This is a genomic window from Exiguobacterium sp. Leaf187, from assembly GCF_001423925.1.
GTDB lineage: Bacteria > Bacillota > Bacilli > Exiguobacteriales > Exiguobacteriaceae > Exiguobacterium_A > Exiguobacterium_A indicum.
In genome coordinates this window covers 1-57671 of the sequence record NZ_LMPR01000008.1, presented here as the reverse complement: position 1 = coordinate 57671, position 57671 = coordinate 1, and the positions used below count along the sequence as shown (strand labels likewise).

Genomic DNA, 57671 nt, shown 5'->3' with positions numbered 1-57671 from the left:
ACCGATAAGGTAACGGCAGAAGTCCCATCTTCGTTTGATGGTGTGATTGAAAAACTACTTGCAGAAGAAGGCGATACGTTGCAAGTCGGTGACGCGATCGTCACGATGCAAGTCAGCGGCGGATCAACGGAAGTCGCGGCGACTGAACAAGAAGTGCCAGCTGTCGAAGAGACGACGTCGGCTGATACATCGATGAAAAAACGCTATTCACCAGCGGTCTTGAAATTATCAGGCGAACACGGCATTGATCTTGAACAAGTGACGGGAACGGGAGCGGGCGGCCGGATTACCCGGAAAGATCTCTTGAAATTGATCGAGTCTGGATCGATCCCGACACCACAAGCAACGGAACCAAAACCGGAAGCGCAAGCGGCTCCGGTAGCGCCTCCGGCAGAAGCACCACCCGCACCAAAACGTCCGGTCATTGCACCACAACCGACGGAAACAGGCGACATCGAGATTCCGACTGCCGGTGTGCGTCAAGCAATCGCTTCGAACATGGTTCGCGCGAAGCACGAAGCGCCACATGCTTGGTTGATGATCGAAGTCGATGTCACGAACTTGGTCGAAGCACGTAATCGTCATAAAGATGCGTTCTTCAAACAAGAAGGGGTCAAATTGACGTTCTTACCATTCTTCATGAAGGCGACAGTCGAAGGATTGAAGAAACATCCAATCATGAACTCGACATGGGCGGGAGATAAGATCATTCAAAAGAAAGCGATCAACCTATCACTTGCTGTCGCGACGCAGGACGCTCTGTTCGTACCAGTCGTCAAGAATGCGGATGAACTAAGCATCAAGGGGATCGCACGCGCGATTGATGACTTCGGGAAACGGGCACAAGCCGGCACGTTGTCGTCTGCAGAGATGCAGGGCGGGACGTTTACGGTTAACAATACGGGCTCATTCGGTTCAATCCAATCAGCACCGATCCTTAACTTCCCGCAGGCGGCGATTCTATCCGTTGAATCAATCGTCAAACGTCCAGTTTGGGTGAACGGCATGTTTGCAGCACGCGACATGGTCAACCTCTGTATGTCGATCGACCACCGGGTGCTCGACGGACTCGTTGCCGGACAGTTCCTACAAACTGTCAAACAAGCGCTCGAATCGATTGATCCGAACCAACTTTCCTTATACTGAGTTTTTCCAGTTGACAGGGAAGAAGAAGCATCGTAATATAAGAATCAATTCAACACACGATAGCAAAGACGAAGAGAAGTAACTTGTGAAACGATTCAAGAGAGCTGATGGGTGGTGCGAATCAGTATCGGGCAACAAGCGAATGGCCTTCTGAGCTTCAGACCGAATCCCTTCAATGGGTAGTAGGCTCTGACGGGTTCCTCCCGTTATCGGGGTCGACGAATCAGGACAACGGTCCGGTTCGTTTCAAAGGGGACGGTGTCAGCATCGTCAACGAAGGTGGTACCGCGGGTCTTCCCGTCCTTCATGTTCTACATGAATGGGCGAGAAGACCCTTTTCGTATACAATCGAATCGAACAAATCGTAGAGTGAGTTAAGTAGCGAGACAACATCGGCGTTTCAGAGAGCGGAAGAATGGTGCGACTTCCGTACGGCGAGGTTTCGTGAATGGTCTCATGAGAGCGTGGCTGAACGAAGAAGTAGGTCGCGACGGATGCCCCCGTTATCGTAGGCTATGATGTCTCTTATTAGACGCATCAGACAGAGTGGGAACGGTCGAACCGTTCCAATCGAGAGGTGGCACCGCGAGATAATCGTCCTCCATGCAGCATACGCTGTGTGGGGGACTTTTTTATATTCCAGGAGGCGAACAGGGATGGTTCAGACAGACACACTTATTATCGAACAACTTGAACTAAACGGCGACGAGATGACGCCAATCATGATTTTTCAACAACTGAGCGGAACACAGAAATGTTTGCTTGAAAGTTCTGCGCATACGGATCAAGGACGGTATTCGATCATCGGTGTTGATCCGGTGGAGATGATTCGCGCAGAGGGACGGACCGTGACGCGGGAACAGTTGACGACAGGTCGATTGACGCAGGAAACGGGTGATCCAGTACGACTGATGCAACAGATGATCCTCCGGGGTGGAGTTGAAGAAGACCTTCCGTTTTTAGCGGGTGGGATCGGATATGTCGGTTACGACATGATGCGCGCCTATGAAACGCTCGGAGCGGTTCCGGAACAAACGCGCCAACTACCGGACGCGCTGCTCGCCGTATACGACCAAATCATCCTGTTCGATCATCTCGAGCATCGTGTTCATTTGATTCAAACGTCACTTGGTGGCATCACTGATCGTGATGAATTACGTCAACGTTTAGCAGAACGGAAAGCGCAACTTGAGCAACCACGGGAGCGAACGGACATCGAGCGTCCACTCCGGGATGTCGTCTATGAACCGTTAATGGATCAAGAGACGTTTGAAGGACTCGTCGAACAAGCGAAGAGACACATCCGCCAAGGCGACGTCTTCCAACTGGTTCTCTCGCAACGACTTGATGCGACGTTCTCAGGTGATCCGTTCCAATTTTATCGGAAGCTCCGCAAGGACAATCCGAGCCCTTATCTCTTCTATATCGACTTAGGCGAAGCAATCGTACTCGGGGCCTCCCCGGAAAGTTTGGTCCAAGTCAAAGGGAATCGCGTGACGACGAATCCGATTGCCGGTACACGCCGCCGGGGGAAGACGAAAGAGGAAGATGGACGGTTAGCAGAAGAGTTGCTGCACGACGAGAAGGAACGAGCGGAACATCGAATGCTTGTCGATCTTGGACGCAACGACTTAGGACGGATTTGCCAAATTGGTACCGTCGAGGTGACGCGATTCATGCAAATCGAACGATTCAAGAACGTTATGCATCTCGTCTCGGTCGTTGAAGGTACGTTAGCAGACGGGAAGACTGGAGCAGACGCACTCGTCTCTTGTCTACCGGCAGGGACGGTCACGGGAGCTCCGAAAATCCGAGCGATGCAGTTGATCGACCAGTACGAGCAGGTGAAACGAGAAGTATATGCCGGGGCGGTCGGCTATTTCGATGTTCGGGGGAATATGGATTTTGCCCTCGCTATCCGGACGATGGTGATCAAGGATGGTGTCGCTTCTGTTCAAGCAGGAGCTGGCATCGTCTACGACTCGATTCCACGCCTCGAGTACCAGGAGACGTTACACAAAGCGAAATCACTACTGGAGGTTTGGAAATGATCGTCCTAATTGATAATTATGATTCTTTTACCTATAACCTATACCAATACGCATCCGTTTATACGGACGTTCACGTCATTCGAAACGATGCGGTCAGCATCGAAGAACTACGCGAGATGAAACCAGACGGCATCATCCTTTCACCCGGTCCCGGTCGCCCGGCTGACGCTGGCATCTGCATCGATCTCATTCGTCAATTATCGGGTCAAGTACCAATTCTCGGTGTCTGTCTCGGACATCAGGCAATCGGCGAAGCATTCGGAGGACGCGTCGTCGAAGCACCGGTCATCATGCACGGAAAGACATCGATGATCCGACAATCGGGACAACTCTTCGACGACATGACGGAAACGTTAGAGGTCATGCGCTATCATTCGCTGATCGTCGCTCGCAACGACTTACCGACGGAGCTCGTCATCACAGCAGAAACGGATGACCGGACGATCATGGCACTCAAGCACCGGACGCATCCGACCTTCGGAATCCAGTTCCATCCTGAATCTGTCGGAACACCACAAGGACAGCAGATGATTAAACGATTCATTGAATTGACAAAGGAGTGACGAACGATGAAAGAGACGTTATTGAAATTAGCAGAAGCAAAACATTTACGATATGAAGAAATGCAACAGGCAGCACGCGAACTGTTTGCGGAAGACGTGACCGATAGCGAAATTGCCGCTTTTCTCGTCGCATTGAAAGCAAAAGGGGAGACTGCAGAAGAATTAGCCGGTCTTGCTTCGATCATGCGCGAGGTCGCCCTCGACATTCCGGTCACCGGCGATTTCATGGATAACTGCGGCACTGGAGGCGACGGCTCACAATCGTTCAACATCAGTACGACAGCTGCCTTCGTTCTGGCAGGTGCCGGCATGAAAGTCGCGAAGCACGGGAATCGGAGTGTCTCGAGTAAAACGGGCAGCGCTGATGTGCTCGAAGCACTCGGGGTTTCGCTCGATGCGACACCGGAACGTTTAGCAGAACAGCTCGAGTCGAACGGAATCGCCTTCTTGTTTGCGCAACGGATGCACCCACGCGTCAAGCAAATCATGAAGGTCCGACGCGATCTGCGGATTCCAACGATCTTTAACTTGATCGGGCCGTTGACGAATCCGGTCCCGCTCAAGACACAACTATTAGGAATTTACCGGGAGGATATGCTCGAGACGATGGCGTTGACATTGCATCGACTCGGGCGGAAGCGAGCAATCGTCTTACATGGTGCGAATGGAATGGATGAAGCATCCCTTGCCGGAACGAACCAACTCGTCTTACTCGACGAAGGTGAGCTGATTCGCTTCAGTCTTCACCCGGAGGAAGTCGGACTGAAGACCGCACCGCTTGAAGCAATTCGCGGAGGTAGTGCACAAGAGAATGCGGCGATTTTACTCCGTGTTCTTGGTGGAGAGCATGGTGCTTATCGCGACACGGTTCTACTCAATGCGGGAATTGCTCTCTTTGCAGCAAATCGAGCGAAGACGATCGAAGAAGGAATCGCCTTAGCAGCAGATAGCATCGACTCAGGACGGGCGATGGAACGATTGAACCAATTACGACAAATGACACGGGAGGAAGCAATCGGATGAATATCTTAGATCGCATCATCGAAACGAAACGAGCGGAAGTCCTGCAATTAAAATTAAACGGGGTCGAACGGATCAGTCGGGAGGCATTGAAGCCGTCGATTAAGCAACGACTAGCGGGAGCGGATTTATCCGTCATCGCGGAAATCAAACGAGCGTCGCCATCAAAAGGGGCAATCGCACTCGACGTCGATGTCGTCGCTCAGGCAAAACAATATGAAGCGAGTGGGGCGACCGTCATCTCCGTCTTGACGGACGAGACGTACTTCAAAGGGTCGATGGACGATTTAGCGGCAGTCGCTGCAGCAGTCGACATCCCGGTGCTTTGTAAGGACTTCATGATTGATCGGATTCAAATCGACCGGGCAAAAGCACATGGGGCACGGTTGATTCTCTTAATTGTCGCCGCTCTCGAGCAGGAGACGCTTGCTGACTTGTATGCGTATGCTTACGCAGAAGGACTTGAGGTCTTGGTCGAAGTCCATGACGAAGAGGAGTTACGCCGAGCAGAGGCGATTGGTGCGCAAATCATTGGCATCAACAACCGGAACTTGAAAAAGTTCGAAGTTGATTTACAGATATCGGTCGGATTACTCGAACAAAAACAACCGGACGTCCGGTATATCAGTGAGAGTGGCATCAAGACGGTCGAGGAAGCACAGCGATTACACGCTGCCGGTGCAGACGGGATCCTCGTCGGCGAGACGTTGATGCGGGCAGACGATCCGCAAGTCTTCATCCGAGAAGTGAGTGGCGTTCGCGTATGACACGGATTAAGTTCTGTGGTCTCCGGGAAAGAGAACATGTCGAAGCGGCAGTTCGCTTAGCGGACTACATCGGCTTTATCTTTGCTAAAAGTAAACGACAGGTCACGCTGGAAGAGGCGGCTCGTCTCAGACGCGACATTCCAAAAACGGTCCAAGTCGTCGGTGTCTTCGTCTCCCCGACTTACCAGCAGGTGACCGACGCGGTCGAACAAGTCGCGCTAGATCTCGTCCAAATTCATGGTGTCATTCCGGACGGAGAGTTACCAGTTCCCGTCATTCAAGCGATTCCGGTGACGGACATCGGACAAGTAGAGCAACAGACGGATTATTTGCTCGTTGACGCACCGGTTGCTGGAAGTGGCGAGACATTCGACTGGTCACGAGACATTCAAGCCGATCGACCACTGTTCATTGCCGGTGGCTTGACAGCAGGAAACGTCGGAGAAGCAATCAAACGATATCACCCGTTCGCCGTCGATGTCTCAAGTGGCATCGAGACGGATGGACGGAAAGATCCCATCAAAATGCAGGCATTCGCAGATGCCGTAAAGGAGAGAGAAGTATGAGCTACGCACAACCAGATACACTCGGACAATACGGTAAATACGGAGGACGCTACATCCCGGAAACATTGATGCACGCGGTGATCGAACTCGAAGAAGCTTACGCAACGGTAAAAGAAGATCCAGCGTTTCAAGCGCGAATGGACGAGTTATTGAAAGAATACGTCGGACGTGAAACACCACTTTATTTTGCCGAACATTTGACGCAAACGATCGGTGGCGCAAAGATCTATTTGAAACGAGAAGACTTGAACCATACCGGTGCCCATAAAATCAACAATACGATCGGTCAAGCGTTACTGGCTGAACGGATGGGGAAACGAAAAATCGTTGCTGAGACAGGGGCAGGACAACACGGTGTCGCGACAGCGACGGTCTGTGCCTTACTCGATCTCGAGTGTGTCATCTTCATGGGAGAAGAGGACGTCCGTCGTCAAGAATTGAACGTCTTCCGGATGGAGTTACTTGGAGCAACCGTCATCCCGGTCACACAGGGCAGTCGGACACTCAAAGATGCCGTCAATGAAGCACTCCGTTACTGGGTCAAACATGTCGAAGATACGCATTACTTGATGGGTTCTGTTCTCGGACCCCACCCATTCCCGCAACTCGTCCGTGATTTCCAAGCAGTCATCGGAAAAGAGACACGACGCCAAATCATCGAAAAAGAGGGGCGTCTACCAGAGGCGATCGTCGCTTGTGTCGGCGGCGGTAGTAATGCGATCGGGATGTTCCACCCGTTCATCGATGATACAGATGTAAAATTGTATGGCATTGAAGCGGCGGGCAGCGGAATCGACACAGAGAAACACGCAGCGACGATGACAAAAGGAGAGGTCGGTGTCTTGCACGGCTCGATGATGTATCTCTTACAGGATGCGCACGGTCAAGTACAAGAAGCGCATTCGATCTCAGCTGGACTCGATTACCCGGGTGTCGGACCGGAGCATAGCTTGCTAAAAGATATCGGTCGCGTCCAATATGAAGCGGTGACCGATGAACAAGCACTCGAAGCACTCCAGTTGTTGAGCCGCAAGGAGGGAATCATCCCGGCACTTGAGTCGGCACACGCGATTGCCTACGCGACTCAACTCGCGGCAGAGATGGACAAGGAAGAGATTCTCGTCATCTGCTTATCAGGACGGGGCGATAAAGACGTCGTCACTGTCAGAAACGCACTAAAGGGGGAAGCGTGATGCGATTAGAAACAGCCATTCGTACCGTTACGAGCAAAGGGGAGAAAGCCTTCATTCCGTACGTCATGGGGGGAGACGGAGGGATTGATCAACTCCCGGAAATCCTGTCGTTTCTCGCTGAATCCGGAGCGACAGCGATTGAAGTCGGTGTTCCGTTTTCGGATCCTGTCGCTGACGGTCCAGTCATTCAAGAAGCGGGACTCCGGGCGCTAGAAGCGAACGTTGGACTGAAGGATGTCCTCGAGGCAGTTCGCGTTGCTCGTCAGACCGTCGATGTTCCTGTCGTCTTGATGACGTACTTAAATCCGATTTTCCGCTACGGATTAACGGCGTTTCTAGCGACATGTCGCAAAGTCGGGGTCGATGGACTGATCATTCCTGATTTGCCGCTTGAGCAGAGCGAACAGTTTTTCGAGCAAGAGGACAAATCGGACATCGCGCTCGTCCAGCTCGTCTCCTTGACGAGTCCGATGGAGCGGATTCAAAAGATTGCCGATAAAAGTGAAGGATTCCTCTATGCGGTCACGGTCAACGGAACGACAGGTGGACAGACGACGTTTGATACGGCGCTTGAAGACCACTTAGCGAACGTCGCAGCAAATAGTCCAGTACCAGTCCTTGCCGGGTTCGGGATCAGTACACCGGAACACGTCAAACAATTGAGCCGCCCAGTCTCGGGGGTCATCGTCGGCAGTAAAATCGTCGATTTACTGCATCAGAACGATCGAGAAACAATTCAACAGTTGATGGCAGCACGTCTTGCGACGACGCCGTCGCATTAATAAAAAGGATTTGACTCAAAAGTCAGTCTATACAAAGATAAGGGTGGCAGAATGATGATCTGCCACCCTTATCTCGTAACAAAAAGAATGACGCGTCACACACCACTCTTACAGGATCAGGCGCATTTATGCGCTGTTAGAGACGAACAAGACCCGCTTTTCTGCTTGAATGAAGCAGGAAAGATGGCTTGTGTCTCACCTGAGGAAAGGGTGTGAAAAGACGCGTCATTCTTTTTTTGAGTCAGCTTCTTTTTCGTATAGATGTCACTGTTGAACGAGCGACTTCTGCAAGCTCGTATACAGTGGTTCGAATCCGAGTTCCTCATAAAATGTGGCGGCACGATCGTTGACCGCCCAGACGTTCAATCGAACCGCAGCAACACCTCGCTCGAGCGCGAGTTCTTCTGCCGCCTGCATTAACTGGCGACCAATTCCGGATGAACGATGGGAAGCGTTGACACCGACGTCAGTGATGTTCAAGATCCGGACAGGCGTGAATCGATTGGCTGCTGGCGCTGTCCACTTACCAAACAAGTAACCGGTGATGTCGTCTCCGTTGAGTGCCGTCAGACAGAGGTGTTGTTCTGAATCGAGCATTTGTCCTAATGACTCGAGCGTGTATGGCGTCAAAACATCCGGATGAAAATGAGACGATAACCGCTTATGATGCTCGAACGTCTCTGCCGTCAAAGAAAGCAGGACAGGGAGGTCTGAAGTACGGCTCGTGCGGATCATCAAGTAATCACTCCGATCATCGATTTTGTTTGAGTACTTCGGCGACGAGTCCCGATACATACGGACTGCCACGATCTTCTTTTTCGACCGATTCGATCATGATGGCAACGAGAAGATCTTTTTTGTCGTTGTCGTAACCGACAAAGAAGCCATTCTCTTTTCCATCGGTTTCGCCTGCTTTTTTCAATTCTGCCGTTCCGGTCTTACCGGCAACATCGACTTCCTTGATGTCAGCTGGGAGCGTATAACCGTTATGGACGACGTCATAAAGATCATCGCGAATCATCTTCGCGTCTTTCGCATCCAGTAGATCCTTTTTAAAGACTTGCTTCGTTTTTTCCTCTTGTAAAAGGGTCGGACGATAGATTGTTCCGTCAGTCAGGAAAATTTCATACATCGACGCTAGATGTAGAATGTTCGTCAGCATCTGTCCTTGTCCGTAGGACGTATCCATCAGCTGTCCATCTGAAGCAATCGTCCCGTCGTTTGAGATTTGAGAAGCGCGTAACGGATACGCAAACGGTAGCTTCTCTCCGTAGCCGAGGGCTTCAAGTCCAGACGTGAACGCCTTCGTTCCGACCTGTTCGAGTGTGGAGCGGGCGAAATAGATGTTGTCTGAATAAACGAGCGCATTGTGCAGATTAACGGGTGCTGGCGTCTCGTGAATCCGCGTGACGTTAAAACCATCGATCTTATTTTTCAGTCCATTGATTGTATAGGCTTTTTCCGGGTCGAGTGTTCCACTCTTTAAACCAACCGCGGCCGTTAGGGGTTTTTGAGTCGAACCGGGTGCGAAAGCACTCGTGAATCGGTTCAACAATGGTTGATCCGGATCCTGCGTCAATTCATCGAGTCGCGCTTGCGAGATCCCTGACATGAATTCAAAAGGATCAAAGCCAGGGGAGCTGAGTAAGACACGTGTCTCACCAGTCCGCGGATCGATTGCCGATGCCGTTCCTGGATCTTCTTTCATCGTGTCATACGTCTTTTTCTGAAGCGTAGCATCAATCGTCAACGGGATGTCCTCACCATCCGACGGTTTCGTTTCAGCGACGGTGACGCTTGATCCGTCTTTCTTTTGTAGAATGATCGAAGCTCCGGCTTTACCGCGTAAGCGATCATCAAGGACTTGTTCGAGACCCCGTTTCCCAATCTGTTCGCCAGCTTGGATTTTATTTTTTGATTCTTTAATCTCGTCTGCTGTCGCCGAACCGATATAACCGATCAAGTGTGAAGCGGCCTTCCCGAGTGGATATGTTCGGACTTCCGTCTCTTTAACGCTGATACCTGGAATGTCACGCAATTTCGCAACCGTTGCTTCGTCGGTCAGTGTTTTGAGCGGAACGAATTGTCCGTCCTTGACCCAACTTGCTTTTAAGGAATCTTCGACCGATGAGGTCGGGCGATCGAGCAACTCGGCAACTTGTGCGACATCTTTAAGTTGTCCTGCAGTTGCGCCGACAGCATATCCTTTACCAGAGGTCGCGAGCGGTTTATCGTTCGCATCAAGTAAATCACCGCGTTTGCCTTCTACGGTTTGTAACTGAACTTTATCTTCTTTCTTAAAGTCTTTTAGAACAAACGAAGAGTCCCAGTCAATGAACCAGTTTTCCGTTTCTCCTTGTTTCTCGAATGTTAACGGGACTTGTTTATCATAAGCAACGGCTCCTGCAACCGTATCAAAGGAGATTTGTACGGGAAGGGACGCTTTTTCGTCATCCGTTGCTTCCTCTGCTTTTTTTCGCTCGACGGATAACTTTTTGATATCAAGTGTTTTCGACAACTGTTTTGTCCGGTCGATGAATTCTTTTTTACCATATTCTTTTTTAGTAGCCGTACTCGCGTACGTATACATTTTATCGTAATCTTGTTTTTCCCAAAGTTTGATGTAGGCATCAAGACGTTCTTCAGGTGTCGGCTGATCTTGACATCCGGCAAGTAACGTCACACCAAACGTCGCTGATAAAAGAAGAGGGATCGTTCGTTTCATGGGTTTCGCCTCCGTTGTGGATTAGACTCATAATCATACCGTACCACTCCTGTCAGGAGATTTCATCTGAAACACAAAACCGGACTTCTCATGGAGAGAAGTCCGGTGAATCAAGCTTAGTTGAAGTAATTGAGTGGATTGACACTGTTTGCAGCAGACGTTCCGCTGTAGACGTAAGGACCACGATGCATTTCAAAATGGAGATGCGCACCAAACGCGTTACCTGTTGCACCAATCGTACCGATTTTCGATCCTTTTGCAATCGTCTGTCCGACCGAAACGGAGCGACTATTTAAGTGTGCATACACCGTCGTATATTGGATGCCGTTGACGGTATGCGTCATCATGACGTGATTTCCGTATGCGCCGTAATAACGGGATGTGATGACTTTACCAGCGGCTGATGCATAGACAGGTGTACCTGTTGGAGCGCCGATATCGATGCCGTTATGGAACGTATAACCGTAAACGCCACTTGCAGCACCATATCCTTGCGTGATTGGACCGCTTGCTGGACGCGAGAAGCCAGTCGTTGCTTTTGTTGAAGTCGTTGTGCTGTATTTTTTTACGTATGTAGAAGAAACGTAGCGTGATGCGCCACCGTATGAAATTTTTGTCCATGAACCAGAAACACCAAGATAATTGAATGTCTGTCCTGTATTGACGCTACCGACGATTTTATAAGCTGTTGATGGACCTGTACGAACACGAAGTCCGTCTGCCATGACCTTTACTTTATATGTCGTTGCAGCTTCAACTTTCGAAGCACTCGTTGTTGCAAAACCTGAAACTACCAAAGCTGTCATTGTCATTGTTGTAAGTAAACGTTTCATTGAGTGTATTTCCTCCTTAAAAATCTGAAGCGACAGAACTGATCATTACAAAATTGTAAGATTTTATGTATATTTATTTATTTTAGGGAATGATTTTTCGCCTGAGATGATTATAGCATCGTCAATAACACAAAAATATTTCAAATGTATTTCAAAATTATGCGTTATTAACATATATTGTAATGGATTAATAAGTAAAAAAGAACTGACGAAGAGTCAGTTCTTTTTTCTATGAAACCTATACTGTTATTCAATGGAAGAGGGTGAAAACACAGTCAAATGTTGTGGGAGTACCTCGACAGTCACGGGAACATGACCTGCTGTATCCCCATCGGCATTAATCGGCAATTCTTCTTTCGAGCGAATTTCGACACGTGTCGTCGTGAAGTGTTCGATTTGATCGGCTTTTGATAATCCACCCGTGATGAGTTTGGGTAATGCTTGGAGCGCATCAAAGAATCCAAGCTTCGTAATGATGAACCCATGTAGCAGTCCATCATCGACTTTTGCGTCTTCTGCAAACGATTCGAACCCACCAACGGAATTCGTCAAGGCGATAATCAACAAGTGTGCTTCTCCATCGAATTGTTTCTCAGCAGAATCAATTTCAATCGGATAGGGACTATGATCCTTGAAGGCTTTTAGACCTTCAATGAAATAAGCGACCGATCCGAGTGACGTTTTTTGTTCGACACTGACCTCCTCGACGGCTTCTGCAATCAGACCAACAGCGATGACGTTCATGAAGTAATGGTCATCATATTTACCGATATCGAGCGGTCGGGCAGGGGCATCAGCTAGAATCTGGATCGCCTCTTCGGGATCCGTCGGGATGTGTAATGCGCGCGATAAGTCATTGACCGTTCCGAGTGGGACGATCCCGAGTGTTGGCCGATGCGGTTGCTCGGCGATTCCGGTGATGACTTCATTGACCGTTCCGTCACCTCCCATGGCGATGACAGCGTCGTAATTAGACTGGGCGGCATGACGCGCGAATTCCGTCGCATCGTGTTCTTTTTCCGTAAACCGGACGTCGACGGTTTCAAAGCGAGTAGCAAGCGTCTCTTCAGCGAGCGTCGCGTGTTTTTTTCCGAGTTCTTTTCCAGAAGACGGGTTGATGATCAACATGGCTTGAGACAAGATGAATTCCTCCTTTGACGTATCTGTTCCTATTTTCCCGAGTCAAAGGAGGACTAATCATGTTAGTTCAAGTTTCTAGAATTAAGCGCTCATACAAACCTTCAATTTTTTGTAACAATGCTTCTTTTTTCATCTCGACCGTCATCCATTCTTCTTCCTCGGATACATGAGAGAGAATGGCATCAAGATGTACGACTTGAAATTCTAGCTCTTCAATTTGTTGTTCGATGGACTGTTCTTTCGCAGGCGCATTCGAACGCTTTGAAATACTCGATTTCTTCTCATGATTTATTTGAGGTGGTGTGGCACGAACGGCTTGTCGTTTCTCCACTGCGTAAGCATAGCTTCCAGCATACGAAGTAATTTGGCGGTCAAGCCAAATGATTCTCGAGAAAAGACGATTCAAGAAATAGCGATCGTGTGAGACGGCAATCAATGTACCAGAAAAATTCTCGAGTGCTTCTTCGAGTGTCTCTCTTGATTCAATATCTAAATGATTCGTCGGCTCATCGAGAATCAAGACGTTAATCGACGAATGAACGAGGACGGCGAGTTGCAATCGCACCCGCTCGCCTCCGCTCAGTGACAAAATGGACCGAAAGACAGTTGGTCCAAAGAACAGGAACCGGGCAAGGATATGGCGGGCTTCCGCTTCTGGAACGGCAATCCGGTCTCTAAACCAGTCGATTAACCGCGCGTCCTCTTCGAAATGGGCATGCTGGGACAGGAAACCGATCCGATTCGATGGTCCACGCGTGAGTGTGCCTGCGTCTGGTGATAATTCGTCAAGCAGCAGTGAGAGCAACGTCGATTTTCCGCTTCCATTCGTTCCGACAATCGCGATCCGATCCTGTGCCATGATCTCGAACGAGACGTCATCAAAAATGTGGTGGGTTCCGTAAGCAAACGAGAGTTCTTCAGCGCGAAAGACGACTTGGCTCGTGTGATCAGTGGAAGAGAAGGAGACATCAGCGGTTTTGGCTTCGAGTTGTGGTCGTTTAATCCGTTCGATCCGCTCGAGTGCTCGTTCCATTGATTTTGCTTTACGGAATAATTTCTCACTCGGTGGAGACGCTTCGTTTGCCCATTGCCGGAGTCGACGAATCGCTTCCTTCATTTTCTTTATTTTTTTCTGTTGCTCTTGGTAGGCGTGGAACTGTTCCATCAAGCGACGTTCACGTTCGACGACGAACGCGCTGTAGTTCCCTATATAGGTTGTCAGTTCACCGTCCTCGAGTTCAACGATCGAGGTGACGACGGCGTCTAAGAAGACCCGGTCGTGAGAGACGAGCAGGATGGTTCCTGTGTAGTCCCGTAAGAACTGCTCCAGCCATTCCACGGCAGCTAAATCAAGATGGTTCGTCGGTTCGTCAAGAATGAGCAGATTTGGCTCCATGAGTAACATGCGACCGAGACAAATCTTCGTCTGTTCACCACCACTCAACTGGTGGAAAGGACGAGTGAGTAACGGACGAAGGTGTAACCCGTTCACCATGCGCTCGATTTTCGAGTCGAGTAGATAGCCATCCTTTTGTTCGAACGCATTCGTCGCTTCCGCATATCGTGCGAGTAACGCATCAAGATTCTCTGGTGCTGTCGCCATCATTTGCTCCAACTGTTGCATCCGAGAACGGATCGCGAGGATGTCTTCAAACGCTGTCCAAAGGACGTCGAGTCCGGTCATCGTCTCACTATAAACAGGAAGTTGTTCCAAATAGCCGATCGTCAAACCGCTCTTTTGATAGATGACACCACCGTCCGGTTGCTCAAGGCGAGCAAGCAAGCGGAGTAATGTCGTCTTGCCACTCCCGTTTCGTCCAATTAGACCGACACGGTCGTGTTCGTTTAAGAAGAGGGAAACATCCGTTAAAATTGTCTCGCCTCCGAATTGTTTGGTTAGGTGTTGAATGTCGCAAATCATCATAGTAAGTCGATCCTTTCGCGCGCATCAAAAAAAGGAGAGCGCAAATAGCACTCTCCATCACGTGTGAAAGATGCGCTTTGCTGTATTTTTCAATCATGAAGTTCTAAAAAAGGGCAGACGGGTGCCTTAGAACGCCATTCCATGAAAAATCGCGCGCAACAGATACAATTGTTCCATCAACCAGTGTTTGCACGCGGCAAAGTCCATCTTTTCACACCACCTTTCGTTTCAGATACATCTAGTTTACTATTTTTTTGTCAGTTACGGAAGTCTGAATTATTTGAACACACCCGCGATTGAACTGAAGAAGTCACTGAGTCCATCAAATAATTTAGCGAAAAATCCTTTCGTTTCTTCTGAAGTTGCGAACGCGTGGATGTCTTGTCCCGCATTTTTCAATCCACTCTCGATTTGTCCCCAGTTGATGTTCGCTTGCTCCATTTGATTGAACAGATTCGTCAGCCGGTCCATTTGTGCGTCAGACAACTGGATATTGTTGTTTTGAATGACTTGGACGATCAGATTTTCGATTTCGACTTTGGTTTCCGGTTTTTGATTGGCGATCTCAGCCTTGATCTCATTCATCAAGTCAGCCACCTTATCCGTTCCGACCGTTTTTCCAACGTCTGATGTGACTGATAATTCTTGCTGTGCTAGATCCTTGCGTTCGTCACTTAACTTTATCCCGGTTTCAGCGGAAGTTTGATCGTACGCCTTCATTATTCCTGTCAGTGCCGATGTCCCGGTCACCTTGTAAGGGGAAGTAATCGTGATGTCGGCATCTTTGACACCCGCTGTGACGAGAGCGTTGAGATACATATCCTTCGTCACCCATGTGATGTTTTCCGTCGAGACGGAGAGTCCATCTCCTTTTTCCGTCAGTTCGATTTTAGCCGACGAATACATGTTGCCGCCTTTTTGCGACTGTGGGATGTTTTTCCCGAGATATTTTTCCTCGTCAGCAGAAGTGGCGATGATCGGTGTGATCCCTTCCGGTGCATTGAGACGTGAAAGCACCCATGCTTTATCTTTTGCGCCGAGCGACTCCCCGAGTGTGACGATCGTCTTATCGACGACTTGTTCGGCGGATGCGGCTGTTGGGAGTAATAAAGCAGAAGCGATAACGGCTGATGCCATGATTTTTGTTGGTGTATGCATAATGAAATCCTCCAATTGTAAGTAACAGAATGAATTATAGTATCAGGTACTAAAGTTAGTGTACGAGAACGAAAGAAGTTCGGAATCGGTCTGCAGATGGAGACGATATCCGTCTTCTGACACTCCATAGTATAGCGAAAAGGAGACAACTTGACTTCCGTTTTCAGCATGCTATAGTGAATTTGAATCGAATAATGACCACTAGGGGAGTCGGTAGACCGACTGAGACGAACGAAGACGTTCGGACCCTTTGAACCTGATTAAGTTCGTACTTACGGAGGGAAGTGGCGTCAAGTCTTGTTCTTCTTGCGCCATGCCCGTGTGTTTCGGGGTGGTGTTTTTTCGTTTCATAACTAAACGAGGAGGATGAGATCATGACATTCACACAAGAAATCAAACAAGCGGCACAAGCGTATTGGGATAGTAGTTTTACGCACCCATTCGTACAAGGAATCGGGGAGGGGACGTTACCGCTCTCGAAATTTCGGCATTACGTCATGCAGGATGCCTATTACTTAAAACACTTTGCGAAGATTCAAGCGAAGGCAGCGTCAAAAGCAGACGACTTCGCGACGATTGCGACACTTGCCGAGCATGCTACTTCGACTTACGAGGCAGAGTTGAGCTTACATCAATCATTTTTTGAGCCGCTCGGTATTACGGAAGCAGATCTTGAAGCATTTGAACCGGCACCGACAGCATATGCGTATGTCTCGCACATGCATCATGCGAGTGAAGGAACGCTCGGTGAGACGATTGCTGCCATCTTGCCATGTTACTGGTTGTATTATGAAGTCGGGCAACAATTACTAACGTGTACACCGGAAGAAAAAATCTATCAGCAATGGATCGACACGTATAGCTCGGAATGGTTTGAAAAGGTCGTCTTTGAACAGATTGCACGGCTTGATGCGCTGGCGGAGCAAGCGAGCCCGACGGAACGCGAGCGGATGAAACGTCATTTCGTGACGAGTTGTTACTATGAGTTACTCTTCTGGCACATGGGGTGGACGGAAGAGACATTTGCGTCAGTTTACGAAACGATTCCAGCACGAGCGGTATCTTCTTGAATCACTAGATGGTAGAATTAGGAATACCATTTAGTGAGAGTAGGGATTGGAATGGAAATCATCGTGATCGCACTTGTGATCCTCGCGGCATATGCTATGCAACGAATGCTTGGTAAAGTCAAAGTAAGATTTGTAGGACTTATCATCCCAACGTTGATCGTGTTATCCGGTATATCCGCATCGACTCGAAACTTTAAGGTAGCGTATAGCATGGGAAGCTATATTTCTGCTGTTCTTGTCATCGTCGTCTATGCACTGCTGACTTATTGGTTATACCGCGTCTACCATCGTGCGAAAGAAGAAGCTGAATATCCGTATCAATCATTAAAAGACCGAGGCATCCTTTAAGGAGCTTCGGTCTTTTGGTGTATCACGTCATCATTTTTTCCAGTTTTTAAAGCCGTCACCGAATTCGAGATGCAGTTGATCGGTAAAGACACCGTTCTTAAAGACCGGCACATCAACCGGTAAAGTGCCTTGCGGTTTGAACGTTCCGAAGATTGCTCGGATACCTGCAGGCAGGTTCGGTCCCGCTGATTTTAGATTGCCTGCTTCGGAGTCTGGACCGTTTGGATCACCTTTGAAGCCATAGACGAGGACGTGTGCCGGTGCGTCCGGTTGAACGGCGACATCGTATGGGTTACGGAGACTGAGCAGGACGGATGGTGTATCCGTTTGTTTCGCATAGCGGAAGATCGAAGCCGGAATCGCTTGTTCTGGTGCAGTAGGTAGTAGTTTAGCACTCGTGTTGACGTTGGAACCGACGATGATGTAATCTGCTGCATCGAGTTGCGCCCGTAATGTCGGGTTTTGGTCGAGCGGTAGCGTAGTAGCCGAGTAATTCGCTGTCGTCACGTGCCAGTTCCGATTCTTCGGTAGGGAAGCGATCGTTTTTTTCATGCTGTCCGTTTGATCCGCCGCAGGAGCGATCACAAGAACGTTGGCATTCTTTTTCGGTTTGAATGGTAAGGTCCGCTGATCATTTTTCACGAGTGTGACCGCGGCTTCCGTCATCGCACGTTCTTTTGCTTTATGCTCGGGACTACCGACGATTTGGTTCGATTGCGCGATTTTTTCAGCTAGGGATGTCGAATCAGTCGTACCGTTCCAAATTCCGCGTTCTGCTTTCAGTGTCAGAATCCGCTCAACCGATTGATCGATCCGTTCCTCTGAGAGGCGACCATCTTTGACTGCTGCGATCACATCCTTGAAAATCCGGTCGAGTTTTGTGACATCCTGCTCGGAACGAAGGATCGTCGGCATGAGCGCGATATCGACACCGGCGTCAAACGTCTTTAAGACGGCTTCTGATTCCGTGAAGTTGTCGGCGATCGCCTGCATGTTCAACGCGTCTGTGATGACGATGCCATCGTAGCCAAGTTTTTCGCGCAGTACGCCCGTGATGACATCATCCGATAACGTCGCAGGTAAAGGGAAGGTACCATTTGTCGACGTGACGACTTCAGGTTCGATTTGCGGCATCCCGATGTGTCCTGTCATGATCATATCGATGTCTTCAGCAATAGCTCGCTTGAACGGTACGAGCTCGACTTGTTCTAGCTCCTGCAGGGACCGGTCAACGACCGGTAATCCATAGTGGGAATCGGTCGCCGTATCGCCGTGACCCGGGAAGTGTTTGGCGGTCGCTGCGACACCTTCAGACTGAATTCCCTTCATTAGAGCGGAACCGAGTGTGCCGACGAGCTCCGGATCACTCGAGAACGAGCGGACACCAATGACAGGATTTCCAGGATTGCTGTTGACGTCGAGAACCGGACCAAAGTTGACATTGATGCCGAGCGCACGCAGTTCCGAACCGATGATATGACCGGCATCATTGGCATATGTGCTACTGCGGGTCGCACCTAACGCCATATTGCCAGGTAAGTTCGTCCCTGTTCCGAGCCGAGTAACGATTCCACCTTCTTGGTCGATCGTGACGAAGAGCGGAATATCGTTGCTAGCATCTTGTTTGACGACTTCTTGCAGATCATGAACGAGTTTCGTCGTCTGTTCGGTTTCGCTGACGTTCTCAGCAAACAAGATGACGCCGCCTAAATCATAGCGATCGATGATATTCGCGACTTCTGGGGCAAGCGACGTATGATTGCTGCCATTCCACTGCCGGAAGTCCGGCATGATCATTTGCCCGATTTTTTGTTCGAGTGTCATCGTGTCGATTTTGTGACTGATCCGATCGGCTGAAGATCCTGCCTCTGCCATGACAGGTAAACTACTTGAGACGAGTACTGCTGCGAGTCCGGCTGTTAACGTGAACTGTCCGATTTTTTTCATGATGTACGTCCTCCTTTAGTCAAACCGTGACTGGAATTCTTTTCAATACGGACAGTATAGCAAGGTGTTTGTTTTAAAACAATATTTTATTTGTAAACGATTTCAAATTGAAATAAATTTCAAAGATGTTTTTAGACAAACTGACTTGAATGAAAAAAAGTGACTCCCCCTGAAGAGGAATCACTTTCAAGTAAAGTCGATCGATTGATCAGCTATAGCGTTCCACGATGCTTGTCAGCTGACGTTCGACGAACGATTGATCCTGCAGTTCACTATTGGACAGACGCAGTTTGATCATCGACTCATCCGCACCAGCCATTTCACTGAATAATGAACCAAGACTGTGCGCACGACGGTCGACTTGGACGATTAAATCAATCCCTGAGCTGTCTTGAAGCATGATGATTTCGATCTCATCCAGTTTATGGGCGTAGTGTGTATTGCGAGCTGAATACTCAAGCTCCTGAGCAATCGGTAAATCTTTCCGGAATCGTCCAGGTAATTTTTCCGTATCGGCTTTTTTCAATCGGAAGCCAAGTGACTCCATCGCGTCTAAGACTGTCGCTTGGTAGCGGTTTGCTTCGACGATGACGGCGTCACGGTCCGATGGATCGACGGCTTGAGCGATGTCGAGTCCCGTCTCGATCCACGATTTCGATTGACTGACGGAGAGTGGTGTATTCAGCGGTACGCGTAATGTAAAGGGAATTTCCCGCTCGACACCCGCTTCAATCGTGAACTTCGCTTCATTTAAGGCAAATCGGTCGAGCGTGAAGGTCGTAAACGTCGTGCTATCATTGACTTCTTGTTTGTACTGCGTGTTGAATTCAAGATAAATTCGATCAATTTCTTGATCGACGTTTCCACCCTTGATATGGACGACACCGTGAATTTGACCGCCTGGTTCACAGCGGTCATCCGTCAAGCGTGTATCGACCGTTGCGGCACCGATTCCGATTTGTGAGAGAATTTTTTTGAACAAGATGAATTCCTCCTTTTGATTACGTACGAATGATAAAGCGTGTAAACTTGTCGAACAGGTACGAATTTGCTACAGTTTCGAAAGAACATCAGAAAAGGACGGGACGACTAGTGGAACTACATGAATTAAAAGCGAGTCTTGCCTCGCAAATCACGCAAGGAACACTGATCCATGCAACGATAAGTAATCCGCGTCAAAAATCAAATGATCTCCGACGAATCAAGGTAAAACCGATTCTATTAAGAGATACGGTGATGATGCAGGTAGAGTTTCAATTTGAACGCGTTATGAAGCATGAAAATATTTTAATTGACGATTTCGTCGGACGACTCGATGACTGGTTCACGGAATTCCGTCAATTCTTATTCCGTTTTGAAGAAGAAGAATGGCAATTCCAGCTCTCGAAAAAGATGAAAGTCGCGATCAAGACATCCAAAAAGGAGCCGATGAAAGCTCTCTTGTCGCATGACCGAAAAAAAACCTATCTATTAGAAGACGGTGTGCCGGTTCCGTTTCTGATTCGCTTAGGCGTCATGACGGAAGCGGGTCAAGTCAAAAAACAGAAGTATGATAAGTTTAAACAAATCAATCGCTTTCTTGAATTCGTTGAGGATAGCATTGCTGCCTTGCCAAAAGGAAAAAAACTCCGGATCTTGGACTTCGGATGCGGGAAGTCGTATTTGACGTTCGCTCTCTATCATTATCTAAAAGTCGTCAAAGGATTCGACCTCGAAGTGACAGGTCTTGATTTAAAGAAAGAAGTCATCGAAGAATGTACGCAAATTGCGCGTGATCTGGATTATACCGATCTGACATTCCGCGTCGGGGACGTTCATGATTACACAGGGGAGACGGAAGTCGACCTGATGGTGACACTTCACGCTTGTGATGTCGCGACGGACGTCGCACTCGCACGAGCTGTCGACTGGAATGCATCAGTCATCCTGAGCGTACCGTGCTGTCAAAAGGAATTGAACCGTCAACTGGACTGTTCGCCACTCGATGTCATGCTCCAGCACGGACTGATCAAAGAAAAATTCGCATCACTGGCGACAGATTCGATTCGTGCTGAGTTGCTAACACTGGTCGGATATGAAGCGCAACTTCTCGAATTCATTGATCTCGAGCACACACCGAAGAACATCTTGATTCGAGCATACAAACAAAACAAGCGACCAACGGAAGAGAAAATCGATCGTTACATCGCGTTCTGTGATTTGTTGCATGCCCGACCATTTTTAGAAACTGAATTAAGCGGCAGACTTGGACAGATTTCACCGAAACTCGTACAATAAGAAGGAGAACGAATCAAAGGAGGCAATACGATGGATTTCCAAATGTATTTTGAAGATGTCGTCCAAACAGCCCGCAAAGAAGCGCAAGCTGCTGGATTTGAAGAATTAACGACGCCAGAGAGCGTGGATGAAGCAATGAAACGCGAAGGGCTAACACTTGTCCTTGTCAATTCGGTGTGTGGATGTGCTGGCGGGATCGCCCGTCCTGCTGCAGCGTACGTTAATCGGAAAGAGGGTATCAAGCCCGATCATTTCGTCACGGTATTCGCTGGACAAGATCGCGAAGCGACAGACCGTGCGCGTGAATACTTCGAAGGTTACCCACCTTCATCTCCATCATTTGCATTAATGCAAGATGGAAACATCCTCTCGATGGTCGAGCGCTTCGACATCGAATCGTTCACGGCGGAAGAGGTCGTCGAGAAACTTGAATCATTGATTGAAATCTACGCATAAGCAAAGAAGGCTCCTGATAAAGGAGTCTTTTTTTGCGTATTCATGAGATTAAAATAATAAATTTTAAAATTGAAAGCGTTTGCAAAATTGTATAAAAAGTCATTTATGCATGATTTATGAATAGAAACTCAAAAAAATTTATATATTTATGCTTTACAGTGAATAAATATTCGTATATCCTAAAAGCAATAGAACAGGTCAGGCTTTTCGGTATTGAATTGGACATACACATAAGTCATACTATTGTTAAAGTTCTGACAATTGAGCGTTGGAAGGGGAAAACTCGAATGAAAAAATTATTAGCAACGGCAATGGCAGGCATTCTGGCAGTCACGATGGCAGCATGTGGCGCGTCGGAAGAATCAACAGGTGGATCAAGCAAAAGCGATAAAGTATTGACGATGGGAACGTCAGCGGATTACTTCCCATTTGAATACATCGATACGAAAAAAGGAGAGGACATCGTTGGGTTCGACGTTGCGATCGCCAAAGAAGTCACGAAAAATCTCGGGTATGACTTAAAAATCGAAGACATGGAATTCGGTAGCCTACTTGGTGCCCTCAGCTCAGGTCGTGTCGATTTCGTCATGGCGGGTATGACACCGACAGAAGAACGGAAGAAAAATGCTGACTTCACAGACATTTACTTCGAATCGAAAAACTTGGTCATGACGAAGGATAAAGCGATCAGTTCGGAAGACGAACTCAAAGGCAAAAAAATCGGTGTCCAGCTTGGATCAATCCAAGAGGGACTCGCAAAAGATCGCTTCAAAGATAGCGAAGCGGTTCCTTTGAACAAAATCCCAGAAATCATTCAAGAATTGAATACAGGTCGGATTGATGCCCTCATCATTGAGGACGCAGTTGCCGTCAAATACATGGATCAAGATGCATCCCTGAAAACGTACCAGATTGAAGAAGATGGTCCAGCTGGATCAGCGATCGCCTTCAAAAAAGGTGACAAGATGCGTGACGATTTCAACAAAGAGTTGAAGAAGATGATTGACAGTGGTGAAATCGATAAATTGGCTGAAGAATGGTTCCAAAAAGAAGCAAAATAAGTCAAGTGCATGGGGGTGGGGGTAACCTCATCCCTTTTGTGCGACGTTAGGAGATTGATTATGATAGACTTTACAAAGATTCAAGATTCAATTCCATATATTCTTGAGGGGATTCCGGTCCTGTTCCAAGTCGTCATCGTGGCGGCCATTGCCGGGATGCTGATCGGAATCGTCGTCGCGGCACTGAAAATCACGAAGAGCCGTTTCATCCGTTTCATTGGTCATACGTATACGGCGATTTTCCGGGGAACCCCATTGATCTTGCAACTGGCGATCGTCCACTTCGGATTACCACAGTTGACAGGGTATGTCACGACAGGATACCAATCGGCAATCATCGCCTTCTCCTTGAACTCCGGAGCGTACATCTCGGAAATCATTCGGGCCGGGATTCAAGCCGTTGATCGTGGGCAGTGGGAAGCTGCAGATGCGCTTGGTATTTCGTATTTCAAACAACTCCGTTCGATCATTTTGCCGCAAGCCTTTAAAAATATCCTTCCAGCGATCATGAACGAATTGATCACGTTGACGAAGGAATCGGCACTCGTCTCGACGGTCGGTGTTCTCGATGTCATGCGTCGTGCACAAATTGTTGGAGGAGAAAAGGCGATTTATTTCGAACCGTTGTTGTTTGCCGGATTCGTATATTTTGTTCTCGTCATGGGATTGAGCTTGATAGGCCAACAAGTCGAAAAAGCTATGAGAAAGAGTGGGTAATCAGATGGAACCTATGATCCAAGTCACCGATTTGCATAAGCAATTCGGAAAATTAGAAGTATTAAAAGGTATCTCGACGACAGTTACACGCGGTGAAGTCGTCGCTGTCATTGGACCGTCGGGATCCGGTAAATCAACATTTCTACGTTGTATCAACTTACTTGAACAACCAACGAGTGGAACGATTATCGTCGATGGTTTTGAACTGACGAAACCAAAAGCGAACATCTCGAAAGCACGTCAGAACATCGGAATGGTGTTCCAACAATTTAACTTGTTCCCACATAAGTCTGTTCTTGATAACTTGACGTACGCACCGATCAACGTCCTTGGTATCTCAAAAGACGAGGCAGTCAAGCGGGCAGAGACATTGCTTGAACGTGTCGGTCTAGCTGAAAAACGCGATAATTACCCGAACCAGTTGTCAGGTGGACAAAAACAACGGGTCGCAATCGCACGCGCTCTTGCGATGGAACCGAACGTCATGTTGTTTGATGAACCGACGTCAGCGCTTGACCCAGAGATGGTCAACGAAGTACTGGACGTCATGAAACAATTGGCGGAAAGCGGAATGACGATGGTCATCGTCACTCACGAGATGGGCTTCGCCAAAGAAGTCGCGGATCGCGTCTTGTTCCTCGATGAGGGGATTCTGATGGAAGAAGGTTCGCCGGTCGAACTCTTCGACAATCCGAAGACGGACCGGGCGAAAAAATTCCTCGAAAAAGTTTTATGAGCACGGCACGCTAACTCTGAAGAGGGTTAGCGTTTTTCGGTTTTTAGTAGAGAGGGGGATAAGAATGAAAAAATTGCTTGAAGGTCATCATACTCGTCTGACGCGTTTTCAGTCGGAAGATACCGAAGTGATGCAACGTCTGCTTGACGATGCAACGTTTGCTCGTCATTTCAGTGCGACGCCATATCGTCACTTATCGAAGGAAAAGATTGAACAGATGATGGCGACGGATGCTCCGGAGACGTTTCGGTTTGCGATTCGTAACTTCGAAGATGAACGGATGATTGGGGTGGTCGCATTAGAAGATATTTTACCGACACATGGAACGGCATGGCTGATGATTGGCATCGATCCGGATTGTGAAGGGCAAGGGTATGCAACGGATGCGCTACAGACAATCCTCGAATACGCCTTCTTCGAACTGAATCTGTACCGGATTCAATTGACGGTCTTTGAGTATAATACACGTGCGGTTCAACTGTACGAACGACTCGGGTTCGTTCAGGAAGGAAGATACCGAGCCTTTTTACGACGAGACGGGGAGCGACATGATATGTTACTGTACGGATTACTCGAACCGGAATGGAGGGAACGACAATGATTCAAGAAACGGAAGCGTTCGTCCGGTCGTTTCACGCGACGGACTTTTCAGGTCATGATTATGCCCATATCGAACGGGTTCGCCGCTTAGCCTTACATATTGCTAAACAGGAAGGCGGGAACGTCAAAATCATCGAACTGGCGGCCTTACTTCATGACGTAGCAGATAGTAAACTCGGGGGAACGGCAGAAACGGTCGCAACCTTTTTACAAGGAAAAGTGACAGAAGAAGAACAGGAACAAATTCTAGACATCATCACGAGCCTGTCCTATAAAGACGGTACACGCCCACCGATGCAAACGATCGAAGGGCAAGTCGTTCAAGATGCTGATCGACTCGATGCCATCGGTGCAATCGGGATTGCGCGCACATTTCAGTTCGCTGGCCGGTTCGGGGAGCCGATGCATGTACCTGGACTAGCACCACGAAAACCGGGTGACCGAAAGGGAGAGACAAGTGCCCTGAATCATTTCGAAGAAAAGTTATTCCGACTAAAAGATTTAATGAATACGAAAACAGCACTTCATTTAGCAGAAGAGCGACATCGCTACATGGAAGAGTTCTTTAATCGTTTTAAGCAGGAATGGGAGGGCGCTACGGGAGAAGTAGGTGATATGTAAATCAATTTAAACACATAAGGCGCGTTGTCCGGTTCATTTTCCAGACAACGCGCCTTATGTTGTATTTAACTAAGGATGATGGCAGTAATTAACCCAAGTGCTGCGAACAGACCAACGATCGCACCACCTTCCTCATGAGCTTCCGGCATCATCGTCGAAGCGAGCATCGCGATGATCCCACCGCTTGCGAAGCCACCGATCATGGCGAATTGCATGTCCGGTAGTTCTGCGAGAATCGTGTAGCCGGCGAGTGAGGCGAGGGCGGAGATCAACCAGACGACTCCCCACATCAGCAATACTTTGTTCTTCGAGAATCCATCTTTTCGCAAACCGGTCGTACTCGATAAACCTTCCGGGATGTTGCTGACGAAAATCGCCGCGACGAGTGCCGCGCTGACATTTCCGGATAACAGACTGGCACCGATCATGATTGATTCCGGGATCGCATCAAGAATCGTCCCGAAGAAAATCGCTGTTCCCGTGCCTTCGTTCCCACCAGACGAACGTTTCCGTTTACTCGCGCCGCGTGACGAAACGAATAGGTCGAAGCCCGTAAAGACGAGAGCACCGACGATGAAAGAGATCGCGACGACGAGTGTTGTTGACTTCTTTAGTGCTTCATCGAGTAACTCGAACGTCGCTGCTCCAATCAAGATGCCGGTCCCAAACGACATGATATAACCGATCAGACGTTGCTTTAAGGGTAAGTACAGCCCGAATAGGGCACCGATGACAACGGCCCCACCTGCTAGCGCTCCCCAACCGAACGCTTCCCACATACGATCGCCTCCTTCTTGTCCTTTCTACCTGTTCTAGATAATTCATAAACATAGCGAAAAGGAAGAAAAATAGTTCGCGACGCATGCAAGGGGCTGACTCAAAAAAAGAATGACGCACGCCTTTTCCTCGGACGAGACACAGGCCAGTTTTCCTGCTTCTTTCAAGCAGGAAAGCGGGTCTTGTTCGTCTCTGACAGCGCAAAGATGCGCTTTTTCCTGTAGGAGTTGCGTGAAGTGCGTCATTCTTATCTTTGTGGAGACCGACTTCTTAAGTCATTAAATCTCAATCATTAGAATGGTTGTTTATTTAACCAATGACCACCGTCAAGAGCGATACATTCTCCGTTCAAGTAGCGGGCTTGATCTGACACCATCCACGCTGCAAGCGTTGCGATCTCTTCCGGTGTCCCGAATCGACCGAGCGGGACGTTGCGACGAATTCGTTCCGCGTGTTCCGGTGATAAAGCGAGTTTGTCAGCACCACCTGTCCGTTCGATCGGACCTGGACTGATCGCGTTGACACGGGCTTGATATTTATAGCCCCATTCGACGGCAAGCGTTCGCGTCAAGTTCAGGACACCGGCTTTCGCAGCAGCACTCGGAGCGACACCAGCGCCGGCCTGCCACGCATAAGACGCAACGATGTTGACGATTTGTCCGCCAACGACTTGATCTTCCTGCCATCCTTTGACCAGAGCGTGACAGCAGTTGAATGTCCCGTTGAGGACGATATCGATGACCGTCTTCCATCCATTTGGTGATAACTCGTCGGTCGGACAGATGAAGTTCCCGGCAGCATTGTTGATCAATGCTTCGAGACGACCAAACCGTTCGCGTGCTTGATTGACAGCAGCCAGACAAGCGTCAGCATCACGGACATCCATCTGAATCGTCAGATGTTCGCCTTGAATCTGACCCAATGCTTCATCCATGAGTCGCAAGCGTTCCGCGTCGCGTCCTGTAACAACGACGTTCCAGCCGGCTTCCTTTAAGGCGAGCGCCATCGCTTTCCCCATTCCGTTCGTTCCACCCGTCACCATGATCGTTTGTGTCATATTGCTTCCTCCTTTATGTAATGAATGAACAGCCATTCATATTCTTTATTCAAAAAAGAAGGAGCGAACTCCTTCTTTTTCTGACTTATTGTGTTGCAAGAGCTGTATCTGTTAAGACAGGAACGACTTGTTTCTTACGTGAAACGACACCTTCGAGGTAAACAAGGTTGTTCGTCGCTTCAAGACCGTAAGCACGTTCGACGAGATTCGCTTCTTTCCCGAGGACGAGTCCAACAGAGTTGTTCGTCAAGATATCCGTGACGATGAAGACGAACAGATCAAGACCTTTTGCAAGGATGACTTCGTTGATCGCTGTTTCGAGTTCTTCTTGGCGAAGCAAGACTTCTGCTGTATCGACCGTGTTGACTTGAGCGATTTCGACTTTGAGTGTTCCCATCGTGAATTCTTTTGCATCAAGTGAGATCAATTCAGGAACGGATTTTTTCGAGAGATCAGCTCCAGCTTTGAGCATCTCAAGACCGTAGACGTTCGCATCGACACCAGCGATTTCTGCGAGTTCACATGCTGCGATGATATCTTGCTCCGTGCAAGTCGGCGATTTGAATAGGAGCGAGTCAGAAATGATCGCTGATAACATCAACCCAGCGATTTCTGGTTTGATGGCAACACCATGCTCTTTGTAGAGTTTGTTCAGGATCGTTGCTGTACAGCCGACTGGTTCTGCCCGGTAGTAAACAGGGTCTGATGTCTCGAAGTTTGCGATCCGATGATGGTCGATGACTTCTGTTACCGTAACCGCATCGATATCGTTCGCACTTTGTTGACGTTCGTTGTGGTCGACTAAAATGACGTGTGATGCTTCCGTCGCGACTTCTGTCACGAGACGTGGTGCTGAAACTTTGAACGTATCGAGTGCGAATAACGTTTCATCATTCATTTCACCGAGGCGGATGGCTTCGGCATTGACACCGAGTGCTTTCTTTAATTCTGCATAAGCGATTGCCGATGTGATTGTATCGGTATCAGGATTTTTGTGACCAAATACTAAAACTTTTTCCATGACGTGTTCACTCCTCAATGATTGTTGTCTCGCCCTATAGTGTATCATATCTCCGATTTAGAAAGCGTTCATTTTCACCATGATACCAGCGATTTTTTCACTCCAGAAGGGGTCTGACGCGTAAAAGACGTTCATGCCTTTTTGTTTGTTCCCAAGGTACGCCCCACGGAAATAACGTCCATCCCGATCGAGATAATCCTTTGCGATGAATCGACCGGTCTGCTCGATCGAGTCCGTCAAGGATTTATAGACGGTCGCATCTTCTCCCGGTGCGGAATCGGTCGCATTGACGCCGAACAAGTTATTTTTCTCGCGGGCAATCTCAGACCGTCCATAATCGGATTCGTGAATCGCATGTGCAAGCAGATAAGCCGCGTTGACACGGTATTTCTTTTCAACGGACTTAAAGACTTTTCCTTTACCGATCAAGGGGCTGTCCGGAGCTTGCTCCTTGATGAACGCATCGAGTTGTTTGGCACTGAGACGCGTCGGTTTCGTCAAATCACGTGTTAATGTCTTCGATTCAACATATTTGCTCGTCCGAGGCGTCGTTTTCGTTGCTTCGCCGGCAACGATCAGTCCACCAAGTCCGCTGTCCGCGACGATGTAGTGAAGGAGACGATCACCTTTCGTCTGGTAATACGATGCATTCGAGACACGTTCTGCGGGGAATGGGCGTAAGCGGTCCGTTGGGACATGACCCGTCACGCCGGCGATGCTGACACGACTTGTCTGTTCCCCGAATTCAAGCAACTGGACACGTGAGCCGGAAGCGACGTACGTGAGCCGTTTCTTTAAATCAGGGTCACGATGAATTGAAAGGATACCACGATCGTCGACGATCCCAGTACCTGGTCCACCGAGGTAGACATAGCGGTCGTCCGATGAACGTTTCACCGCACCACGCTGACCCGCATATTCCTTCGCCTCGGCGAACGTCTGGAAGTCTTGCTCGTTGATTTTACCTTTCTCATAGCGCTCAGCCGAATAAGGCGCAGGTGGGGTTAAGACGGTCTTCGGTTCCTCGCGGAGCCAAAAGAACAAGAGAACTCCGATGAGGAAGAAAAAAAGTAATCCTTTTATCGAACCGGTCCGGCGCACGGGGCGACCGGGGCGGATAGTGCGTGTCGTCAAAGTAAATCACGTCCTTTAAAAAGCAATGGACATTCCTGTCCAACGTAGGTAGTCTAACAAAGAAAAACAAAAGGGGGTGAACCTGTTGCAAATTGGTTATCGCACGCTGAAGACAGCGGTCGCTGCTGCGCTCGCGATGTGGATCGCAGAACAACTCAAGCTCGACTATTACGTCTTCGCTGCCATCATCGCCATCTTGAGCATCCAGTCGACACGAAAGAAGACGTTCCGGTCTTCTTACGAACGCATCATGGCATCATTACTTGCCATCGTGCTTGGATTCATTCTATTCGAGGTCATCGGCTATCGTCCGGTGACGTTATTGATCTATTTCATTTTATTCCTTCCATCCGTTCAACGCCTCCGACTTCAGGACGGTTTCATCACGAGTGTCGTCATTCTGACACATTTGTATACGGAACGTCAGCTCAACGCGCACATCTTATTGAACGAATCCTTATTGCTTGGCATTGGTGTTGGTGTCGGATTACTTGTCAACATGTACATGCCAAGTCTCGATTTGTTGATTGACGACCGCCGAGAAAAGATTGATCAACGGATCGCCGCCTTATTTTTTGAAGTCGCGGCTGCGATCGAGACAGGGCGGGTCAATCATCATGCGTTGACGCTTGACGAGACAGAACGTCTGTTACGTGAAGGGAAAGATGCCGCCTTAAAACGGATGGGAAACGCGATCGGTCGTCGGAACGATGACGAAGATTATGCCTACTTCCGGATGCGCGAACAACAATTCGAGTTACTGCGCGGTATCGTCCATCATGCCGAGGAACTGGTCCTCGTCGTCGAAGAAGGAAAAAAAGTCGCCGACTTCTTTCGGACGATTGGTGACAATGTCCGACCTGAAGCCGACGCAATGGTGTACATTTCAGAACTAGAGGCATTATTGACACGTTTTCGTGCCTCTGCCTTACCCGTCACGCGGGAAGAGTTCGAGGTCCGCTCTGCCTTACTGCATATGTTACAAGAAGCGGAGCAGTATTTACGTTTAAAACAACGTTACGTCAATCAAAAGAAATAAAACATCGTCGAAGCGAACGTACCGATCAGGAAGATTGCTAAAATCCCGATCGTCGTCCATTTGATGATGCGTTGTTGTTTCGATGGTTTTGCCATATCCACTACTCCTCTCTTACATCAACTGATTAATGCCATTGTACAAACAACCTTTCAGAAGTGCAAATGACGATGGGGATGGTATACTAAAAAAGCGCTAATGGATTGAAACATATTAAGAGGAGGGTTTTGTCATGGTCAATGAACAACGTGTATTAGATACGTTTTTAGAACTTGTCCAGATCGATTCGGAATCAAAAGAGGAGGCACGCATTTGTGCTCACTTGAAAAAAACGTTCGAGGATCTCGGATGTGAGGTGTTCGAGGATGACGCTTCGTCCAAGACGGAACATAAAGGAAACAATTTAATCGTCACGCTTCCGGCAACAAAAGAAGGCGTCGATAAAATTTATTTCACTTCCCATATGGATACGGTATTCCCGGGGCAAGGCATTAAACCAATCATCGAGGACGGTTACGTCAAGACGGACGGCACAACGATTCTTGGGGCAGATGATAAAACAGGTCTCGCATCTCTGATCGAACTCGTGCATGTATTGAATGAAACGAAACAACCGCACGGAAAAATTCAGTTCGTCATCACAGTCGGTGAAGAATCTGGGCTCGTCGGTGCGATGGTGCTTGACCCATCAAAAATCGATGCCGATTATGGTTTTGCCCTTGATTCAGATGGAAAAGTCGGAGACATCATCACGGCTGCTCCAACACAAGCAAAAGTCAATGCGAAGATTTTCGGGAAAACAGCTCACGCTGGTGTAGCACCGGAAAAAGGTGTCTCGGCGATTACGATTGCTTCGAAAGCGATCGCGAAAATGCCGCTCGGTCGGATTGATGAAGAGACGACAGCGAACATCGGACGGTTCAGCGGTGGTGGTCCATCAACGAACATCGTTTGTGATTATGTAGAAATCTTCGCGGAAGCACGGTCACTCGTCGCTCCGAAGATGGAGGCACAGACAGAGAAGATGAAAGCGGCGTTCGAAGAAGCAGCAGCAGAGCTTGGTGGTCGTGCTGAAGTCGAAGTCAAAGTCATGTACCCGGGCTTCAAGTTCGAGGATGGAGATCAAGTCGTCGAAGTCGCGAAAGCAGCGATCACACAACTCGGACGCACGCCACGCCTCTTACATTCTGGTGGCGGATCAGATGCCAACGTCATTGCTGGTTTTGGTATCCCAACGGTCAACTTGGCTGTCGGATATGAAGATATCCACACGACGAATGAGAAGATGCCAATCGAAGAACTCGTCAAAACAGCGGAACTTTGCGTGACGCTAGTTGATTACATCACGAACAAATAAGCTGATGAAACACAAAAAAGAGTGTACCGCAACATTGCGGTACACTCTTTATCATTGTACGATTAAACTACTTGAGGACGATCAACATATTCCATAGACTCTAGAACGAGTTCTTCTGTACATAATAAGGTCGAAGCGATTTCATCGATTTGAATCGACTTTCCGTATTTTTGCCGATAACTCTCGTTCAGTTTGCGGGCTTCCCGGACGATGCGGGCATAGGTCCGTTCAATCTTAGTCATGGAAAAAACCACCTTCCAAATCTGAATAGGTACAGTTTACCATGCTTCAACAGAAGAAAGGTGTATTTTGTGTATAAAAAATGCTAATTTTACGAAAAGGGGAAAAAGATGGAATTTTATTTTTTAGGGACAGGAGCCGGTATGCCGTCGAAACAACGAAACGTCACATCGATTGCCTTGTTACACCCCAAAATGACCTGGTTGTTCGATTGTGGAGAGGCGACGCAACATCAAATCTTACACAGTCCGATCAAACCACGGAAAGTCAACGCGATCTTCATCACCCATTTACACGGGGATCATATCTTTGGGTTACCAGGATTCATTAGTACAAGAGCAGCGCTGGAAGGCACGACACCGCTAACGATCTATGGACCGACCGGGATCAAAGAATGGATGGACGCGACATTACGCATCACAGGAACATATCTACGCTATCCACTCCGGATTGTTGAAGTCGAAGACGGTCAAACCTATGACCAGGATGGATTCCGCGTGACGGCGCGGTCGCTTGAACATCGCTTCCCGGCGTTCGGGTACCGACTAGAAGGGCCAGAAGAGCGGGGTGCTTTGCGTGTGGATGCACTGAAGGCACTAGGCGTGCCATCCGGTCCGATCTATCGCCGAATCACACTGGAAGAAACCTTCGAATTCGAAGGAACGGTCTATCCATCGTCCGACTTTTTAGAATCACCAAAACCAGGTGTTAAGCTAGCCGTTCTTGGCGACACGATGCCGTGCGCAGCCTCGGTCGAACTGGCGCGAGACGTTGATGTATTAGTCCATGAAGCAACGTTTGCCGATCGAGAAGTCGAACATGCGGGACGCTTCGGTCACTCGACCGCTCGACAGGCAGCTGTCATTGCAGAAACGGCACGAGCGAAAAAGCTTCTATTGACGCACGTTTCCGCTCGTTATGTCGATCAAGAGGAAGTACTGGAACAAGAGGCACGAGAAGTATTCACGAACAGTCATCTCATGTTTGATCACCGGATCGTCCCGGTCAAAGGATAGACGATGGACTTTCTCATTTTATGGGCACTCTTTTTACTGGCTGCTAGCGGATTAGGTTTTTTACTCGAACGTCGGACGGAAAAAGAAAAATACTTGTACATGAAGTTCATTTTTTATGCGTGTCTCGGGGCCGTGTCGTTTCCAGTCTATGATATTCAGTTACCGCTCGGCATCATCATTTTCCTGATCGTCCTGCACCCGAAAAAGAACTCGCGTTATAAAAGATACATGGCACTCTTTGGGTTCTTATTCTTCCTGTTGCAACTCTTTCTCGGTCCGTTTGATGCGGGAGTGTTGCGGGAAGAAACACAACAGATTGGTCGCGTGACGATCACGGATGACTCATTCGACAATTTCCTTTCTCAAATCGAACGGCGTGTCGGTGAAGAGGGACTGCGGATGGAACAAAGTCGGTTGATGTTCGATCGGGGCGGGAATCTCCGGAACGCCTCGTTTGAGATGCTCGTCGAAACACCGAAACGCTTCATTCGTTACGATGTCAGTTACCAGGAGCTGACAGGAACGATTTCCTATCGACCACGTGAAGAGTTGGCGACAAAATCGTTGACATCATATTACCAGAAACTGATTGATGCGAATCAATCGTTTGAGACGTTGCGAAAGCTTTCGATTCATGAAATCTTACATGATTCCAAAACCCCTTATGTCGAGATGGATCTCGATGGGCTCTACGAAACGTTTAGTCTGCAGGATGCAACGGTCTTCTTGATTGATGACGAAGGGAAATTGATTCCGTACGTCAATACAGGGGACGATGTCTTAGCGAATGCGGTCCGTCTGACGTATTACCGTTCTGACGGTCAATCCTTACGAAATAAAACCATTCTGTTATACAATTACAGCTTTGAGACATCAAGGCGAAAAGGAGTCGTACGATGAAAAAATGGCTATTTGCTGCAAGTATCGTGTTACTTGCCGGTTGCGCGGAAGCAAAAGAGGAACAACAAACAGCGTCTTGTGAGGCGGAAGTCAAGGTATCGGTCGTGGATCACGTCAAGGATAAGACGTTATTTAATAAAGACGTATGCTTGAACGAAAAAGATACGGCACTTGATGCACTTGAAGATACGACGCTCGATGTCGTCAAAACAGGCAAAGGTGAGATGGCATATGTCACGGCAGTCGATGGGATTCGAGAGAAATCAGCTGGAACAGGTAGTGGCTGGGTCTTCGGAGTCAACGGCAAACCGGGCGAAGTCGGTGCTGGAAGTTATGAACTGAAAAAAGGAGATCGTCTCGAATGGCGATTTGAAAAAGATGCAATGGCTTATTTTGAGTAAGCCAGAACGGGAGCGACTTCACCCAGTGAACGTCGCTCTCTTTTTCATCGGGATGATTACGATTCCGTTCGTCCTCACACATGATCAATCAGTGATCGTCGTCTATCATCTGCTCTTGTTTTTATTCGTTCAAGAACGGACTGTGTTTCGCTATTTAGTCCTCCCGGCTCTTTATGCGGTCATGATGTGTGTCCCGCTTCTTTATGGTGCAAGCATTGACACAGTAGCGATTTATGAAACGACGGTCCAAGTGACGCTATTCATCACGTCGAGTCAATGGATTTTTACGTTGGTTCGACTCGATCAGATGGGACCGTTGTTTCGTTTCTTACCTCGATTGACACGATTGACGGGGATGGTGCTGGCGCTGATTCCGTCTTTCTTACGCACTTGGCCCGAAGTCAAGATGAGTCATCCGGATACGTCGCTTGCTGTTCGACTGGAGCGGATGGCCGCCTATCATATCGTACCGATCGAAGCGGTGCCGTCTCGCTTAAGACCGATCACACGACGTGATGTTCAGACAGGCTTATTGCTTGCGACAGGACTGGCTCTTTGTCTGACACCATGGACAATCGTTCCGGCGATGATTTTGCCTATAGCGCTATTATTTACAAAAGGAGGAATCCGGGATGCCTATCATGTATACCGACACCGATCGCGAAGAGCGACTACGTCAACAGGCGAGCGAACATGAACAACCGGTATTGACACCGGAGCGGTTGCTTCATGGACGTGTCCGAGATCTTCTGGCGACGGATTCCTTGTTTCGGGCAGGAGAACTCGCGACCTTGCTTGGGCTAGAAGCTTTTTTTGAAGCGGAATCGAGTGAACTCTCATCTGGAGAACAACAGCTCGTCGGTCTCGGTCATGCGTTGTCTTCGTCACCAAAGAGCTTGTTCTTGTCGGAACCGTTTCTCTTTCTTGATCAAGTCAGGAGAAAGCGATTGATGGGATTGCTTGAAGAAATCGAACGACGGTTTGGTTGTCAGATCCATTGCTCGATGACCATACAATCCGACTTGGCGATTACGAGTCGCGCTACTGAACTGACAGGTCGTGTCCTGAATCAGATCGAAAACGTCCAACACCGTTATCCGTTACAGACACGCTATGCACTCGTGACAGCAAAATTGTCGTTTCATCAAGGTGAACGCATTGCGATCATCGGTGCGAATGGTAGTGGGAAATCGACGTTACTACGACTCGCGCTCGGTGTCGAGCGACCGCTATACGGAAAAGTTCGGCGGTCGGGGGAGACGCATTATATACCAGCGCATCCGATGCTTGCGCCATTAGACGATCGAAGCGGTAGTTTTACGACGCAAAAAAAACGTCTCTTGGACGGTATCGATTGGAGTAAAGACAGCTATTACTTTGATGAACCGACGGCTGGACTTGATGACAGTGAACGAATGGCTTTCGTCACATCGTGGAAGAAGAATCCGGCGAATCTGATCGTCATGGCGACACATGATCCAGTTCTCATTCGGGCAGCACAGCGGATCATTTATCTCGTACACGGAGAAGTTGCTTTCGATGGACCGACGAAGAACTTTTTACAAGAAAGTCGGTTGTTCGTATGATCGTCGCAACGGTTCTGATCATTTGTTTGTTCTTGATCATGTTCGAGAGACTCCAGATGACGGATCAACGATTACGGTTCATCGCCATCATCACGGCAGCGGCAATCGTCGGACGATTGTTGTTCTCCAGTTTGCCGAATGTCCAGCCGGCAACGGCACTTGTCTTGTTAGTATCCGTCTTCATCCATCCGATCGTCGGAGCCATTTCTGGGATGCTTGTCGTCGTGTTAACGAGTTTGTTTCTCGGAAGCGGTCCGTTCGTCCTCTTTCAGGCGCTGGCGTATGCAACAATTGCCAGTCTAGGATTCGTTCCGTTTCTTCGTTACCGGATCGTATTGACTGGGTATGGATTTCTCGCTGGTTTCTTATATGGATGGGTGAGCAATCTCGGGTTCTTGGTATTGACCGGATTCTCGTGGCAAGCTTTTTTGACACTGCTTGTAGCCGGGGGAACGTTTGATATGCTTCACGGATTTAGTAACGCGATATTCATTTGGATATTGTTTCCGATTTTTTTACGAATTATGCATTCATTCGATGAAAAGAGGGGTACAGAATAGTAACATACCGAACAGGAGGGAAGGCATATGCTGGGATCGTCGATTTCGCTTGCTTATGTCGTCATGTTGCTCATCGTCTCAAGTGTCGGCTTAGTGTTTGGCAGTATTCTGTTGATGAAAGGTACGATTAGAGGACGTTACGCTGCTTGTTACTTACTTGCTGCCGCCATCTTCCCAAGCGCCATGCTCATTACCTCATCAGAAGGATTACTTTGGCAACATTTACGATTCGAGAGTTCATGGTTCCTCGCGATTGTCTCCTGGTTACTCGTCTTATCGACGGGCTACATCGTCTCGATCACGGGTGCGCTCGTCATTCGTTATCTGTATCGCTATACGACGACCTTTGATCGCGTCAAACGTTATGCGACGCGGCGTTTTCGTCATCATGAGGCATAAATACAAAAACGGAAGAACCAGCTATCTGGTCCTTCCGTTTTTTTCATGAATTCGCGTACAGGAGTTCTTCTTCTGTCGAGGATTCTTGTTGGCGAGCAGGATCTTGAATTCGACCTGTCACTTCTGTCAGGAGACGGCGTGGCAAGAGACGAGACAAGGAAACCATGGCGCGGTTGCTTGCACCTGGAACGACGACGCGGCGTCCTTTGAGCATGCCACGGTACCCGGCGAAGGCAACGAGGTGTGACGGCATACTCTTGAATGGTAGCGTGATGTTCGCCCGGTCGAAGAAGTTCGTATCGGTCGGTCCCGGGCAGAGACAAGTCACACTGACACCCGAGCCGTCGACTTCTGTCGCAAGTGCTTCCGAGAACGACAGGACATAGGCTTTCGTTGCGTAGTAGACACTCATGTAAGGTCCTGGCATGAAGGCAGCGACCGACGCGACATTCAGGATGCGTCCGAAGCCACGTTCAACCATTCCTGGTAAGAGACGTTTCGTCAAATCCGTCAAGGCGACGACGTTGACCTGGATCGAGTTAATGTCTTCTGTTGGATCGATTTCCGCAAAGCGTCCTGACGTGGCGAAGCCGGCGTTATTGAACAATAGATCGACTGTCAATTCTTGTTCCTCTAAGTATTGCACGAGACGATCAACGCTGTCGCTTAGTGATAAATCAGCAGCGAATACATAGACTTTGATCTGATAGCGTTTTTCAAGGACCTGTTGAAGCTCCTTCAATTTCTTCTCATTGCGGGCAACGAGTACACAATCGAAGCCATCTCGCGCCGCGAGGACAGCGAGATCCAGTCCGATTCCACCCGATGCACCGGTAATCAGTGCCGTTTTTCGTAACATAGGACATTCCTCCATTCGAAATCGTGAATCTGAGTCTAGTGTATACCATTCCATACCGTTCCCGCGAATCCTGTTTCGTAAGCATTTACTTTTCTTATCACTGGTCCAACCAGTATGATAGAACAGTAGAGGGGAAGTGGAACAGATGAGGAAAAAAGTAACCGTCGCCTTGTTGCTCGCGACGTTTTTAGCCGCGATCGAGGGGACGATCGTTGCAACAGCAACACCTGTCATGGCGAGTGAATTGAACGGGGCGAAATTAGTCAGTTGGATCTTTGCTGGATTCTTGTTGTTCATGGCGGTATCAACACCGATTTACGGAAAGATGGCAGATTTATATGGTCGAAAACGGGTTCTGTTATTCGGGATCGGCGTCTTCACCGTCGCTTCGTTAGCCTGTGGACTCGCTCAATCGATGGAGATGTTGATCGTTTTCCGTGCCGTCCAAGGTATCGGGGCAGGAGCTGTATTACCGATCGCGATGACGATCATCGGTGATTTGTATACATATGAGGAACGAGGGAAAATCCAAGGAGTGCTCAGTGCCGTGTGGGGGATCTCTGGTGTCGCTGGACCACTCGTCGGTGGGTTCCTCGTCGAATCGCTTTCGTGGCGGTATATTTTCTTACTAAACGTACCGTTTGCCTTATTGTCGTTCTTCATGATCGTCGTTTACTACAAAGAGACGGTCCGTGAAACAGAGCGGAAAATCGATTACCGGGGCGCGTTATTGTTTGCGCTCGGGATGAGTGCGTTTCTGTACGGCTTATTGTCGGGGAGTGAATCGGAGACGTTCTTGCGTCCAATCATTCTAGCCAGCTTTTTCATTAGTTTCGTTTTATTGTTCACGTTCTATCGGGTCGAGAAGAAGGCGAACGATCCACTCTTACCACCAGCAGTCATTCGCCATCCGGTCATTCTCGTGATCAACTTAGCGGTCTTCTTTTCCGCCTGGGTACTCGTCTCGATGTCAGCGTATATTCCGATTTTTGCCCAAGGGGTACTCGGCAAGAGTCCGACCGAAGCTGGTTTCATGTTGATGCCACTGTCGCTTTTTTGGACGCTGACCGCCATTATCGGTGGACGGACGATTGGTGCCGCCTCACCCCGGTATCGGACGATGACAGGAATGGGACTGCTGATCGTCGGTACAGTGATTTTATCGTTGATCACGCGCGAATCAAGTGATGTTTTCATCTATCTTGCCGTTTCGCTGATTGGAATTGGTTTTGGTCTCTCACAACCCGTCTTCATGGTCGTCCTGCAGACTTCCGTCGATTGGTCACTTCGTGGCTCAGCGACGGCCGTCAACTCGTTCTTGAGTACGACGGGACAGACGCTCGGTGTTGCGATCTTCGGTACGATTTTCAACCTATCCATCCTTCGTTCGTTTTCAGCGTCGGACACGCTCTCAGGGTACGCGATTGATCCATTCTTCCAATCGAGTACGGCAAAAACGTTCGGACAGGATGTGCAGTATGCGGCAGAAATCGCGTTATCACATGGATTACGTTACGTCTTCATCGGTGGCGTTCTTTGTGCGATTCTCGCGTTTGCGATGACATGGCGTTTACCGAAAGTTCGACCTGACGATCCACGATCGTAATGAAGAGGCGGACTCAAAAGTCAATCTCTACAAAGAAAAGGGTGGCAGACTGATGATCTGCCACCCTTATTTCGTAATAAAAGACTCGCCACACGCTACTCCTACAGGAAAAAGCGCACTTTTGCGCTGTCATAGACAAACAAGACCCGCTTTTCTGCTCAAATGAAGCAGAAAACTGGCTTGTGTCTCGCCTGAGGAAAGGGCGTGAAGAGACGAGTCGTTCTTTTTTAGTCATCCTCTTCTTAATTAGGAAGATTGACTAGTGGCACTCTCACGCTGGGCGAGCTGTTCACGGATGTCACGTTCATTGCGTCGGAGGAACAATCCAATCCCAATCAACAGTAAGGCAGCACCAGTGATTTGAATCCACGTCAACTTCTCGTCAAACAGATAGTATCCGAAGATCATCCCCCAGACCGCTTCACCAAGAATCGTGATGCTGACGATACTAGCACTGACACGAGCGAGCGCCCAGTTAAATAAATTGTGACCGAGTAACGTCGGGAAGACGGCAAGAAGAATATACAGCCACCAATCCTGTTGGAACGCAGCGACGAGATTCGTCGATTGAATCAACGATAACAAAAGCAAGACGAGCGACGCGACAGCGTAGACACCGAACGAATAGAGGTTCGTCGAGACGCTCGTGCGAACATGTTGACCGAGCAACCAGTAACCAGCGACTAAAATCGTTGCGAGCAAGGCAAGACCGTCCCCGATCAAGGCACGCATGCCGACGGCGATATCTCCGTAAGCGACGAGACCGCCACCAAATAGGGCGACAGCAACGAACAGGAGTGCCTTGCGTGACGGGTGTTGTTTGAAGAATAACGCGTTACCGGCAAGGACAAAAATCGGACTCGCGGTCACGAAGAGCGTCGAGCTCGCAACTGTCGTATAATCAAGAGAGAGGAACCACAGCCAAAAATGCCCGGCGAGCAAAATGCCACTTAATAGCATATGCCGGATCGTTGACGAACTGAGTTGCAACAGTTCCTTCAATCGAATGAGCGGGAGCAACAACAAGGTCGAGAACAACATGCGGTAAAAGGCGACAGCCTCGATCGGTGTCTCCGCCCACTTGACGAAGATTGCCGATGTTGAAATAAAGAATAAAGCCATGAATAACGTAAAATAGGGCATGGGTACCTCCACATGTCTGAAGTAAGGAAATGAGGGTGAAGCGTGTGCAATTGATCATTGCTGAAAAACCAAAACAAGCGGAAAAACTGGCAGCTCCGTATCCATCGGTGAAGCGGGACGGCTACATTGAAATCAAACCATGTGACCGGTTTCCGCAAGGAGCAAAACTCGCTTATGCGGTCGGACACTTATGTGAACTGCAGGAGCCAGCGCATTATGACGCCAAATGGAAACGATGGAACTACGATCATCTGCCGATCATCCCGGAACGATTTGATTACCGACTGGCAAAAGGCAAGAGTAAACCATACCAGGTCATCAAGAAATTATTGAATGAGCGGACGACGACTTCCATCATTATAGCATCGGATGCCGAGCGAGAGGGAGAGGCAATCGTCCGATTGATCTTACGTCTCGCGAACAACGCAAAACCGTTGCAACGACTCTGGATTTCGAGTCTGACGCCTCAAGCCGTTGACCATGGTTTTGCGAACCTGCTCGATGGCAAGGAAACGGAGAACATTTTTCACGAGGCGATGAGTCGCGCTTGTGCCGATTGGTTGATTGGGATGAATGCGTCCCGTGCGTATACGACGTTACTGAAGAAGAAGGGCATCGCCGACGTCTTTTCCCTCGGACGGGTCCAGACACCGACGCTTGCACTGATCGTCGAACGGGAAAAACAGATCGAGAATTTTCGACCGGAGACGTACTACGAAGTCGAGGCGGATTTTACGCAATACAAAGGAAAATACATCAATGCGAAGAAACAGACGAAACTGAGTGACCGGGACCAGGCACAAGCGATCGTGAATCGGACGAAAGGAACCGGAGTCGTCGCATCAATCGAGAAAAAGCGGCAGACGGAACGACCACCGTTTTGGTTTAGTTTATCGCTCTTACAAACAGAAGCGAGCCGACGGTTTGGTCTCGGTGCAAAAGAGACGCTCGATATCGCGCAAAAACTCTATATCCGTGGTTGGATCAGTTATCCGCGAACGGACTCTTCCTTCGTGACGAAAGAGGAGGCAGGACAGTTCCCGGTCATTCTTGATCGGTTACTGAAGCAAGCGGAATATAGTCCAATCAAGGATGTCCTGACGAACAATCCGGTTAACGATAAGCGCTACGTCAATCCGGCAAAGGTCAGCGATCACTATGCGATCATTCCAACAGAAGAAGCGGGTGCCGTCGCGAAGCTCTCCGGACGAGATGCGCAAGTCTACGACTTAATCGTTCGCCGTTTTCTTGCTGCCTTTGCACCGGACGCTGTCTCGGAGAAAACGGAAATCGTGACGATGCGTGAGATGGACCGTTTTTTAACACGCGGCAGTCGGACGATTGATCCGGGCTTTAAACAGGTCTTACAAATCGAGTCAAAAGAAGTCGAATTGCCAGCCGTCGAACAAGGACAAGAGATGCCGATCAAAGGCTGTCGACTGCTCGAGAAACAAACGGAGCCGCCGAAACGCTATACGGAAGGGACGCTCATCCTCGGTATGAAAACAGCTGGTAAGTTGCTTGAAGACGATCTGCAAGCGATCATGAAGGAAGTCGAGGGACTCGGGACGGAAGCAACTCGTGCCGGGATCATCGATGGACTAAAACGACGGGAATACATCAAACTCGTCAAAAAAGAGATTCATCCGACGCCAAAAGGTCGGATCTTGATTGATGCCGTGACGGGGAGTATTCTTGCTTCGCCAGAGATGACAGCGAAGTGGGAGAGCCGTCTCGAGCAAATCGGTAAAGGGGAGGCATCTGCTGCCCAGTTCATTGAACAGGCGAAAAAATTGTCGGAGCATCTCGTCGTCGATGCCAAACAACGAATTGAACAACTCGCCGTTGATCCGACACAAGTCAAAAGCAAGTCCCCGCGGGGTGCAACGAATCGTCCGGTCGGTCCGTGCCCGCTGTGTCAATCAGCAGTGCTTGATCGTGGGAAGTTCTATGGCTGCAGTGGCTATCAAAAGAACAACTGTGGCTTTACGTTACCGAAAACGATCCTTGGTGCCCGACTGACGCAAACGGAAGTCAAAAAAGTACTAGCGGGTCAAAAAACAAAGCCACTCGAGATGAAAAAGAAAGCGCGCCAGTTTAAGGCGATGCTCTATCTCGAACGTGATCAATTAAAATTCGAATTCACGAAAGGGGAAGACTGATGCAATACGAACTGATTCAAAATCAAACGTTTCGTCCTGTCTTTGAACGACTGTTACAGGAAGGGCGCCGCTTGACGGTCTGGTTTCCGGATCATATCGAGGTACAGTCGGCAGAAGGACTGGTCGAAGAAGCAGAAGAACTGTTTGGTGTGACTGCGGAAGTGATCGATGATCCACAATCATTCGGAAAACACATCCTACTTCCGTACTTGACGGAAGTCGAGCACCGGGAAGATGGATTCATCCGCTACGAAGCTGAGCTGACGGAAGAGTTACGCCAACTCGTACGCGAATTGACATTACCGATGCTGACGGAAGGCGACTTCGAAGTGTTGTATTCATATCAAATCGAGACGGAGACGGAACGCTTCTTCGTTGAAGACTGGTTCCAAGCTGACTTACAAAAACTACCTAACTAGGTGAAACTTTCTTGAAGAGGATGACGTAGGATAAGTGATCGTCATCATTCTATTCATTTGGAGGGTTCACTATGTTCACAGTAGCATTCATGGAAAGCGAATTGGGAGGCGACGGCTTCTTCTCGGGCATGCCGATTTTCATGGTCGGATTTTTTGTTCTCATCATCGGTTTCATTCTGTTTGGAGTCATCTCTGCAGCCTCAAAGGGAATCTCAACGAATTCATTGACGCAACAACTGCGCGAGCATGCGGCGCGTCTCGTCAGTCCGGATGAATCGGATGCACAGAATTACGTCGCTTACTTAGAAACGTTGACAAGTTTTCCAGTGGAAAAGACGAATCTCGAACCGTTTCGGATTGCGACTGGCATCTTAAGACTCGTCCAAGGAACGGATCAAATTTCCGAAACGACGAAAAAACAAGTCGTCGCTCAGTACTTACGGCTCGGTATTTTGGATGCGGATCATTTAGCGGACGAACAGCCGGTCCGGAGCCATAGCCATAGCCATCACCATCATCATTAAAAAGGGTCCTGAGGGGCTCTTTTTTTGTTGAAAACGGTTGAATCGTGACATCTAATTGTCATATACAACGATTTAGATTAAAGTTGTATGAAATTGAAATCTTTTTGAGCAGAATGCTGTGTATCGGTTGAAAAAAGTTTACAATGAATGGACGGGAATACCTTTATTGCTGGAGAAAGATAAAGGGAAAGGAGTTGAATTCCTTTAATGAAAACATGGCTGAATCGAACGATTGGACGGCAAATCATGTCTGCGTTTTATGTGATTTTTCTGACACTGCTGCTAACGACAGGTGGTGTCTACCTATATACGAAACAACAGGTGGATGAATCACGCCAAGAGTTAAAGATGTTAAACGAACATCGGACACGGGCGACGGATTTGTACGAATCATGGCAAAGCATGCAGTACGAGATGCGTGGCTTCGTCTTGCTTGGTGACGAAGAGATGTTAAAAGAAATCGAAGCAAAGAAAAATGACATCAATCAACAAACGACATGGTTCGAGCGCAATGCACGCTTCAAAGAAGAACGGCAGTATGCAACGGACGCACGGGAACTCTATACAGCGTATACCCAACGCGTCATGCCGAGCCTCGTCAATTACGTCGCGGCGAAAAAAGACGGCAAAGTGACGGAACCGTTCTTGAAGATGCCGACGCTTGGAAAGGTCACGAAATCAAAACCACTCGATCCACAGCGGAAGTTTAACATCAAGACAAAGAGTGCGGCTGATATGAGTTCAAGTATCGTTGATATGGAGACGGTCTTCACAAAATATCGTAATTCCTTAAACGATCAAGAGATGGCCGCGCAAGAGCAGCTTGGTAAACAAGTCAACTCGTCGCAAATTCTCGGAGCAGTCAATATCGTAATCCTCTTATTGATTACTCTCGTTTTCGTCCGACCATTCGTCCGCCGCTTGACGCGTCAGTTGCGTCAGTTGAACCGGGAAAGTGGACGACTCGCTAAAGGTGAGGATGCGACACCGATCGTCATCACGAATCGTCAAGATGAGATTGGTGAGTTGACGACGACGTTCAACCAGATGGCAGCCGCCATTTCCGGGCAAAAACATCAACTCGTCGCAAGTAACGACGAACTACAAAGTCAACAGGAAGAATTAATTGCCCAGCAAGAAGAACTTCAATCGCAACAGGAAGAACTCGAAGAAGCACTCGACATCACGTTACGTAACGAGACGCATTTGCGTTATCGCAATGAGTTGACCGAGACACTCGCGTCTCGCGAAACGTTGACGGCGTATCCGGCGATCATCGAAAAATTGATCACGATCACCGATGCGGAGCTCGGAGCGATCGTCTTCTTAGAGCAGGACCGCTATACGAATCTCGTCTCGTACGGGATGACGGCAGCTCAGGAGCACCAGTTATTACATGCTTCGACGTCATTACTCGAACGCACACGTCTAAACAAACGTGCTGTTCGCTCGACGAAACAAGTCGCGAGTCATCATCCGCTCCCATATCCGTACACGATGTACGAAATCGTCGTACCGGTGATGGATCCAGCGACGAACACGATGATTGCAAGCATTTACCTCGTTCGTTACCGGGATGCCTTTACGGAAGACCAGACGAACGAAATCTGGTCGTTCTCCCGTCAATTGGCACTCTCCTTGCTCCGGATGCGTGTCTTTGAAGAAGTCGAACGAGAACGGGAAAAGACGTCCAAACTTCTCCATTCGATTCGGGAAGCGGTCATCTATATCGAAGGAGAGACGATTTTTGCCAATAAACCATTGCTCGCTTTATTCCATCATCCGGCGCACGATCAAGTGGCGGAAGAAGGATTGATGACGCTCGACGTCAAAATCGAAGAGTTGGCAGTGCAGGTCGATCAACATGAGGCGTTCTTAACCTACATGGATCATGTCTGCAGTCAGGAAATTCCGACGGAGAGCTTGGCGTTGTCCTTAAACAAGGAAGAGCGATTCGTCACGCTGTATGCAGAGGAAATTCATTACGGTGGTTGTTTCCGCGGTACGATGCTCGTCTTACGTGACGTGACGGCAGAGACGGCGATCGACCGGATGAAATCGGAATTCGTCTCGACCGTATCGCATGAGTTGCGGACACCGCTTGCCTCGATTTACGGCTATACGGAATTGATGCTCGCGCGCGACGTCCAGGAATCAAAACGTCAACGGTATCTCGAAACGATTCATGCGGAAACCGAACGGTTGACGAATCTCGTCAACGACTTCCTCGATGTCCAGCGCATGGAATCGAGTCAGCAACAGTATGACTTTAAACCGCTTGATCTGACGAAAGTCATTCAGGAAACGGTCGAGTTCCATACCGCTTCGGCAAAAGATCACGAGCTTGTCCTTGATTTTGAAGAAACGACGACGGGTCGGATTCATGCCGATGAACAAAAAATGCGCCAGCTGTTCACGAACCTGATCAACAACGCGATCAAGTATTCACCAGATGGTGGTCAGATCACGATTACGATGCGTCAAGTCGAAGACCGGGTTCAGTTGAAGATCGAAGACGAAGGGATTGGTATTCCACGTCACGCGCTACCACAACTGTTCAGTAAGTTTTACCGAGTCGATAATTCGGATAGTCGAAAAATCGGCGGTACGGGTCTCGGTCTTGCGATTTGTCAGGAAATCGTTCGTTCGCACGAAGGAATGATTCATGTCGAATCAACGGAAGGTGTCGGGTCCGCGTTCATCGTCGAACTACCGATCGTCCAGTCCGTCGTACCGGTCACGGAACCGGTGGAGGATTGTTAATGTCAAAAACGTTCTTTGATTGAAAAATCAAAGAACGTTTTTTGTTGGTTTCATCTGCAAAACGGGAATTAACTACTATCAAACAGAAAGGAAGTGAGGAGATGCGGCGAAGCAGATGGCCATGTTAAGTCCGACGATCACTCATTCTTTGGATCCTGATCGAAGCCAGTAGTTCGTTCATTCCAGCTTATGTGATTGAACGCTTTTACTGGGAAGACCGGGGGATGAGCATTGCCGACGTCGTCATCGCAGAAATCGTCTTTGCTTGGGTCATGTTGATTGGTGAGATCCCGTTCGGTTTGTTATCCGACCGGTGGGGTAGAAAGCCGTTCATTCTGGCTGGTTTCGTATGTGAGTGGTTATCGTTTACGGTGTTGCTTGAAGCCTACTCATTACCTGCTTTCCTCTTGGCGATGGCCCTTGCTGGCATCGGTGGCGCAGCACTTAGTGGAGCGCTTGAAGCCCAAGTCTATGAAACATTGCGAATGCATAGGAGAGAAGAGCGATTCGAGACGATCTGGCGAGTGATTTCAATCGGTGGTTTGTTGACGTCTGGACTTGCGGCACTCGTCGGGAGTTACGCCGTGCGATCGGTAGACTTGATCTGGCACTATCACGTGTCTTGGTGGGTTTTGCTCGGAACAGTACTCCTGACGTTTTTCTTAAAGGAAGCATCGCGAGAACAAGACGGAGAGACGAGTTCGTTAAAGACATTGCTAAACGGTTTTTCGTTTCGACGCGTCTACGTCCGAATTCTTTGTCTTGTCTTGTTATACGGGGCGACGATTGATTTCGTTGATGAGTTTTGGCAACTCTATCTACGGGATCAAACGATACCGATGGTCCATTTCGGATTCGTCTTCGTGTTATTCCAAATCATGCAGGCGATTGGTGCGTCCTTATCTCGGTTCCGATCGCCCGTCGGATGGGCGATGATCTATATCGTGTGTCTTGCCGGATTGTCGGTTGCCTCTCCGCTCGTCAGTATCGGTTTACTCGGGACGCTGTACTTGTGCTATGGCTGGGCTGAGCCTTATGTGACCACTGTCATCCAAGATGTTGCACCGTCAAATGGACGCGCAACATTTACGTCTCTGATCTCGGTCATTGAACGTTTAACTGTGCTTGGAACCGGTACCCTATTCGTCTTCGTCGAACGTGTCTTTTCGCTTCAGATGACCTATGCCGCGCTTAGTCTCGTCTCACTTATGTTGCTTCTGTTGTATAGTGTGACGCGAACGCGTCAGAACTGAATCAAAAAAAGGACAAAGGTGCATTGACCTTTGTCCTTTTGACTGTCATTTATTACGACACGTGTCGTTGCTCCTGAGAGGAACTTGCCCATACCTGGCGAGCCGGTTGCCACATCAACAAGGAGAGGGCTCCTGCGAGCGCATAGACAAGCTCGATCGCAAACACATCGGCAAGCCATCCGAACAATAGACTGCCGAGGCAGAAACAGAGTGCATAAACGGTTTGTTGTACGCTATAGACATACGGTAACCGTTCGAGTGGTGTCGTCGTTTGCAACAACGTATTCAGCTCAATCGCTCGGACTTGACTTGCAAACCCTTGGATCAGACAAGCGATCACGGCAAGTGTGACGATTGGAGCGAAAGCAAACAAGAAGGTCGCAACAATCGAAAAGCCGATACTACGATAAAGTAACGAACGCGTTCCACGACGACGTAACATCATGTAACTACCGGCAATCATGCTCAGCAGATAGAAGGCATTTAGAATGCCCCACCAGCGTTCCGATAGCTGGAAATGTGTATCGATGTAGACGAGGAACAGAGCAGAAATCCAAGCCGTACTGACGAACGCATCGATTCCGACGAGATACGTGTTGGCTTTCGCGAAAGGATGCGATCGCGTGTAGTGAATACTCGACCGGAAGGAGACGTCTTCCCCTTCCATCGAAGGGTCGGGTAGAGAGCGGACGCTTCGATAGAACAGATAGCTGATGAGACTGGCACCTAAAAACAGACTAGCCGAGACGGACAAGACGGAAAGAGGCGATAACCAGCTGACCAGAATGGCGCCGAGCGGCCACATGATGAGCTGAATCACTTGATTCGAACCTTGTACGAGACTATTAGCTTTCTGAACATCCTGACACAGTCGAGGGATGAAGGCACTTTCGATCGGACGAGCAAATCCGTCGAAGAAAGCGATACATCCAACGAGTGCGAGGATAAGTGGCAGTGGTAAATCAAATCCCCAGATGACGCCTAATAGAATCGTCTTGAGGAGTTGACTGCCGAACAACAAGGAGGCATGGGGAACACGTTGAGCGACTTGGGCGAATAAGAAGCCGCTTCCTGTCATGCCTGCTGTGACGAGAACAGGAAACAGGGCAGCGAGACTCGCTTGCCCTGTCGTTTGATAGATCATCGCGATCAGGGAGACGATATAGAGCGCATCTCCCGCATTCGCAATCCATTGACTGACCAATAAAAGCGTAAACCGGTTCATTCTGAATGACCTCCATATCGTACGTATTTAGTTAGGAGTGAGAATTCAGAATGACTTACATTGGACGCCCTCATTTCATGTTTTTTTCTAGTGTAAGAAGAAAAAAATGGATTGTCAATCAGAATCGTGACGGGAGTTCCGGGCAACGAGTGTAAAGGGATCGACCATCGACGTCGCAGCGGCTTCGTCTTGAGCACGAGATGCCGATAGCTTGATTGGTTTTAGTTGCTGGCGGAAGCGGAAAGCCCGTTCGAGTCGACTCATGAACAGATTGCTGAAAAAGACAATCAATGCTAGTCCAATCAGTGGAACGAGGAACATATGATTGAGCCACGACGTCGCTGAAAACTGATTGTAGTAATAACCGAACATTGAAGACCACTCAAAGATCGTTGGCATGACACCCTCATATAAATTGACTGTTCCGGCGAAGAAAATACCTAAGAGTGATAAATGGATCAGCAACATCAACGTTTGAATGAATTGTTGCATGAAGACAATCGTCAATGTCGGAACAAGGTGTGGCCAGATATGACGTCTAAACCGATACCACGGACTACCACCGAGTGTCTGGGCGACGATCATGAATTCTTGATTGAGCAATTGACGAGTCTCAGCAATTAGATAAAGCGACAAAGAGGGTATACCAAGGAGAATCAGGACGATCAACTCAAACGAGACGCGATCGAACAATGGTGGAACTACAGTCGAATCCATGAAGACAAGAGATGAAAATAAAAGCAGTAAAGAAACGAGAGAAAGTGGTAAAACTAAAAAACCATCAAGGATAAGTTTTAAGTATCGATTAACACGAGCATTTCGAAAAGCTAACGGAATCGCAACGACTAATGAGAGAGTCATTCGACTAATCGCAACAATCGTACATATACCAATCGTCCATTTAAAACCTTCAATCATCATTTGGAAAAGGTCATTACCGGACCGATCCGTACCTAGCCATTGATCACTTGACGGTTTTAGTGGTGACGTCGCAAGGAACGTACCATCTTCAGCATACCGGTTCGAAATCTGATCGACTTGACCATCGCGGAAAATCGTATTACCAAAGCTTAGCAATAGTAGACCGGTAAGTAGAATGAGGCAGAGCCAGAAAACTGGGTCTTTCATCAAGGTACGGCGCATCAAATCCCACCTTTCCAGGCGTTTGGAATCAACCATTCAGCCAGTAAATCAATGATGAAGATGGGTAGGTAGATTAAGAACAAGATGACCATCAAAATTGGCATTTGTCCAAAGTAAAGGGCGAAGCGAAACAGACCTTGGACCTGGAAAGTGTACTCAATGATTAACAAACTCGATAGTATCGTAATGATATTGGCTCGGAAAAATAGATAAAACCGATAGATCATCGTTGGCAGTAAATGTTTCCAGAAAAGGGCGGTCGGACGAATGCCTTTTGCGCGTGCGAGTTCGAGGAATGGTGCAGATTCTTGTTCGAGTACTTGTGTCGTCAGCCATTTAATAAAGAAAAATAATGTGGTCAGCGTTAAGGTGGCAATCGGTAAGAAACGAATAGAGTCAGCGTATGTACCTGCAATCTCGATGTTGCTATAACCTGTCATTTTAAATAAATAAATGACAAGGAATTGTGAAAGAATGATCCAAAACAAGTCTGGAACCATTTCAAGCGTGCGTGTCGTCTGTTTCAATAGTGTCCGTGTTCGTCTGCCACTTCGATAAAACAGATAGGCGTAAAGAATCGCACACACAACGGAGACTAACATAGCTGTCGTAAAGATGATTAACGTCTCTTGAATATAGGGCTGTAAAGAAGGGAGTAGTAGAACTTCTTTTTGAGCAGTCACGTTAAAATAAGTGATCTCATCAAGTTTCGTTAATTGAGCAAATTGTTGCTTCAGACCTTCCCAGTAGCTTGCTGGGTTGAATTTCATTTGCGCGACAAGCGCCGGAAGGGCGCTGATCGTAATCAAGACAAAAAATGCCACGATAAGCTGAATTGATTTTCGGGCGATAAACACCATGAGGCGAAAAACTCCTTTCTTTGGATCCTCAGCCGATGGCGAGGATCCGGTCATTGCCAATTTGGATCAACTGACTGTTTATATGTTTCCGGCGCAGTACGTAGCGTTCGAACTGTTGTGTCGCGATGAACGAATCACGCGTCGAGACCGTCGAAAGGGTCATCAGGACATGTTTTAATTGCGGTTGTCCTTCTTGTAACGAGAGATGTGTCATCCGGTTTGCTCCGTCGAGTCGATTCAAGAACAGTTCAATCTTACAGCCCTCCTTGATTAATTCACTGATCAGGAATGCCGCTTGTTCGATGAACGTCTCAAATTGTTGGTGGAGTCCGTAACCGCTCGGGGCAGATAAGTTCAAGGCAATCGTAAACGTATCTTGATTGCTCGTTTCGAATACTTTTGCCTGCAAGCGACCGGTCTTCGCCGTCGCATACCAATCGATCTCTTTTGACGGTTCCGCCGTATAGGGTTTTGCACCGAGTTGAACCAGTTTGTTCTTGAGCGGTGAGTAACGGTCCGGTCGATCACCGATCCGTAAACGCTGTAAAAGAAGCGGCGTCGCTTGCGCCGTCAAGGACGGTAAGACTGTAAACGACGGATATGTATCGAACGTAAAGAGATAAACGCCCATCTTCCAAGGCAGGCGAATCGTTAAGATGATCTCATCGAACTCGGCTGGTCCGCGGCGAACCGTCTGAATCGGGATCGTCACTGCGTCTTCAGAGTCAATCACTGCGTGAAACGTCGCCGGGTGTAGTGGATCCATCTCCGGGAAGATGACTCCGCCATCCGTGTGCAAACGAAGTGTCGCTTCGAGCCCAAGCTGACTCAAGGATTCGACGCCGAAGACTTGCAAATGGAGCGACGTCTTCTCCTGGTTGAACATCAATGATTCATAATGTTTCCATTCGATTGCGACATCCCGTCGTAACTGCTTTTCTGTTCGCCCGACGACGAAATGAATCGTCGCCAAAGCTGCGAACAGAAATCCGAGGACGGAAAGACGCGGAATGAAGAGGAAGATGAACGTCATCGTGACGTACAGTGGAAAAAGTCGGCGTTCAAGCCAAAACGGGACGGAACGTTCAATCTGCATGATTCGTCACCCCATCTCGACCGGAACCGGCACGTCGTCCAGAATATGCGTCAAAACAGCCGCTTTCGTCGTCTTGATTCCACCTTCGAGTGTCAGTGTCAGGCGATGGGATAGGACGTGTTTTGCAAGATATTTGATATCTTCCGGGATGATGAAGTCGCGTTGATTCAAGAACGCGTAGCTTTGCGAGGCGCGAAGTAATGCAATCGCTCCACGCGGACTGACACCGACTTCAATGAGTTCATGGTTTCGTGTCGCTTGAACGATGTGTAATAGATAATCAAGCACGTCTTGCGATGCATGGACGCGGCGTGCCTCTTCCTGCCAGGAAATCAAGTCGCCGCCTGACGCGATGCCGACAGCTGACCGACGGACGTTCGTCAGAATTTCAGACAATAAGCGCCGTTCGTTCTCAAAATCCGGATAACCGACTTCGATCGCGACCATAAACCGGTCGAGTTGGGCGTCCGGTAGTGGGAACGTTCCTGCCGATTCAATCGGGTTTTGCGTCGCGATGACGAAGAATGGGGCTGGCATCTGATAGGTCGTTCCACCAATCGAGACCTGACGCTCTTCCATCGCTTCAAGTAATGCCGATTGTGTCCGCGGAACGGCACGGTTAATCTCATCGATCAAGACGACGTTCGCGAACAGTGGACCGCGTTTATTCTCGAACTCCTGTGTCTTTAAATTGAAGAAGTCTGAACCGATGACGTCTGACGGGAGAAGATCCGCCGTGAACTGAATCCGCGAAAAGGCACTCTCGAAGCTCTGAGCGAGCGCTTTGGCGAGCATCGTTTTCCCTGTTCCCGGTACGTCTTCAAGGAGAATGTGTCCTTCAGCGATGAGTGCCGTCAGACAGAGATCGATGACGTCCGGTTTACCGAGATAGATCGAATTGAGTTGGTCTTTTAATTGTTGTAGTTTCATAGGAAATCCCTCCAAGGTTAAATGGTTGAGTAGCGTGCTAGTTGTTGTTCGAAGCGTAGAATCTCATCGTCCGTGACGATTGTTTCCGACATGTCACCGTAGCGGATATCCCGATATAACTGAAAATCGACAGCGACTTCAATCCGACGTAACCAGTCTTCAAGCGTTTCGTTCGGACGACGTTGCTGACTGCGCGGTAACTGTTGCTCAAAGCGGATGACGAGATCACGAACACGTGAAGACGAATACGATGCATACAGATAAGGCGATTTTCTTAAAGAAACAGGACGAAAGATTGATTGAGCGAATGGAACGTCATCCGTTACTTCTCCGTTAGACCTGCGCCGTTTTTTCACGCGACGCGACTGAACGAGTTTCCAGACCATGAAACTAAACAAACTGATTAAAATGACATATTGTAGATAAGAAAAGGGGGAGTCAGAGGCATCCGCTTTAAGGGATTTCCAGAGCTTTTTTGGACCAGGTCGTGGATCAATCGGTTCAAAAGGCATTTTGCCTTTTGTGTTAGTAGGTGAGTGACCGTTTTTAAAACTAATTTCGCCGTTCGCTTCAGTTTCTGCAATCGAAGGCTTTTTAAAAGGATCTGGCATGATGTAATGCGTATAGACGTACGTCGTGACGGTTTGAAACAAGAACAGACCAATCAGAATGACACCTAGCGACATGATAAAGCGTTGCCGTAACACAAGCGATCCTCCTTCCTGTTTTTAAGGAAAAAATATCCATATGTACTTAGGAAGATTTTAGCATACACGCTTAACAAATAAAAACAATTTTCTGAAAATAAAGACAAGGTGAGACGATTCATTTTCAAGTGGTAAGGGTATGATGGAATCAGTGGTTCTTGAAAGAGAAAGGGTGTTTTGTATGAAATTGATTATTTTTGGAGCGACGGGTCAAACGGGGCAAGAACTGGTCAAGCAAGCGATTGATCACGGGCATGAGGTCACAGCATTCGTCCGCAGTCCGCAAAAACTGACACTACGTGACGAACGGTTACACGTAGTTAAAGGCGACGTGCTCGATCAAGAAGCGGTGACGGCTGCTGTTGCCGGGCAAGAGGCTGTCCTGACGGCTCTTGGCACAGAGAGTCTTGCATACAGCGGCTTTTTAGAACGGAGTCTCGTCCGGATCGTGACAGCGATGAAAAAACAGGGGGTAGACCGGATCGGTTATGTTGCGTCTGCCGGTGTTGATGATGAATTACCGGGTGTACAAGGGATGCTCGCTCAGCGGATTCTGAAAAATCCACTGAAGGATCACCGCCAAGCGATCGCGCTTTTGCAACAAGCGGATTTGAACTATACGGTGGCCCGACCACTCCGTTTACTGAACGGTCCGTTGACGGGGCTTTATCGTCAAGCAGATACAGGTGTACCGGAAGATGCGAAACAGATCAATCGCGCAGATGTGGCGCATTTCCTCTTACAGGCAATCGAGACAGAAGATCATATCAAATCGAGTGTCGGTTTAGCAGAATGAAGAAAAAAAGACTCTCCCACATACGGAAGAGTCTTTTTTGATTGCTTATTGTTGACGATAGACGGAGACCGAACCACCGTTAACAAAGAATTGACCGTAACCATCTTGGTTGATCGTGACCGATGCTGTGTTGTTTCCAGTGATGTCTGTCCAGACTTCTCCTTTGTTCTGAAGCCCGACGTACATCCACTTGCTACCGCCAGGACCATCCGAAAGGATTGTCGCAAGACCTGATTTTGCCCGGTCTGAGACACCTTCACGTGTCCAACCGATGATGTCTTGGTTATCAAGGTAATCATTTTGTTTCCCGAACGCGAAGTCCTTCCGTGCTTTGAGTAACGGATCAATCTTCGAAGCGAGTGCTGGAATTTCGCGATTCGACGTACCCTTTGTACCATAGTAGTCACCATAGAAGACCGACGGATACCCTTGTTCACGTGTCAGGATCATCGCGTAAGCAAGCGGTTTGAACCATGACTGAACCGTTGATTCAAGCGATTGTCCAGGCTGCGAATCATGGTTCTCTACGAGTGTGACGGCTTGGACTGGATTGCTCTTGACGAGAGTACCATCAAAGATCGTCCGCATGTCGTAATACCCGCCGCCTTTACTTGCCTGTTCGAACTTATAATGAAGCGGCGCATCAAAGACGGATTGTTGATAATTCGTCCGGCTTAAGTAGTTTTGCAACGTGCCGAGATCGTTCTGCCAGTACTCTGCGACTGTAAACAATGGTTTGCCCGTCGTCTGACGAACATTCGCGAGCCAGTCCGCTAAGTAACCGTGTTTGATATGCTTGACGGCATCGAGACGGAACCCATCAAGACCAAGTTCGTTGACGTACCATTTACCCCAGTTCTTCATTTCTTGCTGGACTTCTGGATGATCGAAGTCGAGATCCGCATACATCAAGTAATCGTAGTTGCCATTTTCAGTTGAGACATCCGTATCCCACGCTTTACCGGTACCGCGGAACTTGTAGATGGCACTCTTAGAACGTGATTGATCCCAGTCCGTGCCGTCGAAGTGGTACCATTTCCACTTGAAGTTCGAGTAGAGGTTATTTCGTGCTGCAAAATTGAAACCCGTCCATGCCTGGATTTGATAATCGCCAGAGACTTCTTGATTACGGTTACCCGGGTTGACTTCGACTGCCGTGACGGCTTCCGTGAAATCGGCGCCACCTTTATGGTTCATGACGACATCACCATAGACATCGATTCCAGCGGTATGCAATTGTCCGATCGCCGTTTTTAATTGCGCCTTTGTGCCGTATTTCGTACGGACCGTTCCTTTTTGATTGAACTCACCTAAATCGTATAGATCGTAGGCGCCGTATCCGACATCATTTTGCGAGGTACCTTTGTAAGCAGGGGGAATCCAGACCGATGTGATTCCGAGCTGATCAAGCTTTGTTGCGTCACTCCCGAGACGGTTCCAATGGTTACCGTCATTTGGCACATACCATTCGAAATACTGCATCATCGTTCCGTTGTCTGCCGTTGCGCCGACTGCAATCGGTTGCGCAAGTGGCGCTAAAAAAGCAGCGGATGCGACGGTTGCTAAAATCCATCTTTTTTGTTTCACGTAAAGACCTCCTTATGATTTGTGAAAGCGCTTGCATTATTTATTATAGGGAAGCTTCAGACAGGAGGAATATCGTCCCGGATTCTTATTTGTAAGTCTCTTTTGTTCGTGACTTTTGACCCTAGAATATTTCTTCTGAAGAATTATTTTGATGAGATTGACGTCATGAATGAAAAAAATCAGGACCATCTAACCGTTGCCTTTCGATGAATATTCTGAACGACGACTCACCTTTAAAAAAGCAGGTCTATCGTCCATCTTCCACCAGGAATGGATTCGGTGTGAAAATGAGCGTGTAACACCAGCTCTCATACATACCATTTAAGGGGGAACACACATGAACTGGAAGTCAAAGGTCACAGGTGCGCTTGCCGCAACACTTGCACTCGGGTCAATCGTCTTTACACCGGTCACAGCAAAAACAGTTGATCCAAAACAAGTTTCAGCAGGTCCGCAGATGGTCACGTCACAATCGACGATCGATGCGTACTATCTACCAGCAGCGGGGAAGACAGGGGCAGCGTTGAAGGCATCGCTGCACGATATCATCGACAACCATACACAAGTGTCATACGACACGGTATGGACAGCACTGAAAGAAACGGATCAAGATCCAAATAATGCGAATAACGTCATCGAGTTATACACGGGGAAATCGATTGCGAAAAGTAACAACGGTGGGAATGTCGGTCAATGGAATCGTGAACATGTCTGGGCAAAGTCGCACGGTGACTTTGGTACGACGAACGGTCCTGGAACAGACTTGCATCACTTGCGTCCGGAAGACGTCGTCGTCAACAGTGCACGTGGGAATCTTGACTTCGACAATGGCGGTACGAAATACAGTGGTTGCGATTGCTACCGTGATGGCGATTCATGGGAACCACCAAACCGCGTCAAAGGTGACATCGCACGGATGATCTTCTACATGGCGGTTCGTTATGAAGGTGGCGGAGAAATCGATCTCGAAGCTTCAGAAAACGTCAATAATGGTACGAACCCGTTACACGGCAAATTGTCGACGCTGAAAGCATGGAATAAGCTTGACCCAGTTGATAGCTTCGAGAAACGTCGCAACGATGTCATCTTCGAGAAGTGGCAAAAAAACCGGAATCCGTTCATCGATCATCCGGAATACGTAACATCAATTTGGGGAAATTGATGACGAGTCAGTAAATAGGAAAGGGGCTGACTCAACAGTCAGTCTCTACAAAGATAGGGGTGGCAGAATGATGATCTGCCACCCCTATCTTGTAACAAAAAGAATGACGCGTTTCACGCAACTCCTACAGGGAAAAGCGCATCTTTGCGCTGACAGAGACAAATAAGACCCGCTTTCCTGCTTGAATAAAGCAGGAAAACTGGCTTGTGTCTCGCCTGAGGAAAGGGCGTGAAAAGACGCGTCATTCTTTT

The 57671-nt window shown here is 48.5% G+C and carries 56 protein-coding genes, 1 riboswitch and 2 other annotated features (1 of these 59 running past the window's edge); of the genes, 34 read left to right on the top strand and 22 right to left on the bottom strand.

Features of this window, described 5'->3' with window-relative positions:
* From ASF99_RS02655 to trpA, 8 genes are all read left to right on the top strand, one after another.
* Positions 1-1146 carry the 3' portion of a dihydrolipoamide acetyltransferase family protein gene (locus tag ASF99_RS02655; RefSeq protein WP_023467597.1) on the top strand. It extends 123 nt beyond the left edge of the window, so 1146 of the gene's 1269 nt are visible here — the last part of the coding sequence; its start codon lies off the left edge, out of view; it ends in the stop codon at positions 1144-1146.
* A 56-nt stretch (positions 1147-1202) separates the two neighbouring features.
* Positions 1203-1454, top strand: a binding site (T-box leader).
* A gap of 48 nt (positions 1455-1502) precedes the next feature.
* Positions 1503-1751, top strand: a binding site (T-box leader).
* Positions 1752-1802: 51 nt separating this feature from the next.
* The gene (gene trpE, locus ASF99_RS02645; protein WP_055966843.1) at positions 1803-3197 is read left to right on the top strand and encodes an anthranilate synthase component I; all 1395 of its coding nucleotides are present in this window, start codon (positions 1803-1805) and stop codon (positions 3195-3197) included.
* Entirely contained in the window at positions 3194-3760 is a 567-nt protein-coding gene (locus ASF99_RS17550) for an anthranilate synthase component II (protein WP_055966841.1), read from the top strand. Before trpE ends, ASF99_RS17550 begins: the two co-directional genes overlap by 4 nt.
* 6 nt (positions 3761-3766) lie before the next feature.
* A complete protein-coding gene (gene trpD, locus ASF99_RS17545; RefSeq protein ID WP_035398277.1) occupies positions 3767-4783 on the top strand; it encodes an anthranilate phosphoribosyltransferase in 1017 nt (338 codons plus the stop codon).
* Positions 4780-5547, top strand: coding sequence for an indole-3-glycerol phosphate synthase TrpC (gene trpC, locus ASF99_RS02630; protein ID WP_035398275.1), 768 nt, complete (start codon positions 4780-4782; stop codon positions 5545-5547). The genes trpD and trpC overlap by 4 nt, the downstream gene beginning before the upstream one ends.
* The gene (locus tag ASF99_RS02625) at positions 5544-6113 is read left to right on the top strand and encodes a phosphoribosylanthranilate isomerase (protein WP_035398273.1); all 570 of its coding nucleotides are present in this window, start codon (positions 5544-5546) and stop codon (positions 6111-6113) included. Before trpC ends, ASF99_RS02625 begins: the two co-directional genes overlap by 4 nt.
* Positions 6110-7306, top strand: a complete 1197-nt coding sequence (gene trpB / locus ASF99_RS02620) for a tryptophan synthase subunit beta (RefSeq protein WP_023467602.1) — start codon at positions 6110-6112, stop codon at positions 7304-7306. The genes ASF99_RS02625 and trpB overlap by 4 nt, the downstream gene beginning before the upstream one ends.
* Positions 7306-8088, top strand: coding sequence for a tryptophan synthase subunit alpha (gene trpA / locus ASF99_RS02615; RefSeq protein ID WP_055966839.1), 783 nt, complete (start codon positions 7306-7308; stop codon positions 8086-8088). The genes trpB and trpA overlap by 1 nt, the downstream gene beginning before the upstream one ends.
* 264 nt (positions 8089-8352) lie before the next feature.
* Here the strand turns inward: trpA and ASF99_RS02610 are convergent, their stop codons facing one another.
* From ASF99_RS02610 to ASF99_RS02585, 6 genes are all read right to left on the bottom strand, one after another.
* Positions 8353-8823 carry a GNAT family N-acetyltransferase gene (locus ASF99_RS02610; RefSeq protein WP_055966836.1) on the bottom strand — a complete coding sequence of 157 codons (471 nt, stop codon included), beginning with the start codon at positions 8821-8823 and terminating at the stop codon, positions 8353-8355.
* Between the two features lie 16 nt (positions 8824-8839).
* Positions 8840-10813, bottom strand: a complete 1974-nt coding sequence (locus tag ASF99_RS02605; protein WP_055966833.1) for a penicillin-binding transpeptidase domain-containing protein — start codon at positions 10811-10813, stop codon at positions 8840-8842.
* Positions 10814-10929: 116 nt separating this feature from the next.
* The gene (locus ASF99_RS02600; protein ID WP_055966831.1) at positions 10930-11646 is read right to left on the bottom strand and encodes a peptidoglycan DD-metalloendopeptidase family protein; all 717 of its coding nucleotides are present in this window, start codon (positions 11644-11646) and stop codon (positions 10930-10932) included.
* A 246-nt stretch (positions 11647-11892) separates the two neighbouring features.
* Positions 11893-12786 (bottom strand): diacylglycerol/lipid kinase family protein, encoded by an 894-nt coding sequence (locus ASF99_RS02595; protein ID WP_035398267.1) that lies wholly within the window; start codon positions 12784-12786, stop codon positions 11893-11895.
* 67 nt (positions 12787-12853) lie between these two features.
* Positions 12854-14710: a ribosomal protection-like ABC-F family protein gene (abc-f, locus tag ASF99_RS02590; RefSeq protein WP_055966828.1), complete on the bottom strand. Its 1857-nt coding sequence runs from the start codon at positions 14708-14710 to the stop codon at positions 12854-12856.
* A 276-nt stretch (positions 14711-14986) separates the two neighbouring features.
* Positions 14987-15868 carry a DUF1002 domain-containing protein gene (locus tag ASF99_RS02585; RefSeq protein WP_023467610.1) on the bottom strand — a complete coding sequence of 294 codons (882 nt, stop codon included), beginning with the start codon at positions 15866-15868 and terminating at the stop codon, positions 14987-14989.
* Between the two features lie 193 nt (positions 15869-16061).
* Positions 16062-16168: riboswitch (TPP riboswitch) on the top strand.
* A 74-nt stretch (positions 16169-16242) separates the two neighbouring features.
* Here ASF99_RS02585 and tenA point away from each other — a divergent pair.
* Together tenA and ASF99_RS02575 are read left to right on the top strand one after the other, a co-directional pair.
* Positions 16243-16938 (top strand): thiaminase II, encoded by a 696-nt coding sequence (gene tenA / locus ASF99_RS02580; RefSeq protein WP_055966824.1) that lies wholly within the window; start codon positions 16243-16245, stop codon positions 16936-16938.
* Positions 16939-16989: 51 nt separating this feature from the next.
* Positions 16990-17286, top strand: a complete 297-nt coding sequence (locus tag ASF99_RS02575; RefSeq protein WP_035398258.1) for a hypothetical protein — start codon at positions 16990-16992, stop codon at positions 17284-17286.
* Between the two features lie 30 nt (positions 17287-17316).
* Here ASF99_RS02575 and ASF99_RS02570 read toward each other — a convergent pair whose 3' ends face one another.
* Positions 17317-19233 carry a glycoside hydrolase family 3 protein gene (locus tag ASF99_RS02570; RefSeq protein WP_055966821.1) on the bottom strand — a complete coding sequence of 639 codons (1917 nt, stop codon included), beginning with the start codon at positions 19231-19233 and terminating at the stop codon, positions 17317-17319.
* Between the two features lie 208 nt (positions 19234-19441).
* Complete coding sequence (locus ASF99_RS02565; protein WP_023467614.1) at positions 19442-20215, bottom strand: sporulation protein; 774 nt, start codon at positions 20213-20215, stop codon at positions 19442-19444.
* A 110-nt stretch (positions 20216-20325) separates the two neighbouring features.
* On the opposite strand from ASF99_RS02565, the gene ASF99_RS02560 reads away from it, so the two are divergent.
* From ASF99_RS02560 to ASF99_RS02530, 7 genes are all read left to right on the top strand, one after another.
* Positions 20326-21510, top strand: coding sequence for a class I SAM-dependent methyltransferase (locus ASF99_RS02560; RefSeq protein ID WP_055966820.1), 1185 nt, complete (start codon positions 20326-20328; stop codon positions 21508-21510).
* Positions 21511-21540: 30 nt separating this feature from the next.
* Positions 21541-21966 (top strand): BrxA/BrxB family bacilliredoxin, encoded by a 426-nt coding sequence (locus ASF99_RS02555; protein WP_023467616.1) that lies wholly within the window; start codon positions 21541-21543, stop codon positions 21964-21966.
* Between the two features lie 287 nt (positions 21967-22253).
* Positions 22254-23027, top strand: coding sequence for a transporter substrate-binding domain-containing protein (locus ASF99_RS02550; protein ID WP_029341130.1), 774 nt, complete (start codon positions 22254-22256; stop codon positions 23025-23027).
* A gap of 57 nt (positions 23028-23084) precedes the next feature.
* On the top strand, positions 23085-23744 hold the full coding sequence (locus ASF99_RS02545; protein WP_035398698.1) for an amino acid ABC transporter permease: 660 nt from the start codon (positions 23085-23087) through the stop codon (positions 23742-23744).
* 13 nt (positions 23745-23757) lie between these two features.
* The gene (locus ASF99_RS02540; RefSeq protein ID WP_041255311.1) at positions 23758-24480 is read left to right on the top strand and encodes an amino acid ABC transporter ATP-binding protein; all 723 of its coding nucleotides are present in this window, start codon (positions 23758-23760) and stop codon (positions 24478-24480) included.
* 64 nt (positions 24481-24544) lie between these two features.
* Positions 24545-25081 carry a GNAT family N-acetyltransferase gene (locus ASF99_RS02535; protein WP_055966817.1) on the top strand — a complete coding sequence of 179 codons (537 nt, stop codon included), beginning with the start codon at positions 24545-24547 and terminating at the stop codon, positions 25079-25081.
* Positions 25063-25701 carry an HD domain-containing protein gene (locus ASF99_RS02530; RefSeq protein ID WP_055966814.1) on the top strand — a complete coding sequence of 213 codons (639 nt, stop codon included), beginning with the start codon at positions 25063-25065 and terminating at the stop codon, positions 25699-25701. The genes ASF99_RS02535 and ASF99_RS02530 overlap by 19 nt, the downstream gene beginning before the upstream one ends.
* A gap of 65 nt (positions 25702-25766) precedes the next feature.
* Here the strand turns inward: ASF99_RS02530 and ASF99_RS02525 are convergent, their stop codons facing one another.
* From ASF99_RS02525 to ASF99_RS02510, 4 genes are all read right to left on the bottom strand, one after another.
* Positions 25767-26480 (bottom strand): ZIP family metal transporter, encoded by a 714-nt coding sequence (locus tag ASF99_RS02525; RefSeq protein ID WP_047390876.1) that lies wholly within the window; start codon positions 26478-26480, stop codon positions 25767-25769.
* Positions 26481-26770: 290 nt separating this feature from the next.
* Positions 26771-27535, bottom strand: coding sequence for a 2,4-dienoyl-CoA reductase (gene fadH, locus ASF99_RS02520; protein ID WP_035398246.1), 765 nt, complete (start codon positions 27533-27535; stop codon positions 26771-26773).
* 85 nt (positions 27536-27620) lie between these two features.
* On the bottom strand, positions 27621-28556 hold the full coding sequence (locus ASF99_RS02515; protein ID WP_055966811.1) for a manganese-dependent inorganic pyrophosphatase: 936 nt from the start codon (positions 28554-28556) through the stop codon (positions 27621-27623).
* Between the two features lie 57 nt (positions 28557-28613).
* Positions 28614-29690 carry an N-acetylglucosaminidase gene (locus ASF99_RS02510; RefSeq protein ID WP_023467625.1) on the bottom strand — a complete coding sequence of 359 codons (1077 nt, stop codon included), beginning with the start codon at positions 29688-29690 and terminating at the stop codon, positions 28614-28616.
* A gap of 85 nt (positions 29691-29775) precedes the next feature.
* Here ASF99_RS02510 and ASF99_RS02505 point away from each other — a divergent pair, with 85 nt between their 5' ends.
* On the top strand, positions 29776-30729 hold the full coding sequence (locus ASF99_RS02505; RefSeq protein WP_023467626.1) for an aromatic acid exporter family protein: 954 nt from the start codon (positions 29776-29778) through the stop codon (positions 30727-30729).
* A 229-nt stretch (positions 30730-30958) separates the two neighbouring features.
* Positions 30959-32083, top strand: a complete 1125-nt coding sequence (locus ASF99_RS02500) for a M20/M25/M40 family metallo-hydrolase (protein WP_023467628.1) — start codon at positions 30959-30961, stop codon at positions 32081-32083.
* Between the two features lie 62 nt (positions 32084-32145).
* Here ASF99_RS02500 and ASF99_RS02495 read toward each other — a convergent pair whose 3' ends face one another.
* Complete coding sequence (locus ASF99_RS02495; protein ID WP_023467629.1) at positions 32146-32325, bottom strand: hypothetical protein; 180 nt, start codon at positions 32323-32325, stop codon at positions 32146-32148.
* A gap of 108 nt (positions 32326-32433) precedes the next feature.
* Between ASF99_RS02495 and rnz the strand changes: the two genes are divergently transcribed.
* The 7 genes from rnz to ASF99_RS02460 are packed head-to-tail and all read left to right on the top strand — an operon-like array spanning position 32434 to position 37185.
* On the top strand, positions 32434-33339 hold the full coding sequence (rnz, locus tag ASF99_RS02490; protein WP_055966808.1) for a ribonuclease Z: 906 nt from the start codon (positions 32434-32436) through the stop codon (positions 33337-33339).
* A gap of 3 nt (positions 33340-33342) precedes the next feature.
* Positions 33343-34239 carry a hypothetical protein gene (locus ASF99_RS02485; RefSeq protein ID WP_055966805.1) on the top strand — a complete coding sequence of 299 codons (897 nt, stop codon included), beginning with the start codon at positions 33343-33345 and terminating at the stop codon, positions 34237-34239.
* Complete coding sequence (locus tag ASF99_RS02480; protein WP_055966801.1) at positions 34236-34640, top strand: DUF4430 domain-containing protein; 405 nt, start codon at positions 34236-34238, stop codon at positions 34638-34640. Before ASF99_RS02485 ends, ASF99_RS02480 begins: the two co-directional genes overlap by 4 nt.
* The gene (locus ASF99_RS02475) at positions 34618-35337 is read left to right on the top strand and encodes a hypothetical protein (RefSeq protein ID WP_023467633.1); all 720 of its coding nucleotides are present in this window, start codon (positions 34618-34620) and stop codon (positions 35335-35337) included. The genes ASF99_RS02480 and ASF99_RS02475 overlap by 23 nt, the downstream gene beginning before the upstream one ends.
* Positions 35273-36226, top strand: coding sequence for an ATP-binding cassette domain-containing protein (locus ASF99_RS02470; protein ID WP_235515860.1), 954 nt, complete (start codon positions 35273-35275; stop codon positions 36224-36226). The genes ASF99_RS02475 and ASF99_RS02470 overlap by 65 nt, the downstream gene beginning before the upstream one ends.
* Positions 36223-36786 (top strand): hypothetical protein, encoded by a 564-nt coding sequence (locus ASF99_RS02465; protein ID WP_035398239.1) that lies wholly within the window; start codon positions 36223-36225, stop codon positions 36784-36786. The genes ASF99_RS02470 and ASF99_RS02465 overlap by 4 nt, the downstream gene beginning before the upstream one ends.
* 27 nt (positions 36787-36813) lie before the next feature.
* Positions 36814-37185, top strand: coding sequence for a hypothetical protein (locus tag ASF99_RS02460; protein ID WP_023467636.1), 372 nt, complete (start codon positions 36814-36816; stop codon positions 37183-37185).
* 43 nt (positions 37186-37228) lie between these two features.
* On the opposite strand, the gene ASF99_RS02455 is transcribed toward ASF99_RS02460, so the two are convergent.
* Positions 37229-38044 carry an SDR family NAD(P)-dependent oxidoreductase gene (locus ASF99_RS02455; protein ID WP_023467637.1) on the bottom strand — a complete coding sequence of 272 codons (816 nt, stop codon included), beginning with the start codon at positions 38042-38044 and terminating at the stop codon, positions 37229-37231.
* Positions 38045-38189: 145 nt separating this feature from the next.
* Here ASF99_RS02455 and ASF99_RS02450 point away from each other — a divergent pair, with 145 nt between their 5' ends.
* A complete protein-coding gene (locus ASF99_RS02450; protein WP_035398237.1) occupies positions 38190-39650 on the top strand; it encodes an MDR family MFS transporter in 1461 nt (486 codons plus the stop codon).
* Positions 39651-39896: 246 nt separating this feature from the next.
* Here the strand turns inward: ASF99_RS02450 and ASF99_RS02445 are convergent, their stop codons facing one another.
* Complete coding sequence (locus tag ASF99_RS02445) at positions 39897-40793, bottom strand: DMT family transporter (RefSeq protein WP_023467639.1); 897 nt, start codon at positions 40791-40793, stop codon at positions 39897-39899.
* A 44-nt stretch (positions 40794-40837) separates the two neighbouring features.
* Here ASF99_RS02445 and ASF99_RS02440 point away from each other — a divergent pair, with 44 nt between their 5' ends.
* From ASF99_RS02440 to ASF99_RS02420, 5 genes are all read left to right on the top strand, one after another.
* Complete coding sequence (locus tag ASF99_RS02440; RefSeq protein WP_055966800.1) at positions 40838-42955, top strand: DNA topoisomerase III; 2118 nt, start codon at positions 40838-40840, stop codon at positions 42953-42955.
* Positions 42955-43374, top strand: a complete 420-nt coding sequence (locus tag ASF99_RS02435) for a hypothetical protein (protein WP_023467641.1) — start codon at positions 42955-42957, stop codon at positions 43372-43374. The genes ASF99_RS02440 and ASF99_RS02435 overlap by 1 nt, the downstream gene beginning before the upstream one ends.
* 71 nt (positions 43375-43445) lie before the next feature.
* Complete coding sequence (locus ASF99_RS02430; protein ID WP_023467642.1) at positions 43446-43898, top strand: hypothetical protein; 453 nt, start codon at positions 43446-43448, stop codon at positions 43896-43898.
* 207 nt (positions 43899-44105) lie between these two features.
* Complete coding sequence (locus ASF99_RS02425; RefSeq protein WP_055966798.1) at positions 44106-46661, top strand: sensor histidine kinase; 2556 nt, start codon at positions 44106-44108, stop codon at positions 46659-46661.
* A 143-nt stretch (positions 46662-46804) separates the two neighbouring features.
* The gene (locus ASF99_RS02420) at positions 46805-47914 is read left to right on the top strand and encodes an MFS transporter (RefSeq protein ID WP_082486957.1); all 1110 of its coding nucleotides are present in this window, start codon (positions 46805-46807) and stop codon (positions 47912-47914) included.
* A gap of 52 nt (positions 47915-47966) precedes the next feature.
* Here the strand turns inward: ASF99_RS02420 and ASF99_RS02415 are convergent, their stop codons facing one another.
* From ASF99_RS02415 to ASF99_RS02390, 6 genes are all read right to left on the bottom strand, one after another.
* On the bottom strand, positions 47967-49139 hold the full coding sequence (locus ASF99_RS02415; protein ID WP_055966791.1) for an MFS transporter: 1173 nt from the start codon (positions 49137-49139) through the stop codon (positions 47967-47969).
* A gap of 114 nt (positions 49140-49253) precedes the next feature.
* Positions 49254-50282 carry an ABC transporter permease subunit gene (locus ASF99_RS02410; protein ID WP_035398226.1) on the bottom strand — a complete coding sequence of 343 codons (1029 nt, stop codon included), beginning with the start codon at positions 50280-50282 and terminating at the stop codon, positions 49254-49256.
* Positions 50282-51142: an ABC transporter permease subunit gene (locus ASF99_RS02405; RefSeq protein ID WP_035398224.1), complete on the bottom strand. Its 861-nt coding sequence runs from the start codon at positions 51140-51142 to the stop codon at positions 50282-50284. Before ASF99_RS02405 ends, ASF99_RS02410 begins: the two co-directional genes overlap by 1 nt.
* Positions 51143-51170: 28 nt before the next feature.
* Positions 51171-52238 carry a DUF58 domain-containing protein gene (locus tag ASF99_RS02400; protein ID WP_055966788.1) on the bottom strand — a complete coding sequence of 356 codons (1068 nt, stop codon included), beginning with the start codon at positions 52236-52238 and terminating at the stop codon, positions 51171-51173.
* Between the two features lie 6 nt (positions 52239-52244).
* On the bottom strand, positions 52245-53168 hold the full coding sequence (locus ASF99_RS02395) for an AAA family ATPase (RefSeq protein ID WP_029341157.1): 924 nt from the start codon (positions 53166-53168) through the stop codon (positions 52245-52247).
* A 17-nt stretch (positions 53169-53185) separates the two neighbouring features.
* The gene (locus ASF99_RS02390) at positions 53186-53875 is read right to left on the bottom strand and encodes a hypothetical protein (protein ID WP_055966786.1); all 690 of its coding nucleotides are present in this window, start codon (positions 53873-53875) and stop codon (positions 53186-53188) included.
* A 181-nt stretch (positions 53876-54056) separates the two neighbouring features.
* Here ASF99_RS02390 and ASF99_RS02385 point away from each other — a divergent pair, with 181 nt between their 5' ends.
* A complete protein-coding gene (locus tag ASF99_RS02385; protein WP_055966781.1) occupies positions 54057-54671 on the top strand; it encodes an NAD(P)-dependent oxidoreductase in 615 nt (204 codons plus the stop codon).
* Positions 54672-54716: 45 nt separating this feature from the next.
* Here the strand turns inward: ASF99_RS02385 and amyS are convergent, their stop codons facing one another.
* Positions 54717-56258: an alpha-amylase gene (amyS, locus tag ASF99_RS02380; RefSeq protein ID WP_023467652.1), complete on the bottom strand. Its 1542-nt coding sequence runs from the start codon at positions 56256-56258 to the stop codon at positions 54717-54719.
* Between the two features lie 337 nt (positions 56259-56595).
* On the opposite strand from amyS, the gene ASF99_RS02375 reads away from it, so the two are divergent.
* Positions 56596-57420 (top strand): endonuclease I family protein, encoded by an 825-nt coding sequence (locus ASF99_RS02375; protein ID WP_035398221.1) that lies wholly within the window; start codon positions 56596-56598, stop codon positions 57418-57420.
* Positions 57421-57671: the final 251 nt, after the last annotated feature.

Excerpts from the sequence above, each read along its gene's own strand:
- trpE (WP_055966843.1), top strand. The coding sequence starts at position 1,803 with ATGGTTCAGACAGACACACTTATTATCGAACAACTTGAACTAAACGGC.
- ASF99_RS17550 (WP_055966841.1), top strand. The coding sequence starts at position 3,194 with ATGATCGTCCTAATTGATAATTATGATTCTTTTACCTATAACCTATAC.
- trpD (WP_035398277.1), top strand. The coding sequence starts at position 3,767 with ATGAAAGAGACGTTATTGAAATTAGCAGAAGCAAAACATTTACGATAT.
- trpC (WP_035398275.1), top strand. The coding sequence starts at position 4,780 with ATGAATATCTTAGATCGCATCATCGAAACGAAACGAGCGGAAGTCCTG.
- ASF99_RS02625 (WP_035398273.1), top strand. The coding sequence starts at position 5,544 with ATGACACGGATTAAGTTCTGTGGTCTCCGGGAAAGAGAACATGTCGAA.
- trpB (WP_023467602.1), top strand. The coding sequence starts at position 6,110 with ATGAGCTACGCACAACCAGATACACTCGGACAATACGGTAAATACGGA.
- trpA (WP_055966839.1), top strand. The coding sequence starts at position 7,306 with ATGCGATTAGAAACAGCCATTCGTACCGTTACGAGCAAAGGGGAGAAA.
- ASF99_RS02610 (WP_055966836.1), bottom strand. The coding sequence starts at position 8,823 with ATGATCCGCACGAGCCGTACTTCAGACCTCCCTGTCCTGCTTTCTTTG.
- ASF99_RS02605 (WP_055966833.1), bottom strand. The coding sequence starts at position 10,813 with ATGAAACGAACGATCCCTCTTCTTTTATCAGCGACGTTTGGTGTGACG.
- ASF99_RS02600 (WP_055966831.1), bottom strand. The coding sequence starts at position 11,646 with ATGAAACGTTTACTTACAACAATGACAATGACAGCTTTGGTAGTTTCA.
- abc-f (WP_055966828.1), bottom strand. The coding sequence starts at position 14,710 with ATGATGATTTGCGACATTCAACACCTAACCAAACAATTCGGAGGCGAG.
- ASF99_RS02585 (WP_023467610.1), bottom strand. The coding sequence starts at position 15,868 with ATGCATACACCAACAAAAATCATGGCATCAGCCGTTATCGCTTCTGCT.
- tenA (WP_055966824.1), top strand. The coding sequence starts at position 16,243 with ATGACATTCACACAAGAAATCAAACAAGCGGCACAAGCGTATTGGGAT.
- ASF99_RS02575 (WP_035398258.1), top strand. The coding sequence starts at position 16,990 with ATGGAAATCATCGTGATCGCACTTGTGATCCTCGCGGCATATGCTATG.
- ASF99_RS02570 (WP_055966821.1), bottom strand. The coding sequence starts at position 19,233 with ATGAAAAAAATCGGACAGTTCACGTTAACAGCCGGACTCGCAGCAGTA.
- ASF99_RS02555 (WP_023467616.1), top strand. The coding sequence starts at position 21,541 with ATGGATTTCCAAATGTATTTTGAAGATGTCGTCCAAACAGCCCGCAAA.
- ASF99_RS02550 (WP_029341130.1), top strand. The coding sequence starts at position 22,254 with ATGAAAAAATTATTAGCAACGGCAATGGCAGGCATTCTGGCAGTCACG.
- ASF99_RS02540 (WP_041255311.1), top strand. The coding sequence starts at position 23,758 with ATGATCCAAGTCACCGATTTGCATAAGCAATTCGGAAAATTAGAAGTA.
- ASF99_RS02535 (WP_055966817.1), top strand. The coding sequence starts at position 24,545 with ATGAAAAAATTGCTTGAAGGTCATCATACTCGTCTGACGCGTTTTCAG.
- ASF99_RS02530 (WP_055966814.1), top strand. The coding sequence starts at position 25,063 with ATGGAGGGAACGACAATGATTCAAGAAACGGAAGCGTTCGTCCGGTCG.
- ASF99_RS02525 (WP_047390876.1), bottom strand. The coding sequence starts at position 26,480 with ATGTGGGAAGCGTTCGGTTGGGGAGCGCTAGCAGGTGGGGCCGTTGTC.
- fadH (WP_035398246.1), bottom strand. The coding sequence starts at position 27,535 with ATGACACAAACGATCATGGTGACGGGTGGAACGAACGGAATGGGGAAA.
- ASF99_RS02515 (WP_055966811.1), bottom strand. The coding sequence starts at position 28,556 with ATGGAAAAAGTTTTAGTATTTGGTCACAAAAATCCTGATACCGATACA.
- ASF99_RS02500 (WP_023467628.1), top strand. The coding sequence starts at position 30,959 with ATGGTCAATGAACAACGTGTATTAGATACGTTTTTAGAACTTGTCCAG.
- ASF99_RS02495 (WP_023467629.1), bottom strand. The coding sequence starts at position 32,325 with ATGACTAAGATTGAACGGACCTATGCCCGCATCGTCCGGGAAGCCCGC.
- rnz (WP_055966808.1), top strand. The coding sequence starts at position 32,434 with ATGGAATTTTATTTTTTAGGGACAGGAGCCGGTATGCCGTCGAAACAA.
- ASF99_RS02485 (WP_055966805.1), top strand. The coding sequence starts at position 33,343 with ATGGACTTTCTCATTTTATGGGCACTCTTTTTACTGGCTGCTAGCGGA.
- ASF99_RS02480 (WP_055966801.1), top strand. The coding sequence starts at position 34,236 with ATGAAAAAATGGCTATTTGCTGCAAGTATCGTGTTACTTGCCGGTTGC.
- ASF99_RS02475 (WP_023467633.1), top strand. The coding sequence starts at position 34,618 with ATGCAATGGCTTATTTTGAGTAAGCCAGAACGGGAGCGACTTCACCCA.
- ASF99_RS02470 (WP_235515860.1), top strand. The coding sequence starts at position 35,273 with ATGCCTATCATGTATACCGACACCGATCGCGAAGAGCGACTACGTCAA.
- ASF99_RS02465 (WP_035398239.1), top strand. The coding sequence starts at position 36,223 with ATGATCGTCGCAACGGTTCTGATCATTTGTTTGTTCTTGATCATGTTC.
- ASF99_RS02460 (WP_023467636.1), top strand. The coding sequence starts at position 36,814 with ATGCTGGGATCGTCGATTTCGCTTGCTTATGTCGTCATGTTGCTCATC.
- ASF99_RS02455 (WP_023467637.1), bottom strand. The coding sequence starts at position 38,044 with ATGTTACGAAAAACGGCACTGATTACCGGTGCATCGGGTGGAATCGGA.
- ASF99_RS02450 (WP_035398237.1), top strand. The coding sequence starts at position 38,190 with ATGAGGAAAAAAGTAACCGTCGCCTTGTTGCTCGCGACGTTTTTAGCC.
- ASF99_RS02445 (WP_023467639.1), bottom strand. The coding sequence starts at position 40,793 with ATGCCCTATTTTACGTTATTCATGGCTTTATTCTTTATTTCAACATCG.
- ASF99_RS02435 (WP_023467641.1), top strand. The coding sequence starts at position 42,955 with ATGCAATACGAACTGATTCAAAATCAAACGTTTCGTCCTGTCTTTGAA.
- ASF99_RS02430 (WP_023467642.1), top strand. The coding sequence starts at position 43,446 with ATGTTCACAGTAGCATTCATGGAAAGCGAATTGGGAGGCGACGGCTTC.
- ASF99_RS02425 (WP_055966798.1), top strand. The coding sequence starts at position 44,106 with ATGAAAACATGGCTGAATCGAACGATTGGACGGCAAATCATGTCTGCG.
- ASF99_RS02415 (WP_055966791.1), bottom strand. The coding sequence starts at position 49,139 with ATGAACCGGTTTACGCTTTTATTGGTCAGTCAATGGATTGCGAATGCG.
- ASF99_RS02410 (WP_035398226.1), bottom strand. The coding sequence starts at position 50,282 with ATGCGCCGTACCTTGATGAAAGACCCAGTTTTCTGGCTCTGCCTCATT.
- ASF99_RS02405 (WP_035398224.1), bottom strand. The coding sequence starts at position 51,142 with ATGGTGTTTATCGCCCGAAAATCAATTCAGCTTATCGTGGCATTTTTT.
- ASF99_RS02400 (WP_055966788.1), bottom strand. The coding sequence starts at position 52,238 with ATGCAGATTGAACGTTCCGTCCCGTTTTGGCTTGAACGCCGACTTTTT.
- ASF99_RS02395 (WP_029341157.1), bottom strand. The coding sequence starts at position 53,168 with ATGAAACTACAACAATTAAAAGACCAACTCAATTCGATCTATCTCGGT.
- ASF99_RS02385 (WP_055966781.1), top strand. The coding sequence starts at position 54,057 with ATGAAATTGATTATTTTTGGAGCGACGGGTCAAACGGGGCAAGAACTG.
- ASF99_RS02375 (WP_035398221.1), top strand. The coding sequence starts at position 56,596 with ATGAACTGGAAGTCAAAGGTCACAGGTGCGCTTGCCGCAACACTTGCA.